General features: G+C 50.6%; 46 protein-coding genes (2 of these 46 only partly in view). 23 read left to right on the top strand and 23 right to left on the bottom strand.

The window, feature by feature from the left end:
- Positions 1-257, bottom strand: partial view of an alpha amylase N-terminal ig-like domain-containing protein gene (locus E3E33_RS00825; protein WP_167711413.1) — the 5' portion only. The gene continues 1,702 nt to the left of window position 1, outside the view; only the first 257 of its 1,959 coding nucleotides appear in the window; its start codon is at positions 255-257; the stop codon falls past the left edge of the window.
- A gap of 70 nt (positions 258-327) precedes the next feature.
- Here E3E33_RS00825 and trmBL1 point away from each other — a divergent pair, with 70 nt between their 5' ends.
- The 3 genes from trmBL1 to E3E33_RS00805 all read left to right on the top strand — a co-directional run bounded on the left by trmBL1 (position 328) and on the right by E3E33_RS00805 (position 6,074).
- A complete protein-coding gene (gene trmBL1, locus E3E33_RS00820) occupies positions 328-1,350 on the top strand; it encodes an HTH-type sugar sensing transcriptional regulator TrmBL1 (protein WP_167711412.1) in 1,023 nt (340 codons plus the stop codon).
- Between the two features lie 39 nt (positions 1,351-1,389).
- Positions 1,390-2,742, top strand: a complete 1,353-nt coding sequence (locus E3E33_RS00815) for a glycogen synthase (protein ID WP_167711454.1) — start codon at positions 1,390-1,392, stop codon at positions 2,740-2,742.
- A gap of 128 nt (positions 2,743-2,870) precedes the next feature.
- On the top strand, positions 2,871-6,074 hold the full coding sequence (locus E3E33_RS00805; protein ID WP_240911982.1) for an ABC transporter substrate-binding protein: 3,204 nt from the start codon (positions 2,871-2,873) through the stop codon (positions 6,072-6,074).
- Between the two features lie 29 nt (positions 6,075-6,103).
- Here the strand turns inward: E3E33_RS00805 and E3E33_RS00800 are convergent, their stop codons facing one another.
- Positions 6,104-6,466 (bottom strand): ribonuclease P protein component 2, encoded by a 363-nt coding sequence (locus E3E33_RS00800; protein ID WP_167711411.1) that lies wholly within the window; start codon positions 6,464-6,466, stop codon positions 6,104-6,106.
- Positions 6,467-6,548: 82 nt separating this feature from the next.
- Between E3E33_RS00800 and E3E33_RS00795 the strand changes: the two genes are divergently transcribed.
- From E3E33_RS00795 to E3E33_RS00775, 5 genes are all read left to right on the top strand, one after another.
- Positions 6,549-7,631, top strand: coding sequence for a radical SAM protein (locus E3E33_RS00795; RefSeq protein ID WP_167711452.1), 1,083 nt, complete (start codon positions 6,549-6,551; stop codon positions 7,629-7,631).
- Positions 7,632-7,740: 109 nt separating this feature from the next.
- On the top strand, positions 7,741-8,493 hold the full coding sequence (locus tag E3E33_RS00790) for a hypothetical protein (RefSeq protein ID WP_167711410.1): 753 nt from the start codon (positions 7,741-7,743) through the stop codon (positions 8,491-8,493).
- Positions 8,494-8,562: 69 nt separating this feature from the next.
- A complete protein-coding gene (locus E3E33_RS00785; RefSeq protein WP_167711409.1) occupies positions 8,563-8,733 on the top strand; it encodes an antitoxin VapB family protein in 171 nt (56 codons plus the stop codon).
- 249 nt (positions 8,734-8,982) lie between these two features.
- Positions 8,983-9,963 (top strand): halocin C8-like domain-containing protein, encoded by a 981-nt coding sequence (locus E3E33_RS00780; protein ID WP_167711408.1) that lies wholly within the window; start codon positions 8,983-8,985, stop codon positions 9,961-9,963.
- A 5-nt stretch (positions 9,964-9,968) separates the two neighbouring features.
- On the top strand, positions 9,969-10,364 hold the full coding sequence (locus E3E33_RS00775; RefSeq protein WP_167711407.1) for a hypothetical protein: 396 nt from the start codon (positions 9,969-9,971) through the stop codon (positions 10,362-10,364).
- A 183-nt stretch (positions 10,365-10,547) separates the two neighbouring features.
- Here E3E33_RS00775 and ileS read toward each other — a convergent pair whose 3' ends face one another.
- The 3 genes from ileS to E3E33_RS00760 form a co-directional block, all read right to left on the bottom strand.
- Positions 10,548-13,748 (bottom strand): isoleucine--tRNA ligase, encoded by a 3,201-nt coding sequence (gene ileS / locus E3E33_RS00770; RefSeq protein ID WP_167711406.1) that lies wholly within the window; start codon positions 13,746-13,748, stop codon positions 10,548-10,550.
- 429 nt (positions 13,749-14,177) lie between these two features.
- Complete coding sequence (locus E3E33_RS00765) at positions 14,178-14,552, bottom strand: hypothetical protein (RefSeq protein WP_167711451.1); 375 nt, start codon at positions 14,550-14,552, stop codon at positions 14,178-14,180.
- Between the two features lie 62 nt (positions 14,553-14,614).
- On the bottom strand, positions 14,615-15,445 hold the full coding sequence (locus tag E3E33_RS00760) for a DMT family transporter (protein ID WP_012572767.1): 831 nt from the start codon (positions 15,443-15,445) through the stop codon (positions 14,615-14,617).
- Between the two features lie 113 nt (positions 15,446-15,558).
- On the opposite strand from E3E33_RS00760, the gene E3E33_RS00755 reads away from it, so the two are divergent.
- The 4 genes from E3E33_RS00755 to E3E33_RS00740 all read left to right on the top strand — a co-directional run bounded on the left by E3E33_RS00755 (position 15,559) and on the right by E3E33_RS00740 (position 18,713).
- Positions 15,559-16,086: a 4Fe-4S dicluster domain-containing protein gene (locus E3E33_RS00755; RefSeq protein ID WP_012572768.1), complete on the top strand. Its 528-nt coding sequence runs from the start codon at positions 15,559-15,561 to the stop codon at positions 16,084-16,086.
- A 4-nt stretch (positions 16,087-16,090) separates the two neighbouring features.
- A complete protein-coding gene (locus E3E33_RS00750) occupies positions 16,091-17,962 on the top strand; it encodes an aldehyde ferredoxin oxidoreductase family protein (RefSeq protein WP_167711405.1) in 1,872 nt (623 codons plus the stop codon).
- Between the two features lie 24 nt (positions 17,963-17,986).
- Entirely contained in the window at positions 17,987-18,208 is a 222-nt protein-coding gene (locus tag E3E33_RS00745) for a MoaD/ThiS family protein (RefSeq protein WP_012572770.1), read from the top strand.
- A gap of 73 nt (positions 18,209-18,281) precedes the next feature.
- Positions 18,282-18,713, top strand: coding sequence for an OsmC family protein (locus E3E33_RS00740; RefSeq protein ID WP_167711404.1), 432 nt, complete (start codon positions 18,282-18,284; stop codon positions 18,711-18,713).
- Here the strand turns inward: E3E33_RS00740 and E3E33_RS00735 are convergent, their stop codons facing one another.
- On the bottom strand, positions 18,714-19,022 hold the full coding sequence (locus tag E3E33_RS00735) for a hypothetical protein (RefSeq protein WP_167711403.1): 309 nt from the start codon (positions 19,020-19,022) through the stop codon (positions 18,714-18,716).
- Between the two features lie 116 nt (positions 19,023-19,138).
- Between E3E33_RS00735 and E3E33_RS00730 the strand changes: the two genes are divergently transcribed.
- A complete protein-coding gene (locus E3E33_RS00730) occupies positions 19,139-20,875 on the top strand; it encodes a glycoside hydrolase (protein WP_167711402.1) in 1,737 nt (578 codons plus the stop codon).
- A 103-nt stretch (positions 20,876-20,978) separates the two neighbouring features.
- The gene (locus E3E33_RS00725) at positions 20,979-21,122 is read left to right on the top strand and encodes a hypothetical protein (protein ID WP_167712311.1); all 144 of its coding nucleotides are present in this window, start codon (positions 20,979-20,981) and stop codon (positions 21,120-21,122) included.
- On the opposite strand, the gene cca is transcribed toward E3E33_RS00725, so the two are convergent.
- The 9 genes from cca to E3E33_RS00680 form a co-directional block, all read right to left on the bottom strand.
- Positions 21,119-22,483 (bottom strand): CCA tRNA nucleotidyltransferase, encoded by a 1,365-nt coding sequence (gene cca / locus E3E33_RS00720; protein ID WP_370519840.1) that lies wholly within the window; start codon positions 22,481-22,483, stop codon positions 21,119-21,121. The genes E3E33_RS00725 and cca overlap by 4 nt on opposite strands.
- A gap of 5 nt (positions 22,484-22,488) precedes the next feature.
- Positions 22,489-23,043: an RNA 2',3'-cyclic phosphodiesterase gene (gene thpR, locus E3E33_RS00715; protein ID WP_167711695.1), complete on the bottom strand. Its 555-nt coding sequence runs from the start codon at positions 23,041-23,043 to the stop codon at positions 22,489-22,491.
- A gap of 140 nt (positions 23,044-23,183) precedes the next feature.
- On the bottom strand, positions 23,184-26,150 hold the full coding sequence (locus E3E33_RS00710; RefSeq protein WP_167711694.1) for a PEGA domain-containing protein: 2,967 nt from the start codon (positions 26,148-26,150) through the stop codon (positions 23,184-23,186).
- 91 nt (positions 26,151-26,241) lie between these two features.
- Complete coding sequence (locus E3E33_RS00705; RefSeq protein WP_167711693.1) at positions 26,242-26,706, bottom strand: phosphoribosyltransferase; 465 nt, start codon at positions 26,704-26,706, stop codon at positions 26,242-26,244.
- A 137-nt stretch (positions 26,707-26,843) separates the two neighbouring features.
- Positions 26,844-29,576: an adenosylcobalamin-dependent ribonucleoside-diphosphate reductase gene (locus E3E33_RS00700; protein WP_167711692.1), complete on the bottom strand. Its 2,733-nt coding sequence runs from the start codon at positions 29,574-29,576 to the stop codon at positions 26,844-26,846.
- Positions 29,577-29,765: 189 nt separating this feature from the next.
- Entirely contained in the window at positions 29,766-30,200 is a 435-nt protein-coding gene (locus E3E33_RS00695; RefSeq protein WP_167711691.1) for a ferritin family protein, read from the bottom strand.
- The gene (locus E3E33_RS00690; RefSeq protein ID WP_167711704.1) at positions 30,197-31,003 is read right to left on the bottom strand and encodes an HAD-IIA family hydrolase; all 807 of its coding nucleotides are present in this window, start codon (positions 31,001-31,003) and stop codon (positions 30,197-30,199) included. Before E3E33_RS00690 ends, E3E33_RS00695 begins: the two co-directional genes overlap by 4 nt.
- 59 nt (positions 31,004-31,062) lie before the next feature.
- Complete coding sequence (locus E3E33_RS00685; RefSeq protein WP_167711690.1) at positions 31,063-33,174, bottom strand: glycosyltransferase family 39 protein; 2,112 nt, start codon at positions 33,172-33,174, stop codon at positions 31,063-31,065.
- 19 nt (positions 33,175-33,193) lie between these two features.
- Positions 33,194-35,638, bottom strand: coding sequence for an oligosaccharyl transferase, STT3 subunit (locus E3E33_RS00680; RefSeq protein WP_342764304.1), 2,445 nt, complete (start codon positions 35,636-35,638; stop codon positions 33,194-33,196).
- Between the two features lie 97 nt (positions 35,639-35,735).
- Between E3E33_RS00680 and E3E33_RS00675 the strand changes: the two genes are divergently transcribed.
- Genes E3E33_RS00675 through E3E33_RS00665 form a run of 3 tightly spaced genes read left to right on the top strand, consistent with a single transcriptional unit; the run spans position 35,736 to position 39,059 of the window.
- Complete coding sequence (locus E3E33_RS00675; protein ID WP_012572783.1) at positions 35,736-36,860, top strand: glycosyltransferase family 4 protein; 1,125 nt, start codon at positions 35,736-35,738, stop codon at positions 36,858-36,860.
- Positions 36,850-37,968 carry a glycosyltransferase family 2 protein gene (locus E3E33_RS00670; RefSeq protein ID WP_167711689.1) on the top strand — a complete coding sequence of 373 codons (1,119 nt, stop codon included), beginning with the start codon at positions 36,850-36,852 and terminating at the stop codon, positions 37,966-37,968. Before E3E33_RS00675 ends, E3E33_RS00670 begins: the two co-directional genes overlap by 11 nt.
- Positions 37,968-39,059, top strand: coding sequence for a glycosyltransferase family 4 protein (locus tag E3E33_RS00665; RefSeq protein WP_167711688.1), 1,092 nt, complete (start codon positions 37,968-37,970; stop codon positions 39,057-39,059). Before E3E33_RS00670 ends, E3E33_RS00665 begins: the two co-directional genes overlap by 1 nt.
- Here E3E33_RS00665 and E3E33_RS00660 read toward each other — a convergent pair.
- On the bottom strand, positions 39,043-40,026 hold the full coding sequence (locus E3E33_RS00660; RefSeq protein ID WP_167711687.1) for a hypothetical protein: 984 nt from the start codon (positions 40,024-40,026) through the stop codon (positions 39,043-39,045). The two genes, E3E33_RS00665 and E3E33_RS00660, sit on opposite strands and share 17 nt — an antisense overlap.
- 426 nt (positions 40,027-40,452) lie before the next feature.
- On the opposite strand from E3E33_RS00660, the gene E3E33_RS00655 reads away from it, so the two are divergent.
- The 4 genes from E3E33_RS00655 (at position 40,453) to E3E33_RS00640 (ending at position 49,321) form a co-directional block, all read left to right on the top strand.
- Positions 40,453-45,825: a carboxypeptidase-like regulatory domain-containing protein gene (locus tag E3E33_RS00655; protein WP_167731662.1), complete on the top strand. Its 5,373-nt coding sequence runs from the start codon at positions 40,453-40,455 to the stop codon at positions 45,823-45,825.
- A gap of 89 nt (positions 45,826-45,914) precedes the next feature.
- Entirely contained in the window at positions 45,915-46,265 is a 351-nt protein-coding gene (locus tag E3E33_RS00650) for a hypothetical protein (RefSeq protein ID WP_167731661.1), read from the top strand.
- Positions 46,266-46,343: 78 nt separating this feature from the next.
- Positions 46,344-47,066, top strand: coding sequence for a hypothetical protein (locus E3E33_RS00645; protein WP_167711685.1), 723 nt, complete (start codon positions 46,344-46,346; stop codon positions 47,064-47,066).
- A gap of 2 nt (positions 47,067-47,068) precedes the next feature.
- Complete coding sequence (locus E3E33_RS00640) at positions 47,069-49,321, top strand: hypothetical protein (RefSeq protein WP_167711684.1); 2,253 nt, start codon at positions 47,069-47,071, stop codon at positions 49,319-49,321.
- Positions 49,322-49,423: 102 nt separating this feature from the next.
- Here E3E33_RS00640 and E3E33_RS00635 read toward each other — a convergent pair whose 3' ends face one another.
- The 7 genes from E3E33_RS00635 to E3E33_RS00605 all read right to left on the bottom strand — a co-directional run bounded on the left by E3E33_RS00635 (position 49,424) and on the right by E3E33_RS00605 (position 56,698).
- Positions 49,424-50,020, bottom strand: a complete 597-nt coding sequence (locus E3E33_RS00635; protein ID WP_167711683.1) for a TasA family protein — start codon at positions 50,018-50,020, stop codon at positions 49,424-49,426.
- An 84-nt stretch (positions 50,021-50,104) separates the two neighbouring features.
- Positions 50,105-51,094 carry a DUF1616 domain-containing protein gene (locus E3E33_RS00630; protein WP_167711682.1) on the bottom strand — a complete coding sequence of 330 codons (990 nt, stop codon included), beginning with the start codon at positions 51,092-51,094 and terminating at the stop codon, positions 50,105-50,107.
- A gap of 111 nt (positions 51,095-51,205) precedes the next feature.
- Entirely contained in the window at positions 51,206-51,760 is a 555-nt protein-coding gene (locus E3E33_RS00625; RefSeq protein WP_167711681.1) for a hypothetical protein, read from the bottom strand.
- Entirely contained in the window at positions 51,757-53,040 is a 1,284-nt protein-coding gene (locus tag E3E33_RS00620) for a DUF58 domain-containing protein (RefSeq protein ID WP_167711680.1), read from the bottom strand. The genes E3E33_RS00625 and E3E33_RS00620 overlap by 4 nt, the downstream gene beginning before the upstream one ends.
- Positions 53,037-53,957 carry a MoxR family ATPase gene (locus E3E33_RS00615; protein WP_012572793.1) on the bottom strand — a complete coding sequence of 307 codons (921 nt, stop codon included), beginning with the start codon at positions 53,955-53,957 and terminating at the stop codon, positions 53,037-53,039. Before E3E33_RS00615 ends, E3E33_RS00620 begins: the two co-directional genes overlap by 4 nt.
- 1 nt (position 53,958) lies before the next feature.
- Positions 53,959-54,957, bottom strand: a complete 999-nt coding sequence (locus E3E33_RS00610) for a DUF4350 domain-containing protein (RefSeq protein WP_012572794.1) — start codon at positions 54,955-54,957, stop codon at positions 53,959-53,961.
- On the bottom strand, positions 54,950-56,698 hold the full coding sequence (locus E3E33_RS00605; RefSeq protein WP_240911981.1) for an Ig-like domain repeat protein: 1,749 nt from the start codon (positions 56,696-56,698) through the stop codon (positions 54,950-54,952). The genes E3E33_RS00610 and E3E33_RS00605 overlap by 8 nt, the downstream gene beginning before the upstream one ends.
- Before the next feature lie 52 nt (positions 56,699-56,750).
- Between E3E33_RS00605 and E3E33_RS00600 the strand changes: the two genes are divergently transcribed.
- Both E3E33_RS00600 and E3E33_RS00595 read left to right on the top strand, forming a co-directional pair.
- Positions 56,751-57,470: a hypothetical protein gene (locus E3E33_RS00600; RefSeq protein ID WP_167711679.1), complete on the top strand. Its 720-nt coding sequence runs from the start codon at positions 56,751-56,753 to the stop codon at positions 57,468-57,470.
- Positions 57,461-57,671, top strand: the 5' portion of a protein-coding gene (locus E3E33_RS00595) for a hypothetical protein (RefSeq protein ID WP_167711678.1). Its footprint extends 29 nt past the window's final position; 211 of the gene's 240 nt are visible here — the first part of the coding sequence; its start codon is at positions 57,461-57,463; the stop codon falls past the right edge of the window. Before E3E33_RS00600 ends, E3E33_RS00595 begins: the two co-directional genes overlap by 10 nt.

Below are 57,671 nucleotides of genomic sequence, written 5' to 3'. Positions count from 1 at the left end.
TAAGCCCTCTTCTCTGGATTCTCTGGGTCTGGAGCGTATTTTCCGTCAATTGAGAAGCCGTAGTGCCAGACCCCCTCGGGGAGTTCAACAGTGGCACGCCATCTTCCGTTCTCTTCCCTCATCCGGAAGCTGCCCTCGTTGAAGGCGTTGAAGCTTCCGACGAGGTAGGCGTAGCTTCCCCTGGACGGGACTGAAAATTCAACCTTTGCGATCCGGCCAAAGTATTCGTTTGACTCGAATCCGAAAGTTTTATACACCTTTCCCACCAGGTATCACTAGTGATGATTAAACTAATGCTAGTGAACTTAAAAAGTTGGAGGTCTGAAAATGAAGGAAGAGGAAATTATCGAAAAGCTCCAGAAGCTCGGCTTGACTAAATACGAGAGCTTAGCTTACATAACCCTCCTCAAGCTTGGCCCCAGCAAGGCCACGGACATAACAAAGGAGAGTGGAATCCCCCACACGAGGGTTTATGACGTTCTGAGCTCCCTTCACAGAAAGGGGTTCGTTGACGTGATGCACGGCGCCCCGAGACTCTACAAACCGGTCAATCCTGAAGTTGTCCTTGAGAAGATAAAGGAGGAGTTCATAGAGGACTTGGAGAACCTGAAGGCAGCCTTCCTTGAGCTCTACCGCCAGGTTCACGGAGAGGGACTGCCTGAGATATGGACGATTCAAGGCTTTGAGAACACCGTTGAGAGAGCGGAGTACGTCATCAGGACAGCCAAACACGAGGTTCTGATAAACGCTCCGTTTGAGTTCCTTCGCCTTTTGAAGGATGAGATAAAGCGCCGGAAAGACATAATATTCGTCATAATTAGCAACTTCGAGGAGATTCCGGAGTGGCTTAACGCCGACAACATCATCCTGGCGAAAACCGGCGGCGCCCCCTGGCTCATGGCCAGCTGGATAATCGGGGACATCGACTATGCGCTCTTCTTCGGTGCTCTGCCGAGAGACAAGAGGCGCGAGAAGTTCTACTCCTTCTGGGCCAAGAGTCCAAAGATCATCCAGAACTACATGCACTGGTTCTACACCATATACCTCGACAACAGTGAGATCATAAAGCCCCTTAACTACGATAAGCTGCCCAAGCCACTATCGTTTGTGAACATCAGAACTCTCATAACTGTCTTGAAGTTTACAGAGCTTCCCAGGAGGGCTGAAGTCATCGGCAGGCTCGTCGAGACGAAGGAGCCCGTGACCCTTGACGGGGAAATAGTTGAGTACGAGTACACGCCGCTTATGGCCAACGTTACGGTCAAGGCTAGTGGCAAGGAATGGAAGGTTGGCGGAATCGGGAGCTACTTCGAGGACGTTGAGGGCGAGAAGTTCATCCTTCTGGAGTGATTTTTCGCTCTTTCCCTATTTTAAAAGGAGATGGCCGCAATGCGGATTCTGATATTGGGATTTGAGTACCTGCCCGTGAAAGTTGGGGGCTTGGCCGAAGCCGTAACCAGCATAGCCGAGGGCCTCTCGAATCTGGGCCATGAAGTGGCTGTTTTTACCCCGAGCCACGGAAAAGACCTTGGCGAGCCTTTCACAGCCTTTAGGGTTTCAGCCTTTGGGGAGAGAGTGGAGGTAACTGTAAAAAAGAGAGAGCAGAATGGTGTCGTGGTTTATTCTCTTGGCGGTGGTGTTCTTGACAGCTCTGACGTTTATGGCCCGGGTTGGAACGGCCTGCTCAAAAAATCCGTTCTTTTCGGCAAGGCCAGCGTTGGGCTCTTGAACGAGCTTATCGGCGAATTCAAGCCTGACGTTGTCCACGCCCACGACTGGCACACGGTCTTCGCTCTTGGCCTCCTTAGGAAGTACTTTGGCCTGAGGAGTGTCTTCACCGTCCACAGGCTCAACAAGGCCAAGGTTCCCGCCCACTATTTCCACGAAGCCCACCTCAGTGAGCTCGTCCCCTACCCGGACATCGACCCCGAACATACCGCGGCTTACATAGCCGACGCAGTAACGACCGTCAGCAGGAGCTACCTATGGGAGGAATGGGACTTCTTCGGGCTCTTCGAGGGCAAAGTTACGCACATCTTCAACGGTATAGACTGCTCCTTCTGGAACGAGGAGCTGATAGAGACGGGAGATCTTCCTAGGGAAGAGCGCAGGAGGAGGATTCTTGAGGACCTTGGATTAAGCGACGGAAAGACCTTTATGTTCATAGGGCGTTTTGATAAGGCACAGAAGGGTGTGGACACCCTGCTGTATGCGATAGAGCTCCTCTCTACTGACCCCTCTTTCAGTGAAATGAGGTTCATCATCATCGGCAAGGGGGATCCGGAGCTGGGAGCGTGGGCAAGGGCCATGGAAAACCGTTTCCCTGAGAACGTGAGGACAATTACCAAACTTCTCAGCAGAGAGGTCGTTAGGGAGCTCTACGGTTCCGTGGACTTTGTTGTAATCCCGTCGTACTTCGAGCCTTTCGGTCTGGTTCAGCTCGAGGCAATGTGCCTTGGTGCCGTTCCAATAGCTTCCGCTGTTGGGGGATTAAAGGACACGATAATAGGCCTCAGCAGTGATCCAGAGCGTGCGACAGGGATGCTCGTTCCTCCAAGGGATGCTTTTGCCCTAGCGAGGGCGATGATATGGGCCAAGGAGCTCGACGATGAGACCCTGGAGAGACTCAGAGAGAACGGGAAAAAGCGGGCCAGGGAGGACTTCAGCTGGGAGAAAGCGTGCGAGCGATATGTGAGGGTTTACGAGGGGAGGGTTGACAAAGCCATGTCTTTTATAAGATGAACATTTTTGTTCTCTACTCTTTTCACTAACTTTTTATGATGGTTAACAAAATCTGAATAGAAAACACTTTTAAATTATACTCTTAGATGTTATTAAGAACTTGCCACTATGTTGTTGGGGGGAGAACTATGAAACGAAGTTTGGCAGTATTGGTTGCATTCCTAGTGGCACTTGGTATGCTTCACGTTCAGCCAGTACAAGCGTACACCAATGAGAAAAGTGGGTTTTATGTTCTCAGTGGTATCGAAGTCAAGTACTACACGAGCCCCGATAGATTGGGCCCGGTGCTCAATTGGACTGAGGAGGAAATCACTTACTTGTTAACTTATTTCTCCATCAATAAAAACGCTGTTGAGGGAATCTCTCATATAAATGCTACGCTGATCCCGAACACTACCATAGTGGACTACGGTTCGGCGTGGTATTACATTGGTCAGCCGCAGGCTATTGAGGGTACCGACTGGATTGTTACCGTCCTTGACATAAGCATCATAGACCAGAAGGCCCTCGTCACCGTCAAGAACACCGTCACCGGTCAGGAGAGCGGCCAGATTGTTCTGGATAAAAATGTTCCAGTGGATGTTTTTGGTGATGGGAGAGTGATCCTCACTCTCGAGAGCACTTTCGTCGGCATAAACGGTAGTCTCGTAGCCCAGATAGGGGCGGGGGGACTGTCCAATACGATATGGATAACGGACGTCTCCCAGTACTGGGACCTTCAGAAGATTAGCATGCTCATGGGAATCTCAGAGAGTGCGAGGATATTTCTTGCTGAGCTGTGGGAGTTCTATCCCGCCAACAAGAACAGGGTTAGCAACATCCTTGTCGATTCCTCAGGAGGAATCGACAATCGCTGGAGCCTTATGTCGGCAGTTACTCCCGATGGGGCTCTCAGGGTAGTTCAGATAACCCCTGTGAGCGGCACAATGTTCATGAGTGCATTCAACCCAGTTGGCGGTCTGAGCGACGTTTACAGCATCAGGGTCTGGAACCTAATCAGGGACTTTGGAGGTTCTACAAACTTTGAGGGCATTTATGCTCCCTACAGGTGCACCTGGACCGTTGAAAGAGGCGACTTTGTCGTCCCTTCAGATGCAGTTATCTACAACCAGACACAGGGCTGGATTTCTAAGAACGCTGGTCAGACGGCTTCTGTTAAAGTTACCGTTCACTGTGACATTGGCACCTGGCACAATGGAGTCAACGGTAACGTCGATGATATTAAGTACTACGTTGCATTCCTTTACACCTGGGCCTACAAGGACAATGCCAACGACACGTATTTCGACCAGAACCTAGGTAGTGTCCGTTATGCTCTCGATTCGGTTCTTGGATTCCAGTGGACTGATGATGGTTATGTGGTTTACGGTACTTACAAGCACCCGCTCGCTGATGACCTAACTGCCAAGAACTACGTGGACTATTTCTACCCCCAGATGCCGTGGGAGCTCTACTGGGCAATGGGTGAGCTTGTCGCTAGGAGCAAGGACTATGGCATTGACAAGACCTACTCCTTCAGCAGCAGTGGTGAGGGCGTCCTCTGGCTCGACCTTCTCAACGGCACCCATACTTCTGATCTGGCTGCAATTATGGATGCTATCTCTGTAGGTAACGTTGTGAAAACTTTTCCAGGCATTAACTGGACAGCTATGGTTTCCAGGATAAACGCGGATCTGCAATTCTACAATGAACGCGGACATCTCGTCATAAGTAACGGTCCATACCTTCTCGCTGCGTACTCGCCGGACAGCCTCTATCTCAAACTCGAGAAGTTCGATGGTTCAAGAGCCGTTTATACAGACACCCTCCCAAGGGATGGAAACTCCAGCGTAATAGAGTTTTATGGCACCCAGGACGTGAATGGTGCTGTTCTCAATATTTCTCAGGGTGCCTATGACGTCGGCCTCTTCAGATTCACTAAGAGCTGGTATTCCAACTTCGGTACTGATGTTCTGGCTAACCTTAACCTGTACAAGAGTGCCAGCTCGTACAATGAGCTGACTTTCAACACTTGGCATGACCCGGACAAGGATGCTCCGATCGTTACCGTTGGTGACAAGGTTTACTTCAACCCGTTTGCCGTCAGGGAAGTTAGGTTTGCCATGAACTATCTCCTCAGCAGGGAGTACATCGTCCAGAACATCTACCAGGGTAGCGGTGCTCCAATGCTCGGCTGTATAAGACCCAGCCACCCGGCCAACAAGTACTTCGAGCCCGTTTACAGAATCTTGGGACTTACTCAAGAGGGGAACCTTCAGTACGCCATTAGCATTGTTGATAGTGCCATGGCAGGAGCAGCCCAGCAGGTTGCTAAGTACGGTCACACTCTTGAAAAGGGTACCGATGGTTACTGGTACTTCGACGGCCAGCCGGTTACAGTTAAGTTCATCATTCGTATTGAGGACGAAAGGAAGGAGATTGGCCTTTACGTCGCCGATCTGATTGAGAAGTACCTTGGTTTCAAGGTTGACAGACTCCTGTGGGACAGGATTCAGGCGAGTTCGGTTGTCTTTGCCAATCCTCCGAGTAACTATGAGTGGAATATCTACACCGGCGAATGGGGTGCGAGCGGTATCTCAAGCGTTTGGATTGACGACTACACTGCTTGGTTCTACGCTGCCTGGTATGGATACGTTCCGGGTTCCGTCGAGCCGAAGCACGTTAACACTGTAACTGTCGGAGAAGTCTTGAACTATATTGGACTCCAGTACGGCGATATTGGTTCATATGATGATGCCGTTCAGAACGCCAGTGCGGTTTACTTCGTTTTCAATAACCTTGGAACCCCTGATGCATTCTCTACGGCCCAGTATGTCTCACGCACGATACCCTTGGCCACTAGGACGGTTTCGAGATCAGTCGACGAGTTTAACATGAGCACCGTAACGGCCAATGATGTTGTTGTCTCCGTTGGTGGACCTCTAGTTAATTCAATAACAGCAAAATATGACAATATAGCCCTCGTCCACATGGCTATTGATGGCAGAACGATAACCATAGTTTCCCCACAGGGTAACTTCACGTGGACAGCCCCGACCCCTTGGTGGAACGTCACAGAGGGCTACTTCGTTATCCAACTCTTCAATGATAGAACAACCGGTGCCCTTGTGGTGACGATATACGGGACGGACGCTGACAGTACTGCCGCTGGAGCCTACTACTTCCTCACCCAGATCTATCCGAATATCAACTCATACAGCGGAACCAACTATCTCGTTGGCCTGTGGCAGGATACCGAGTATGGTTCAGACATACCACTGCCTGGCTCGAGCCTTGGAGACGACAGCGGCTTTAGTGCGGGCGACACAATAACCATTGTTGCTCAGGGATGAACTTTGAGAACTTCTTTCTTTTTCAAAATTTATTTCCATCCGAATTCACTCAGAAACTTTCTCTTCAGTCTCTTTATCGTCCCAGAAACGCCGAGAGTCCTGAAAATTGCCTTAGAACCGTTTATGTGGGTGACGAGCGCCAGGGCGAAGCGGAGCTCCTCCACGTGCTTTCTATCAACACGGACTATACCGGTCTGACTCTTCTCGTCGAACTTTATGAACCAGGGCTTGGCCCGAGCGGAGCCGAGCGTCCCAAGGGTCGAGAGGCTTGCCTCCCAGATAGCCCTCTTTATCTCGTCCTTTGTGAAGGTTCTCTCACCGATGACCTGAAAGGCAATATAGCGGTGCTTATCCCTTAGTGTCGGCGGCAGTGTCTTGGGTCTTTCCTTCATTTTCACACCTTCCCATTTTTGGCTACCAACCTTTTTAAGGCCTGCTCCTCTGGTTGTGTTAGCGAGAGCTGGAGGGATTTGGATGTGGGAGACCCCTTACTTTTCATACGCCGTGAGAGAACTGCCGAAGGGCTGTCAGATGTGCGTTAGGGGAGAGAAGCTCGTCCTCTTCACAACAGGTGCATGCCCGAGGGACTGCTTCTACTGCCCGCTGAGCCCTTGGAGGAGGGAGGATGTTGTTTACGCCAACGAGAGGCCGTTTAAGAGGATAGATGACATTATCGAGGAGGCTAGAATTCAGGAGGCAAGGGGAGCAGGGGTCACCGGTGGAGATCCGCTGGCGAGATTAGACAGAACCGCCGAATATATTCGAGCCTTAAAGGAGCAGTTCGGGGAAAAGTTCCATGTCCACCTCTACACGACCGGAGCACTCACAACGAAAAAGGCCCTAGAAAAGCTCTACGACGCTGGTTTAGATGAAATCCGCTTCCATCCGGATCTCTTCAACCCGAACTCAAGGCTCTTCAGGGTGGAGATTGAGAACATAAAGAACGCATTCGACTTCGACTGGGACGTTGGAGGAGAGGTTCCCGCCGTTCCGGGTCAGGGTGAGAGGATTAAGTGGTTCGCGGAGTTTTTGGACGGACTTGGAGCGAAGTTCCTCAACATCAACGAGCTGGAGTTCAGCGAGACCAATTTAAGGAACCTCCTGGATAAGGGGTACCGGCCCATCAGCGACGAGAGTTCGGCGATTAAGGGAAGCTTAGAACTTGGCCTCGAAATCCTGCGCTGGGGCGAGGGGAGCACCTCACTGAGCTACCACCTCTGCACCGCCAAGCTCAAGGACGCGGTTCAGCTCAGGAACAGGCTGAAAAGGATGGCGAGAAACGTCGCTAAGCCTTACATGGAGATAACCGAGGACGGAACGCTCCGCTTTGGAATAGCTGAGTACGAGGATTTAGACGAGCTCTACACCCTCCTCGTGGAGGAGGCAGAGGTTCCCGGGGAGTGGCTTTACGTAAACCGCGAGAAGGGCAGGATAGAGATGCCTGAGGAGGTCGCCGTCGAGCTGGCCGAGGCGATTGAAGGAGACGTGAGGTTCTTCATCGTCGAGGAGTACCCCACGTGGGACAGGATAGAGATCGAGAGGGTCCCACTGCCGTAGCCTGTTTTTACTCTTCTGTGTTGTTGGTTCTGGAGGCGTAAGTAACTTACGGGGGCATAAGTTGTTAGGGTCTCGAAAAGATTATTTACCCCGAAGGATATTAACCGCCATGCCGCGGAACTTCATCCGTAGCTTCCTCCTGCCTTTGCTGACTCTCATCGCCTTCTGGGTGGGCCTGTGGCTCTATGTCCCTCAAATCAGGGAAAACCTCAACGCCGTGAACCTGCTCATAGTTCTCCTTCTCTTGGCAATTTTTCTCCTCACAGCCCCCCACTTCGTTGGAAAGGCCCTTGAGGACTACGGCTACTCCCGCGAGGACGTCAGACGGCTCCCCGAAATCCTTGAGAAGACTTGGGGCAGGAGCTACCTTCCAAAGGAAGTCCAGGATATTATCGGCAGGCACGTCATGCTCTGGGGCTTCTTCGCGACGGCGGTAATCATGACGGGAAACCTGGTGGAGGGAGTCATCGGCACCGCATCAGTCTTTGCAGTAATCTTTGCCTTCTTTATAGTGGGCGTTTCGATGGCAATCTGGATTATCATCCTTCCGCTCTCGATTTACAGAGTCCTCACTGGCAAAGAACCCGATAAAACCCTCTTGAAATTTGTAATTCTATACACTCTCGTTTTTACGGGGATTCTAATAGTGGTCAGGCTTATCGCCCTCCACGTCAATCCGGGGAATCCCGCGGAGTTCTTGGACTACTTCTTTCGCTTCGGCAGGAACACCCGCGTTTTCAACGGCCTCCTGAAGCTTTCCGGCCTCAACGTTCTCTTCGGTCTCGCCGGATTCTACGCGCCGAGGAAGATTGGAAGGCTCTCCGTCCCCGTTATGCTTGCCATAGCAATCGCCCAGCTCTAGGTGGTGTGGGGGATGTTTGTTGGAGGCTGAGTCAAAAGCGTTAAATAGCTGATAACTCCATTTTGAAACATGGCTGGGGAGAAAGAACGCCTACCCAAACTCGGAGAAGGGAAGAAGGGTAACCTTGACGTTCTCATGATTGCCTTTGGGACGGTGAGCGAGGAGGAAGTTGAGAAATTTAGAAAAACGCTGAAGGAAGTTGAAGAGTGGATGAATGAGTGGACTCCGTGTTGTGATTGAATATCAATGGGCTGGCTTTTACCTATGGTGGTGAATTTATCTTGAATGTAGAAATTTGATGATGAGTGAACTTTTGTATCCTTTCGTCCACTCCTTTACTCCTGCTTCTTTTGACTCGTTCTTGTCGTTTTGATATGGTTAGAAGTTGGATTTCCTACGAAAAAAACGTTATCTAGTACAACTTGTAAAAGAAAAAGTTTATATACGATGATTGCTTACATCCCCTGACCAATCGGCCAAGTGGTGGCCATGAATTGGAGGAAGGCGACGTTTGGCGTGTTTTTGGTCTTCATGGTGTTGAGCCTGCAGTTGATTGCAACTCCACAAGCAATGGCAATGAGCACGAACAACGCCAGCGTAACCTTCAGGAGGACTGTCATTGCCTGGTATGATGACAAGGGTAAGCTTCAGATGAATGTTACCTGGCTGAACAAGACCATTGACTTTGCAAACCTGACGAACTCTTCATGTGCTTGTCATAACTCAAGCTCTTGTAGTGCTCCAAACATGAGTGCTAACCTCAACGTTTCCGTGGTTACCTTATACAACATTAGTAAGAAGCACGAGCAGTTATTGTTCTTCGGAATTAGCCTGTACAATGGGACGTTTAACTACACGATGTACGGGCTTGTTTACAAAGCTGAGAGGAGTCAGTACAACTTTACTCTGGTCACGAGGATATTCACCGACCCGAAGACTGGAGCATATAAGGCCTATTCAACTGTAATGAACATTGCTCCAAATGATGAGGATAAAGTTGTCCCCGTCGGAGATACGATTATTACCGCTGACAACTTGACCCTCTCGGAGTACTACTGGACTCTCAACAAGGTTCTCATGAAGCTCAGGCGTGGAGATGAGACCAACTGGATTTGGGGTAGAAGTGCCTACGAGCTGAGGCACCTCTCACACCTGGTAAGACTCAAACTACTAGAGTACAACCAAGGGAAAGCAATAGGAATGACAACAGTAATGGACGGATATACTGAGTGGTTAAAGTGTACAATTTGTACATATGTTGTTACATTTATCTGCCAGGCGGGAGTGTGGTCAAGTTGTACTGGAATATGCGGAACGATATGCCTTATGACAGTTAACCCATTTGCTATCGGGACCTGTTTGGCAACTTGTGCCCCAATTTGCTGGAAGATTTCATCAGCAGTAGCTTTCTTTGGATGTGCCTATGGAGCATATAATATATGTTCCAGTGAAGGATACTGTCAGGGGTGAGAAATATGAAGAAAAGAAAGCCAAAACTCCTAGATCTGATAGGATATAAGAGTTGGGTGTTTTTTGTTCCCCTTTCTTTAGTTTCGCCTCTCTTTGTATATGGTATCAAAAACGTTGAAGACAATGTGGGTAGATTAACGCTTCTGTTTAGCGTCCTATTCGTTGCCGGTTACACACTGTACGTGCCTAGAACAATCATTTTCAAAAAATATCAGTTGGATTACTTGTATTCTTGGTATAAACTTTCACGAAGACATACAAAGGGGATTCAAGAAAAGACTTTTATCGAAATTGCAAGGAGGGAGGTGATATCGCGTGAGAAAAATGGTAACAAGAGAAAAATACTTGAAGAATACCTGCAGGAATTGATTAGGGACAAAAAGAATGATGACCCTAACTAAGCTATTGCCTTTTCCTTCATGGCTTTGGCGGTTGCCTACGGCATCTACGCCTGAAAGCCCCTGTCAGTGATTGTGGCCCTCTATCCAGAGCGATTTACGGGCTGGCCTCAATATTGATGACGAGACCTCAATAAAGAGAATAAGAGAAATGAAAAGGGGCAACGAAATTGAAGGGCTGACCCTTCACTCCACCCTCTCAATCCCTATCTTCGCCTGAACCTCGGGCCACTCGACGACGTAGCCCTTTGCTTCTCCAAAGACTACCTCAACGGCTCTGGTTTCCCTCTTTACGTAGTCGAGGTTCTCGCTAAGAAGCTCGCGGTTCTCGTCGGTGGTCTCTATGGTGACGATTATCCTGTCGTTGACGTCGAGGTCGAGCCTCTTCCTCATCTCCTGTATTCTCCTGACGAACTCCCTCGCGAGCCCCTCGGCGAGCAGCTCCCTGGTAAGGGTCTTGTCCACGAAGACCCTTCCGCCGTCGAAGCCCTCAGCAACGAAGAAGTCCGGGAGCTTCTCCTCTATGGTCAAGTGCTCCTTTGTGAGGTGGAAGGTCTTGCCCTCTATCTCGACGTCCATCTCGCCGGCCTCGTAGAGCTCCCTGCCGTGCTCGGCTATCCACTGGGAGACAAGTCTGGCGTCGCCCTTGAACTCCGGGCCGACCTTCGCAAAGTTCGGCTTTATTATCAGCTCGCGCTCGACCCTTCCAACGACGACCTCCTTAGCGTTGAGCTGATCCCTGAGCAGTCTGTTGAGCCTCTCGACAGCCCTCTTTACGGTCTCGTCCTCGGTCTCTATGATTATTCTCCTAACCGGGTAGCGGAGCTTTATCTTGGCCTTCTGCCTTGCCGCTGAGCCGGCCTCGACTATCTTCCTTACGGCTTCCATCTCCTTCTCGAGTTCTTCATCAATGGTCTTCTCATCTGCCTTCGGCCAGTCGAGCATGTGGACGCTCTCAACGCCGAGGAACGGCTTGAGGAGGTTCTGGTATATCTCTTCGGCTATGTATGGTGTGAAGGGTGCCATAAGCCTCAGGAGGACGTTGAAGACCTTCCAGACGGTGTAGTAGGCGGCTAACTTGTCCGGGTCGTCGCCTTCAACCCACATGCGCTTCCTGATCAGCCTGATGTACCACCTGCTCAGGTCCTCGACGACGAAGTTGTATATCGCCCTCGTTGCCTTGGTAAGCCTGAAGGTCTCTATGCCCTCCGTGACTTCTCCTATGAGGCTGTTGACCCTGCTTAGTATCCACCTGTCCTCCTCGCGGAAAGGCAGCTCCTCGGGATTGACTCTAGTCGGGTCAAAGTTATCCAGGCTCATGTAGGTGGCGCTCAAAACGTAGACGTTCCATAGTATGTTGAGCATCCTCTTGACCTGAGCCAGGCCCTTCCAGCTGAACTTGAGGTTTTCCCAGGGGTTGGTGGCCCAGAGCATGTAGAACCTGAAGGGATCCCTTCCTTCCTTCTGGACGACTTCTTCCGGCCTTATGATGTTGCCGAGGCTCTTGCTCATCTTGTCTCCCTTTTCATCGAGGACGTAGCCGTGCATGGCGACCTTCCTGTAGGGGACTGTGTCGAAGGCTATAACGCTGGCCGCCTGCTGGGAGTAGAACCACTTGGTTACCTGGTCTTCACCCTCTACTATGAAGTCCGCCGGCCAGAGCTCCTTGAAGAGCTCCTCGTTTCTCGGGTAGTCGAGGGAAGCCCAGCTGGCTATTCCGCTGTCAAACCAGACGTCAACGACGTCCTTAACGCGGCGCATCTCCTTGCCGTTGACCTTTATGATGAATGCATCCACGTAGGGCCTGTGGAGGTCCTCCGGGCCGAGCTTCTCTTCGATGACCCTGAGCTTCTCGCTGTAGTCCTCCGGGAGGTCTATCCTCTCGCCGTTCACTTCTATGGCCACGGAAAGCTTGACAAGCTCCTCAAAGCTTCCAACGACGTATATTTCGCCGTCCTCACTCTGCCATATCGGCAGGGGTATTCCCCAGTAGCGCTGTCTGCTTATGACCCAATCTCCGGAGTTCATGACGCCGTTGTCGTACCTGACCTTCACCCAGTCGGGGTACCAGGTCACCTTCTCGTCGTTCTCCTTGATTATCTGGTCTTTGACCTTGCTCACCTTGAGGAACCACTGGTCGGTGGCGCGGAATATAAGCGGCGTCTTACAGCGCCAGCAGTGTGGATACTTGTGCTCTATCGTTCCGGCCTTGACGAGGTAGCCCTTCTCCTTGAGGTGTTCTATGATCTCCGGGTCGGCGTCCTTAACGTAGACTCCCTTCCACCTGCCCTCCACGTATCTGCCCTGGTCATCAACTGGTGAATATGCCGGAAGGCCGTACTCCCTTCCGACTTCGAAGTCTTCCTCACCGTGGCCCGGTGCGGTGTGAACCAGTCCGGTACCGTCCTCAAGCGTCACGTGCTCGCCGAGGATAACGCGGTGGACCCACTCGTACCTCTCGCGGAACTCCTTCTGAGTTGGGTACTCCTCCATGAGTATGTGCATGTAGCGGAGTCCCTCGAGGTTTTCACCCTTGAACTCCTCGACGATCTCGCCCTTAACGCCGGCCTCGTTGAGAACTCTCTCAGCCAAGGCCTTGGCCACTATCCAGTACTCCTCGCCGTTCTCGGTCTCGACCCTGACCTTGACGTAGTCGTATTCGGGATGAACTGCAACCGCGAGGTTGGCCGGAAGAGTCCACGGCGTGGTTGTCCAGATGAGAAGGTACTCGTTGTCTTTGCCCTCAACCGGGAACTTGACGTATATGCTCGGATCCTTCCTTATCTTGTACTCACCACGAACCTCGTGTTCAGCGAGAGCCGTCTCACAGCGCGGACACCAGTGCAGAACCCTCTTGTCCTTCTCGAGGAGGCCCTTCTCCCAGGCGCGCTTGAGCGTGAACCAGCCCGATTCTATGTACTCGTTCTTTATGGTCATGTAGGGGTTGTCCCAGTCCATCCATATGCCGAGCATCTTGAACTGCTCGGTCATCACCTTGAGGTTGTTGAGGGCGAACTCCTTACACTTCCTTATGAACTCGTCAACGCCTATCTCGGTCTCTATGTCCTTCTTGGTCTTCAGGCCGAGAGCCTGCTCGACCTTGACCTCTATCGGCAGTCCGTGCATGTCGAAGCCCGGCTGCCTGCGAACGTTGTAGCCCTGCATGGTCCTGAACCTTATCACCATGTCCTTGATTATCTTGTTCCAGGCCGTTCCGAGGTGTATGGCACCGCTGACGTAGGGCGGCCCGTCGAGGAAGTAGTACTTCGGGCCGTTTGCTCTGCTGGCCTTCACCTTCTCATAGACGTTGTTCTCCTTCCAAAAGCGCTCGACTTTCTCTTCCAGCTTCCCTGGAGAATACTCCCTAAACTCTGGCTCCCTTATCATTTCAAAACCTCCCTGTGGTCTTTGAAAGGAAAGTTAGAACTAACTAGCTCAGAACAGTGAGGGGCCTTACTCGAAACGAGCAGAGCGAAGGATAAAACACTCCCCCCTCATTGGCATCGGGGCAAAATTGGGAACTTTCCTTATAAGGTTTTTGGATGAGAAGCGCTACGCGTCTCTCATTTTCCAGACGTTCCCTCTTGATTTTGGCTTGCTGGAGACTAGTGGAGAGAAGTGTGCCCTCCCCGACCGACCCCAGGTCACTTCTCCCAGGGGCGTGAGGGGGAGGGCGCGGTGATGATTATCTCTCTAGAGAATTTAAACCTCACGGAGAACTGGGTGACGTGAAGAGCACGATGAGAATTGGGGGTCCTCCCGAGGCTTGTTTACTTGGCTTGTGTCGAAAGACAGGATTAGAAAATCGAAAGGGGCTTACTCCGTCTTCACCTGCCTCTCTTCCTCCGGCTCGCCCTTTCTTCTGCTCTCGTTCTTGATGACCTGTATCACGTAGTCAATGAACTTCCTGACCTCTTCGAGGTCTTCCTCGGGGATGTCTTGGATTTTCTTGTTCTTCGTTTTGTACGTGAGGAGCTTGAGAAGTGCGAGCCTGCCCAGTGCAGTCTTGGTGCTTATCTCTCCCTCCTTCCAGTCGCGCCAGATGGCGTTGGCTATGCCGTAGAACTCGGGGATGCTGTCCAGTCCGGGATCTCCGACATCGAGGACTTCCTTACCCAGATACTTGTAGCGCTTCTCCTTCTCCCCCTTTGGGAACTCTCTGGCCTTTTCCTTAATGTATGCGTGGACCATCTCCATAACCTCCAACAAAGAATAGCTTTGAAATTTATTAACTTTTTGTTGGTAAATACTTCTCAGGCCTCTTTTCTAACTTCATTCCATATGCCTGCCATAATCAGCGCCGCACCGAGGTAGCCCTTGGGGCTCAGTATCTCGCCTATCGTCAGGAAAGCCGCTATGTGGCCGAATATAGGCTCAGCGGAATATATCAATGCTGCTCTGTGGGCCTTTGTGTCCCTCTGGTACTTGACTTGGAGCGTGAAGGCCACAACCGTTGCGAATATCGCCGTGTAGAGAATGCCCATCCAAGGCATCGGGTCTCTTGGAACAACTAAGGACTCAAAGAGCAGAGCAAAAGCTAACGAGAAAACGAAGTTCCAGAGTATCTGCCAGAAAGCCAAGCTGAGATAGTCCTTCTTCTCAAAGCGCTGAACTAGGACTATCTGGAAAGCGAAGCTTATCGCGCAGAGGACGGTGAGCAGATCGCCGTAGTTGAAGTTTAGACTGGCCCCAGATATAAGGTAAAGGCCGGTCAGCGCCATGATCAGGGAAAGAACGTCCCTTCCTCCCAACCTGTCTCCGAGGATGAAGTAGGCTATAAACGGCGTGAAGACGACGTAGAGCGACGTGATGAAGGCCGAGTTCGAGGCGGTGGTGTACTTCAGCCCCACTATCTGGAAGCCGTGGCCGAAGAAGAGGGTTAGGCCTAGGACAAACCCCTCCTTCAGTGTCTCCCTTTTGAGGACGCGGGAGCGGAAGATGATGAGCATGAGGAGCGAGGCGATTCCGAAGCGATAGGCGAGGAACAGGATTGGGGGAAGGTAATCTAGGCTCGCCTTCATAGCTGGAAACGTGAAGCCCCATATCGCCGTGATGCCTAATAGTATTAGTTCGGAGCGGTTCATCGCCGTGTGTTGTCCCCTTTAATTTATAAGAACTTCCCCGCATAGACTCACGTCTGTGCGTTTTCATAAGGGTTATATAGTCTGAATTCCAACTATGGTACTAGGTGTTCCCGATGAGTGACGATGCTACCAAAGAGAGGATATGGATTCTGATAACGCCTGACAAGTGCAGCGGCTGCAGACTCTGCGAAATAGCTTGCTCACTGGAGCATGAGGGGATAATATGGCCGGAAGCTTCGCGCATAAGAATATACGAGCTTCTGCCCGGAGTTAACGTCCCGCACACCTGCGTTCAGTGTCCTGATTATCCGTGCGTTGAGGCATGCAACTTTGATGCCTTGGGCGTGAATGAGAGAACTGGAGCGGTTCTCGTGAACGAAGACAACTGCACCGAGTGCGGCGCCTGTTTCCTTGCCTGCCCCGGTAACGTCCCAAGGATTCTCCCCGGTAAGAGAAGCGTGGTCATCTGCGACCTCTGTGGCGGAAACCCGAAATGCGTCGAGGTATGCCACGAGGCTGGTCACGACGCCCTAACCCTCGTGAAGGGTGACTACCGCTCGATCTACAGGACGTTTGCCAAAGACCCTGTGGAGAAGAGCGAGGAACTCTCGAGAAAGATGTACGGGGAGTTGTTGGGGTGATAACATGAAGGGATACGCTGGAAAGCTGATAGACGTTGATCTTAGCACCGAGACAGTGAAATTCGTTGAGCTCGACGAGGAGATGTTGCGGTTCTACGGTGGCAGGGGACTGGGGACTTACCTCCTCTGGAAGGAGCTGGGAGAGAGATGGGAAGATGTTGATCCACTTGGTGAGGAGAACCTTCTACTCATCCTCACGGGCCCGCTGACCGGCTACTATCCGGGTATCAAAACCTCTGTCGTTGCAAAGTCCCCTGAGAGCAACGGTATCGTTGGCAGCGTCCTGAGCAGCGAGGTCGGAATCGAGCTCAAAGCCTCTGGCTATGACGGAATAATAATCCGCGGGAGGGCAAAAGAGCCGGTATACCTATTCATAAACGACGAAACCATCGAGATACGCGACGCCTCGAAGTACTGGGGAATGGGTGGTGTTGAGCTTCACAAGACACTCCTTAAGGAAGTTCATGACGAGCTGAGGAAAAGGGCGAAGCTCAGGGGTGTCCCCAAGGAGCCAGCCATGATGTACATCGGGAGGGGTGGGGAGAACAAAGTCCGCTTCGCTGCGATAATGGCGAAGATGATGCACGCCGCTGGCTACGGTGGCTTTGGAGCGGTGATGGGCAGCAAGAACCTTAAAGCAGTCCTCGTGAAGGGCAACGGGCCTCTGCCTGAAGTTCACGATTCAACGAAGTTCAGGGCCATGCTCCGGGAGTTCCAGCGCGAACTGTTAACCCTCACGACATTCAGGCAGTGGGGAACCGGATCTGGCGGTTACAGCGTCGGAAAGGATCGCTCGAGCCAGCCGGTGAGGAACTGGCAGGAGGAGTATCACGACGACGAGAGGATAAGTGTAGTTAACTTCGAGCTCAGGACATGGGTCAAGAAGTATTGGGCAGACTACGGCTGTCCCGTCAACTGCATGAAGATTTCCTACCTCCGCTACGGGCCGTATAAGGGAGCCATCACAGATGCCCCTGACTACGAGCTGATGGCCTACATGGGAACCAACCTCGGCATCTTCGAGCCTGAGAAGATAGTCTACCTCTCATACCTCGTGGATGAGCTGGGTTTGGATGGCATAAACGCCGGCAACGTCCTCGGCTTTGCTGCCGAGCTCTATCAGAGGGGCATCCTCACGGAGGAGGACATCGGCTTCAGGCTTGAGTGGGGCGATGAGAAGGCCTTTGCGAGGCTCCTTGAACTGATAGTCGAGAGGGAAGGGATAGGTGAAATCCTCGCGGAAGGAACCTACAGGGCCGCGCTCAAGATTTCCGAGATGAAAGGCGTTGATGCCATGAAGTACGCCGTCCACGTCAAGGGCATAGGCATCGGAGCGCACGGGATAAGGAGCGACCTCGACTACACCAGAGACATAAGCTACGCCGTTTCCGTTCAGGGCGGCGACCACACAGCGACGGCAGGACTTCCCGCGAGGAGCTACGAGGGCGAGCTGGTGAATGCTTTCTACGACTCGGCCGTCATCTGCATGTTCACCACCAGACCGGGCTTTGAGAGAATACTGGAGTTTGGAAATGCCATCACGGGCTTCGATCTGACACCGGAGAAGTGGTTCAACGAGACCGGTCTGAGAATAATCCATCTCCAGAGAATACTCCTTCTCCTCGGCGGACCTGACGTTTACTGGGATCCAAGGAGAGACGACGACAATCCACAGCGCTTCTACGAACCCCTGCCGAGTGGCCCTGTTAAAGGCAAGGCCCCAAGCAGAGAGGAGATACGTGCTAAGGTGAGACAATACTACGATGAGGTCGGCTACGACGAGCACGGCATCCCGAAGGAGGAAGTCCTTGAAGAGCTTGGCATAGGTGAAGCGAAGCGCGAGATTAGGCGCATAAGGAAGCGCCTCGGCCTCTAACCTTTATTTTTCGGAGGTGGTTCAATGAAGGTCATACTGATTCTCTACGGCGAGGTGGCCCTTCGCTTCTCACCGCGGATGGAGCTTGAGCTTGAGGAAAGAACAACCGTAGGTGAGCTTTTGCGGGAACTGGGGATAAGCGCCGTTGAACACCATATACTTGTGAACGAAAGAAAGGTCGATCATAGTCGTGTCTTGAAGGATGGTGACGTTGTTAAGGTTCTTCCAGTGATTTATGGGGGTTAGCTCATTGTTTTAAACTTTCAGTTTGGGAGTTTCTTTTAAACTCTTGTGTATAATAAGTTTTTGGGTGATTTGAATGCCTGAATACAAAGACTTGGAGATAAAGGCCGTGGGAGAAAGGCTCTCTCCAACCAAGATGAGGGTCAGGGCCGAGGGTTTTGAAATCCTCATAGACAAGCTTGGTGCGGAGTACCCATGTCCGCTAGACTACCAGCTCGCTGCCTTGGCGGGATGCCTCAACATAGTCGGAACCCTCGTTGCCAAGGACATGGGAATAAACATCGAAAGTCTAACCGTTGAGGTAAAGGGCATCTTTAATCCTGAGAAGTTCATGACTGGAAACGGTGGCAGGGCCGGCTTCAAGGAGATAAGTGTAAAGATAAAGGTCAAGGCTGATGCGGATGAGGAGAAGCTTAAAGAGTGGATTGAAAAGGTGGACGAGCGCTGTCCCATCAGCGACAATCTCCTCAACCTGACACCACTCAAGATAGAAGTCGAAAAAGCTTGATCACTCCCCTGGCCCATGGACGCAGGACATGTTCATTGCAAGGAGCATCTCGACGTAACCAGATTCGAGATTTTCCTTTATTTTCCCGGCCAGTCGCTCGAATTCTTCGAGAGTGAGCGGTCTCTTGGTTTTTAGCCACTTAATCTTGCCGTCGTTCTTGTCGAGGATTACTATTTCCCCCTCGGTTATGAGCGGGACGTAGTTCATCTTAACGCCATAGATCTCTTCGGCAAAGGCTAACTTGGCTCGAAGAAGCTCAAGGTAATTAGCCAGATCTTCGCCCAGAATCTTCCGGAACTCACGTTCCATTCTCCCACCGGTCTAATTTCAATGCACAGCTTTATTAACTTATCGGCCATATATGGGTAGAAATGCACCTCCGAAAGGTCAATAAAGAGAAATGATGTATCACTCTTGGTGAGACCATGTTCAAGAAGTGTTTTATGAAGTACGCACACCATTTTCACGCCTACCAGCCGGGCGACATAGTTTATGTTAAGGACGGCGATGGAAGTAAGCCGATAGAGTATGAGGAGCGAAGGAGTTCTGTTGCCATAAAAATCCGCGGGGAGGAAGTCAGGGGGGAGAACTGGACGAGGGCAATGCTCTACTCCTACGAACACATAGCCGATACACTCTCGCGAATGAAGGGAATAAGCATAGACATTGAGCCGTTCACCGTTCTAATGCTCCTCCGCTACCACAGGAAGACCTTCGAGGAGACGGTTTCCCTCTTGGAGAAGTTTGATGCTGTTCCGACCACACCCTTCCATCCAATCGTCCCGCACCTCGACGAGTTCGAGCAGCGGATTCTGGCGAGGGTTTCCTTTGACTTCTACGCCCCACTTACAGGGAGCAAGCCCGTCGTTGGCTACTGGCTTCCCGAGGCTGTCATAACACGGGGGAGCGCCGAGATAGTCGAGTCCTCAACGGATAAAAGGCTCGTCTTCCTCCTCGACGAGAGGCAGCTCCTCTACGACTTTCCTCAGGCCAAATACTCCTGCAATCGCTATTCTAACTCCTTTGTCTTCGGTCGCGAGTGGGGACTGAGCGACGCCTTCGCTTTTAACACCCTCAACGTCTCGGAACTGATAGAGGGAACCCTCAGACGGTGGGACGACTATAAGGAGAGCCTGGGAGTTCCGTACTTAGTTTTTACTGCCAGCGACCTTGAGAGCCTCCTCGGAAATCCGGCCCAGCTCGACAGGTTTACAGCATGGATGGAGGGCCTCGAAGGGAATGGTGTCGAGAGAGTTTCTGCCATGGAGTTCGTTAAGAAAAAGCTCACTGATGAGTTCAAGCGCCTCGAGGGAGAATGCGAGTTTGAGATGGGCGTCAAGGACTACTCTGCCTGGAGCGACTACTTCGATTTAAGCCTCGACGGAAAGACGAGCGATTCGAGGTGGCTGGGCTACAGAAGGGCCGATGGAAAGGTCTTTGCCCGTGAGGTGGAGGGGAGGAGGATAAGTCAGCTCTGGAAGGTCGCTTTCACGCGCCTTTTTGAGGGGCTAAATAGGATCGTGAGATTGGGCGTGCTTGAAGGTTTGAAGGATTTCAACGCCAACGTCGAGGAGTTCCTCGTGAGATATGCGAGGATTTTCTTCAAGGATTACTATGACTACTTCGGCATTGAAACTTCAATGGACTACGTCCTCGAGCCAGCGAACGGCGAGAAGAAGGCCCTGAAGCTCGGAAGGATTTATTACCTCATGCTTCTGGCAAATCACTCCTGCCCGAGATTCTGGGAGAACCTCGACACGCGCGTGGCTTTCGGCAACGTCTCGGTAATGGCTAAGGCCCTCATTGAGCTTATGGAGTACTTCAACGACGAGGGGAGGAACATCTTCGTCGAGGCCTACCTGAAGCTCCTGAACTTCGGTAGACTCTACCACCTTTGGAACTTCGGCTCATTACCGGCTCTCGAAGGCTGGGAAACAAGCGAGAAAGCGTGGAATAGCGCGCTGAAGCCAGGGGTACCTAACAGCGGCTACAACGTGGTGACGAGGGCCGCACTCTACGTCGGAGGGAGGGACATGAAGGGCGAGCTTAAGGCCCTGATCGGATCCTACAACCTCGAGTGGGCCGTTGCCGACACCGGCCACATTCCGGGCGAGAGGCACGGCCACTGGGAGAATCAGGAGTGGTGCGAGCACAGAGACTGAATATTCTGACTTCAAATTTTCTTTATTGACGCAAGCAATCATTGCGGAGATTGGAAAGATGCTGGCAAAAGAAAACCGCTCCCTATCACAAAGGTGGTGCTGAATGAAGGAGTCCAAATCCTCTGGAGGGGACTCTTTCATACTGGAGCTGATATTTGGAACCCTGAATGGAGAGGAGTACTTGAAGTTGAAACGAATACTGGAAGAGATTGAAAAGCTGTTCGATGAACGACAACTTCCGCCTTAGCCCTTCAAATTCCACTTTTTCCTGCTCAGGAAGAGGTATGCCTCTCTCTTGAGCTCCCCTGGAACGTAATCCACCAGAATATCAGCGGAGTGGATGAACTCTCTTACCTGCTTGCCCAAGGCAACTTGATTCTTCTCCAGGAGCTCTACGATGACGTCGACGATGCTCTCCTTAACCCTCTTCTCCGCGTACAGCCTCTTTCCAATCAGCCAGACCCTCTCGTTCTTCCGGTAGAAGTCCCAGCCCCTCTCAGTGAAGAACTCCGGGCCGGGCTTTATGGCTATCTTCTCGCGCACTATTCTGTCCAGCTCCAGCATGATGAACGCTTTCTCCCCCACGTAGCCGTAGTCCCAGCCGAGAACCCTGAAGTTCTCCCTTCTCAACGCTTTCTCGAAGCCTTTGGCACTCCTCTCCAGCTGCGGCAGGATCAGGTCATCAACAAGCTGGGGCTTTTTGAAGAGGAGCGTGACGAGGTGTGTTCTCTTCCTTCTGAGTTCTCCGAGGTAGTTCTCTCCCGCGCTCTCCGTCGGGAAGAAGAACTCTACGAGGGGCTCTTCCAGAAATTGATGGGCCTTGAAGTAGAACCTCCCGAACTTCTCCCAGCCCAGATTTGCGGCGACGTTCCTCCTCGGGTCAACGGGGTCTATGACGATGAGCGGCTTGTCCCCTTCAGCTTCCCTCTTAATGGTCTTCATGGCTATTTCTGGTTCACTCTTGAGCCAGCCGGCAGGGTCTATTATCTTCTGCCTCAGCATGAAGTCGGCCTTCTCCAGAACATCCAGGAATGAGCCGTACTTGATAATCAGGATTTCGGCAAGGTAGCCCGAAAAGCCCCTCACGTAAATCTCGCTGCCGTAGGCGTTTATTCCCTTGAGGAAGCGCTTCAAAAGCCTGACATCGTCGTTTCTGCCGTGGAGGTTTTCAAGCACCCACTTCGTGTGGAGTATGGAGCGATCAACTGCCGTTCTGACGTCCTTCCAGCTGTCGACGTCGTAGCAGGGGACTATATCAACCTTGACCCCTTTATAGCGGGCTCTCACGTAGGGGTGCTCCGCGTAGGCAACTTCGTAGCTATCGAGCCTCTCCGCTATGGCCTTACCAAGCTCGAGGCCCTTCCCGCGGAGCTCTTCGAGGGGAGTGTCGAGGGGAAAGGCCATGAAGAGGTCAACGTCGTGGTCGCCGGCTAGGTAAGTGTCCTTGGCGAGGGAACCAACAAAATAAGGTTTAATGTCAAGGCCAAGCTCTTCAGCCCTTCCACGGGCTATGTTCTCGATCTCTCGCATCAGGCCTTCAATAAAAGCCCTCTCCTCTTCGTTCGGCCTGATCCTGACGAGGACTTCCCCAATAACTTCTTGAACCATTACCATCACTCCGCCAGTTCAAACCTCGCCACGGTCTCGTAAATCGGGCCCTTGGGGGTGAGCGTGCTTTTCTTCAGTTCTATAGCGTCGACCTCAAACTCTCCAAAGTCCTCGTTTGCCAGATCCTTCAGCGCCATCGCCAGTTCCAGCTTGTCCCTCACGAACTTGACGCGACCGATTGTGATGTGGGCGACGAAGTCTTTGTCCTTCTTGAAGCCCAGCCTCCTCATCTCGCGTTCAACGTCGTTTGCTATGGCCTTAATGCCCTCGTCGTTCTCTATTCCAGCCCAGATGACGCGGACGTAGTTCGGGTTTGGGAAGACACCGATTCCCTTGACCCTGACCCTGTGCTTTTTGTGCTTCTTCGCTATTTCTGCCAAAGCCCTCTTCACTTCTTCGGCGGTTGCCTCGTCGATCTCGCCGAGGAACTTGAGCGTGACGTGGAAGTTCTCCCTCTCAACGAACTTTATCTTCGCCGCTTTATTTCCAATCCTTTCCTGAGCTTTCAGGAGGTTGTCCCTCACCTTGTCACCAACTTCAATGGCTATGAACGCCCTCATAACACCACCTGATACCAGAAAGAATTGGGAAGTTAAATCAGTTTTCCTGAGTGATTGGAACAATAGGTAGACCTTGGGAGAATTTCATAAGCTTAAGATGACGTGTTGGTACCTCAAAACAAAAGAAAGAAAAATGTTGATCATCCCATAAATACTATTGTTATACTGTCGCCCGCACTAAAGCCGCTGGTGTCTCCCTGATCCGCTCCGGGCAGTGGAATATCTGCCCCCGGCTCGGTGTCCTGCCAGAGGCCGACGATGTACTGGACGTTCCTGTAACTCTCTATGTTCGGGTAAATCTTTGTCAGGAAGTAGTACGTTCCGGCCGCGGTGCTGTCAGCGTCGGTACCGTAGATCGTGAACACCGTTGCGTTTAAGCTCCTATCCGCGAAGCTCTGGATGACGAAGTATCCCTGCGTGACGTTCCACCACGGTTTCGGAGCGGTCCATGTGACGTTGCCCTGGGGCGTTACTATCGTTATGGTTCCCCCGAAGATTTCCATGTGAACCATTGAAACGTTATCGTATCTTGCGGTTATTGGATTGACGAGGGGTCCACCGACGGAGACCACGGTGTCCCCCGGGGAAACCTCCCCGAGGTCAAACGTGCTGGCCAGTCTGGCCGTCCTTCTGACGTTGGCTCCGGAAGACACGGTCGGTGAGACGTAAAGGGCCGTCGAGAAAGCGTCGGGGGTGCCGAGGTTGTTGAACACGAAGAACAACCTGCTCGCGTTCCCCACCGAGCTGGGGTAGTCCCCGATGGGGAAGAGGGCGTAGTCACCTGATGAGGTTAGCACCACGTCGATCACCCTGCTCTCCTGGAATCCAAGCGTTACTGTTGTGGTGTAAGTTTCGTATCCCGTTCTCGCGAGTGCAATGGTGTGGTTCCCCGCCGGAATTTCCAGGGTTAACGGGGTCATTCCCCCGTAGTTCCCGTCGATGTAGACGCTGGCGTTCGAGGGCCTGGAGAGGATCTTGAGGGTTGCTACGGGTTCTCCCAGGAGGGTTACCCTCCTCTCGGGCAGCTTTATTTCGTTCCCATTGGTCAGGTTCAGGAGAACCTGGTAGGTGTAGTTGCCTGGTTCGAGTCCTGTGGCGTTAACCTTGAAATCGTTCTGCCCTCCCCACATCCAGTACGTCTCGGTCTCTCTGTCCGTCACGGCCTGTATCGTCGCGTAGGGATTGTTGTTGATGCCTATGAACGTGTCCACCAGGGTCAGCACGAGGTCAGCCCGACCGGGATAGGTGGTTCCGTACTGGAGTGAGCCGTTGACCTGGTACAGATAGACGGGCACGCTCTTTTCAAGTACTATTGGGTCGCTTTCAATCCCAGTGGCGGCGTTTTTAACTGTGATAATGGCCCTCTGGTCGATGATGCTTATGTCGAGGACGGTGACGATCCAGTCGGTGCCCTCGATGGCCTGCGGCTGGCCGACCTGGTACCACTCGATGCCCCTGTCCTTGCCGAGGTTGGTCAGCACGAGCTTGGCGTAGTTCACATCGACGAGGCTCTTTGTCCTGACGTAAAGCCACGACTGGGCAAGGGTGTCCATGTCCGATGGGGTCGGGGAGATGTAGTCCGCCAGGGGAATGTCGAGTGAGACCACGAGGTCGCTCCCCTCGGGAATCTGTGAGTTGACGCCTGTCCATATGGTCCGGTTGAGCACTGGAATCCTAACCTCGAAGTACTCCAGGTTTCCGGTGACTCCGTCCTGGTACTTGTCCCTAACCTTGATGTATACGGGCACCACAGAGGAGTCGGCAATCGCCGACGCGGCCTCGATCGCGTCCGTGACGTCCAGGAAGATGGTGCTGTTCGGGAAGGGGTGGGCCTGGTAATTGGCGAGATCCTGGGGAGTGGCACGGTAGCCCATGTAGAAGTTGAGGTACCGTCTGCTCCACGTGGGAGAGTCGGGGTTTCCAATTCCTATCTCTATTCCACTGGACTCTTGGTTCCACACCCCGCCGATTATCTCTCCCCTGAGCGGGTGATTGATTTTGAAGCCCGCGAGAACCTTGGGCTGGTACGGTTGGGGATATTTCGGTACCATCACGAAGGCATAGCCCTGACTTATCTCGTGGTTGGGGTCCTGGGCGGCCTGGTAGGTGAGCCAGAAGTAGCCCTTGTCGCCCCAGTCTTCCCCCCAGGAGTTCAGGAGCAGAAAGGCTCCCTGGCCGTCGGGAGTTTGCTTTGTGTCATCGTATCCGACTATTGTCACGGCGTGGCCGCCCTCGTAGTTCCTGCGGTTCTGGTTGAGGGCGTATATGTTGTTGGTGGAGTTAAATCCGTAGAACTCGCCGTATACGTTGATCCCGGTGTACGCGATGTAACCGTAGGCGAGCAGTCCCTTTAGGTAATTGAACTGGGTGCTGTTCGTCAGATCGAGCATGTATATGTCCCAGGGGTAGCCTATGGGGGAGGCCATTCCATCGACCCCGCGGTTGTAGGGGGCACTGAGCCATTGGGTGTCGTTAGGCCATAGCCAGGCGTAGTTGTCGGGGTCTCCATAGGGCCCGTAGACGAACAGGGGGAACACGTTCAGGGGAACGGCTCCGATCGTCGAGATTAGATTCATCGCGTCCAGCATGTAGCTGCCGCTGTCGGTTCCATCGTTTATCAGGTTGTAGGTGAAGATGGGGTTCATTATCTCCCCGTCCGTGGACGGCGTGGGATTGCCTCGGAACCAGTTAATCATGTATGTCCAGGTATAGTACGTGGACGCCCATCCAACACACGAACCCACAGCACCCTGGCTCCCTACCGGCGGTAGGTAAAGGCCGTTTACGACCTTCGCAGGCAGGCTGTCCAGTGAAAATGCATTTGGGTAGGCCAGGTTCTTCAGGGCTTTCCTAAGTGAGTTCGTCCTTCCAGGATATCCTGGAGCGTTCTTAATGAGCTCTAGGTACTTCTGCGGCGTTAGCTGCTTGGGCTCGAATCCCGTAACTCTTGCGTATTCCTCCGGAGAGACGTACAGGGCTCCCAGGGAGTATTTCTGTGCTGGAGTAGAACCGTTCCCTGTGGTCTCTGGGGTTCCTGGCGCCGCGTTGACGAAAAACAACGAAAAAGTAAGCACGGCCAGAATTAGGATTGCGTGTAGTTTTTTCACTAAAACCACCCGTTGAAGTTCTTGGAAGTGAAAGCTTAAAACTCTTTGGCTATGGAATCTGACTTTTTATCTGGAAGTAAAAAAAGAAACCTCACTCCCTCACAACAACAGGGAACTCTTCCCATGGGAAGACTATCCACTGGTCGGTCCTGAAGACATAGAAGTCAGGAACGACCTTGGTCCAGGGCTTCATGCTGAGGCAGGCGACCTTTACCTCCTTGGCGCCGGCCTTCTTGACCTCCTCTATGACAACCTCGAGAGTCTTGCCTGTGTCGCTGACGTCGTCGACGATGACGACCCTCTTTCCATTCAGCGAGCCGTGCAGCGGTATTGTCACCACTGGTTTCTCCATGTGCTCCTCTATATCCTTGTAGAACTTGACGGCTATGATCTCGACGTCAACGTCGCCGAGGATGTGGCTGAGCATTACAGCGGGAATGAGGCCGCCCCTAGCGACGCCGACTATGACGTCGGGCATGAACTTCTTCCTCAGCTCTTCGGCGAGCGCGAAGACCGCCCTGTCAATCTGCCACCAGGTAAGGTAAATCTTGTCCATGTTAACACCTCCGAATAGCGCAGGTTGGAAAGGCCTTCAATTTAAGGCTTTCGTCTGATGGCAAGAAGTTAAATATATAGACTTAAAAAGCCTCCGTTAACAGAGAGATGTCAAAGCATAAGGAAAAGGGGGAGAAGTCACCCAATGACGCACTTGCTCCAGCCGCAGACGGGGCAGGTGGCGCAGCCGCTCTCCATTTTCAGCTCAACGAGCTTTCCGTCCTTCTCATAGCAGACTGGACAGTAAGTGACTCCTAAGAGCTCCTTTATCTTCTCCTCGGGAATCTCCGGCGGCTCCCTATGATGTGGATGCTCGTGGGCTTCGGGTTTAAGGGTCTTTGTCATGCTCAGGGAAAAATTGGGTGCTGGGGCTTCCTCCTTTTTCTTGCCGTTGGTGCCGTTGAGTATGCCTTCGATGTTGATGAACTTGGTCAGCCATGGCTCGGCCTCAACGACGGCCTTGAGCTTCTCGACAGCGTAAGCGCTTGGCTTGGCCTTGACGCGCTGCCTCTTTTCTCCCTCGACGCTGTAGACCTGAACGCTGAGCGAGCCGTCGCGATAGACGGTTATGCCCTTGCAGCCGAGCTTGTATGCGAGGAGGTATGCAGCTTTAACGTCCTCGACGGTGGCGTCGTTCGGCATGTTGATTGTCTTGCTCGCTGAATCGGTGAGCCAGAGCTGGATGTTGGCCTGAGCCAGTATGTGGTCGAGCCAGTGTATGTCCATTGAGGTGACGAAAACGCGCTGCATGTCCTCGGGGATTTCTTCGAGGCCCTGGACACTTCCGTAGTTATCGCTTATCTTCCTCAGCAGCTCGTCGCTCCAGAGACCGCGCTTCTTCAGCTCAGCCTCGAAGACAGGGTCAACGTAGTAAAACTCGCCAACGGTGACGCTCTTCTTGTAGACGAGGGCAAAGATGGGTTCTATGCCGCTGGAGGTATCGGCTATCATGCTGACCGAGCCGGTGGGCGGACAGGTGGTCACCATTCCGTTCCTGACGCCGTACTTCTTGATCTCCTCAACCAGCTCGTCCCATGGGAGTGTCCAGACCTCCCTGTGGTAGTAGCCCTCGACCGGAAGCTCGCCATCCTTGTACCTCGTCTTCTCGTAGAGCGGGAAGGGTCCGCGCTTTTTAGCTGCTTCGACGCTGTACTTGTAGGCGTAGAAGGTGAGGTACTCTGTTGCCTTTCTCATGAAGTCGTAGCCTTCCTTGCTGTTGTAGGCTATGCCAAGCTTGAAGAGGGCATCGGCCAGGCCCATCATTCCGACGCCTATCCTCCTCGTCAGCTTGGTGTTGTAGTCTATCTCAGGGAGCGGGAACTTGTTGACGTCGATTGCGTTGTCGAGGTACTTGGCGACCTTCTGGATTACATAGGCGTACTCGTCCCAATCGAAGTAGGGCTTGCCTTCTTCATCGTACTTGACGAATTTGGCGAGGTTTATGCTGGCTAAATTACAGGATTCGTACTCATAGAGGGGCTCTTCTCCGCAGGGGTTGGTCGCGCGTATCTTTTCACCTTTTGCGGGCTCTAAGACGTTCCTCCTGTTGATGACATCGAAGAATATAACTCCCGGATCGGCCTTGGCCCAGGCCATAAATGCTAACTCCTCGAAGAGGCTCTTCGGGTCAATCTCCTTGACCTTCTCGCCAGTCCTTGGGTTGATGAGCGGATAGCGCTTGCCCTCTCTCAGAGCTTCCCAGAAGTCGGACCATATGCCCACGCTGATGTTGAAGTTTGCTAAAACGTTCGTTCCGATGTTCTTCTCTTTGGCGTGGATGAACTTCTCGATGTCAGGGTGCCAGACTTCGAGGATGCCCATGTTCGCGCCTCTTCTCACTCCACCCTGCTTTATCACGTCGCTGACGGCATCGATGAGGTGCATGAAGCTGACAGGGCCAGATGCCGCTCCAGTGGTGGTTCCGACTAAATCACCCTCCGGGCGGAGTTTGGAGAAGTTCAAACCGGTACCGCCACCCATCTTCTGTATCATTGCTACATCGTGTGCTGCCTTCATTATGCTCTCCATGTCGTCCTCTATCGGAACGACGAAGCACGCTGAGAGCATCCCGAGCGGCCTTCCTGAGTTTATGAGGGCCGGCGTGTTCGGCATGAAGGTCTGGCTCGTCATCAGGCGGAAGTACTCCTCTATTTCGTCCTCGTACTTGTCAAAGGCTCCGTTCTCGAGCATCCCGATGACTTCGTCTATGGAGACCTTCATCTGGCCCTTCTGGGCGAGCTCGCGGTAGAGGTTGAGGAGTCTTTCGAAGTGGTACTTGTTGAGCTTGAACCTGCCGATTGAGAGTTTTCTATCGTACTCGTCGAGCTTCTCCATGTATTTCTCGACATCACTTAGGTCCTGCTCGTGGTTTCCTCCCCTGTCGAAGACCCTCTCATCGTAGAGCAGATCAGGGATGACCACTAGAGTCGCAACCCTCTCAAAGAGCTCCCTCGGGCTCTCAATTATTTCTCCTTTCTCGTTCCTGATAAGGTAGCGAGAAGCCAAAACGCGGAGGGCATTGATGGAGAAGCGCTTGTCTATCTCGTCGAGCTTGTCCTTGTTGAGTATCTTCTTCTTTTCCTCCCTGATCTCAGCCTTCTTCTTACGGTAGAGGATGTAAGCCTTGGCGACGTCGAAGAGACCGACTCTCATCAGCTCGAGCTCGACTATATCCTGGATGTTCTCTATGTGAGGCACCTGCCCGTCGTAGAGCTCGTTCACCCTTTTGACGACCCTTCTAACGACCCTGTTGAGAAGCTTCTCGTCACGGACACCGACTTCAAGCATTGCCCTTTGGATAGCCCATTTTATACGCTCTTTATCAAATGGGACAATCCTGCCGTCCCTTTTCATCACTTTTTCAACGGCCATATAAACACCCCTGACGTACAGTTGTTTATCGTTGCCCCTGTTAGTAGAAGCATCAGCACGGCTTTGTGGCTGTCACCCTACATATACCTTACCCCGGTAGCCTTTGCCGGGGTGACAAATTTATGCCTCTAAATTTGCCTGCAGGGTAAGAAGGTAGAAAAGGTAAATGTCGGACAAATTATCCAAACGTCAAAGCCCTTCGTAGACCAGCCTGAGCCTGTAGGCGTGTTTAAGCTCCTCACTTGCCATCATCCTAAAAATCTGGCTGAGAGAGTCCTTTAGGATTTCAGATAGCTTCGTATAGAGCTCGTAGGCGTGTTTCTCCCTTATCAACGCCTCAAGTATCAACTCCTCGAGGCTCTCGGGCTCAACCCTTTCGTCGCTCAGCATGGGCTCCAGCGAAAGTGAGTCTAGGTAGTCTATAACGGCCGTGCCTTTCAGAGTCCCCCCGGAGAGCATCCCTTCGAGGGTCTTCCTGTGCCTGAGCTCCTCCTCCGCTATGAGGCGGAAGGTCTCAACGAACTCGGGCCTTTCGTAGGTGGCGAACGTTTCGCCGAGCTTGTACAGGTTGTAGAGCTCGTTCTCCTGCCAGATGAGTCTTTCGAGCAGCTCACGAAGGTTCATTCTGAAGCCTCCAGCTTAACCTTCAGGTATTCGAGCAACTCCTTAATGCTCGGGAGGATCAGGTCGGGTTTTACCTCGCTCTTCTCAACGTCTTTCAGCGTGCTGACGCCCGTCAGGACCATTATTGCCTTCATGCCAAATCTCCTGGCGAAGGCTATGTCCGTGTCGAGCCTGTCGCCCACCATCCATATCTCGTCGACGTCACCGAGCTTCTCCCTGACGACCTCGTAAGCGGGTTCGTTGGGCTTGCCTATTATGAGGGGATCAGCATCTGTCGATGCCTTCAGCGCCGCTATAATCGACCCCGCTCCTGGATAAAGACCTTCCTCGGAGGGATACGTTGTGTCCGGATTGGTTCCTATGAACTTCGCTCCGTTCCTTATTGCCAGCGTTCCGTACTTCAGCTTCTCGTAGGTTAACTCAGGGTCGAGGCCGACCACGACGTATTTGATATCCCTCCACCTTTCCCTTGCTTCCTCGAGGCCCATCACGGGCCAGCCCATCCTCACTACTTCCTCTTGGAGTCCTTTCCCGCCAATGACAAAGATGGGGCCTTCCTTAAAGTGGGTCTGGAGGTACCTGGCGGTGGCGTAGCCGGAGGTGATGATACGCTCTTCTTCAACGTCTATTCCCATCCTGAGGAGCTTCTCGCGGTACATCTGGGCATTCCTGGTGGAGTTGTTGGTGAGGAAGGCGAAGGGGATGTCCCTTTCTTTCAGGAAGTTTACTACCTCTCGCGTGCCATCTATGGGCTTATTGCCCCGGTATATCACGCCGTCCATGTCGAAGATTATCCCAATCATCGCGAGCACCGGGATAAAAAATGGTGATGGGTTTTAAAGCCCATCGTTCCTTTGTGCCACTACCTTAAATCAAGGCTAGTAGTAATATTGTAACATAGTTGACCAACCATAGCTCGGCTGTGTCCATCGTTTTTGTCTCCTTCAACAGATAATCTCACTCTATTTATTGGATCCCAGAAACCCAGTCTAATCTGGTAACATCCAGGGGATGGTATTTCCAGATAATATGTTTCCACTATCCTATCTTCAGGTTCCCATGTCGAGGTTGGACATAGGCCGCTGCAAGGTTTGTGATCCATCTGGAACAGAGTATTACCGCTTTCATCAGTTAGATGGACGAATATCGTGTAGTCAGCGTCCATTTCCTCGAGGGTTTTCCAGCGGTATTCTATGAGGTCAATTCCTTCAATTCTATAAATACAGATGGCCGTCAGTTGTACCTTATCCCCGAAGGACACATTTTCTCCCTTGCACGTTACGCTGGTGGCATCCGTGGAGATGTTGAGAGGGAGGGCTGTGTCTCTCTCGTGTCTGTAGAGAATGCCTATGGTTCCATCGGGGAATTCAAACTTCTCAATGGGAATGAAGACTCCAGTGATGTTGTTGTACGTTATGAATAGCTTTCTGGCCAATGTAGAGTACTTGACCTTCCAGCGTGCTGAGTAGTATTCGCTGGTGGTGTACAGAACGTAGTCCGCGGAGAACACGAGGGGAATGAGCTGGCTGGTATCGGGTTTAACGACTTTTAGGTCACTTCCGTTGATTAGCGCTCTGTATTTCAGTGGATACGCTATAAGGGGGTTATTCGAGAGGATATACAAGATGCCGTTGTCTCCTCCTAGTTCTTCTACTGTGGAGAGTATTCTGTTAATTTCCCATTCTTCCTCCGTCGTGTCCAGATTAAACGACCAGTAGTTCCCTGACAGATACAGGCTGCCGCCTGAGATAGGTATAAGGTCGGGATTTTTGTAGATTTCTGTTTGGGGTATCACCCTCAAGAAAGTAGCCACATTGAGTGCTCCTCCAAGCACTATGCAGACCATGAGAGCGGAAGCTATCTTTGCTCCATTTTCTAGTCTTGTTGCCAGCTCCACGCCGGAGCCCATCACGAGGCCAATGAAAGGTATGACCGGCATTAAGAATCTCGGATCCTTATTGCGTGTCAGGGTGAAGACCATGTATGTGAGCAGGATTTGGATGAGGACTAGCTTTATGTACACGGAAATGTTTCTTGCCCTGCAGAGCAGCAGTACTAAAATGCCCACGAACAGGGCGAACAGTATTGGGTTCAGGTAAAAGTTTATCATCGTGTAAGTGTAGTAGAGGGCGGACTGAATTGTGAGAACTGGGGGGTCTCCCTCTATAGCCCCCGAGATTCTGCTGTTGTACAGAAGGGAGTTTAAGAGTACTTTGAGATTTGGTACATACCACCATCCTGCCACCATCAGAACCACGGTTGCAAAGATAGCGAGTTCCTTCAGGGACTCTACGCTGAGTTTTATTCTTATCTCTGTTCCTTTCATCTTTAAGCCAAAGGATATCGCCACTTCATACAAAAAGACTACCAGCACAAAGAAAACGAACGTCCACTTGGCTAGAAGGCCAAGTCCAAAAAACACTGCGCTTAGTGTTGTGTACTTTCTCTGGGAGAACCCCTCAGATTTAAGGAGGAGATACCATGTCATCATAACCATTGCAGTGAGGGGAAGGTCTATCATGAATGTAGTCGCTTGATCTAGGATTATGGGAGACATAAGAACCACGAATGTGGAAACGACGATTGCTATCTTCCCAAAGTACTTCGACAGTTTGTGGAGTGCTAGAATGAGTATGGCTATCGAAAGGATGTTCTCCGCGAATATTCCCGTTTGAGGAGATGTTCTAAATATAGCGTATGCTGGTATCGGGAAAAGAGAGCCAAGTGGCGGCCAATACCTGTTGATGTACGGGAATATCCCTAAGTTGAAATGGGTGAGTGCAAGGTAATACTTCACGCTGTCCATGAAGTGAGTTGCCGCGTCCCAGATAAGCGGTGGTGTATCACACAAAAACAGCTTGTACGCGACTGTCATTACGAAGCCAGTGATAATAAGGACGATGATAGCTTTGTATGGGTCAGGCAATTTCATTCTCTTTTGGCTGTTTGGTTTGGCGGTCGTGTTATCGTCCACGGGTATCCCCCCGTGATTTTCAGGATTTGTTGGGAATGTGCCAGAGCATCCGCACATCGTCCAACCTAAAAATTCCTCTGTCGAGTACTTTCCCGTTCCGTTTGTACGCGTATTTGACTACGACACTCTCGTTCAGCTGGGCAGGGAGTGTGAACTCCTCCAAGCCCGCGACATCATAGATGTGGAAAAAGACGCGGGTACCGTTGTCGGTGAAGCCTTCCAGGATGAGCTTCGTGCCCGTCGCGTTTGTGAAGCTAAGCATTATCTCATTACCGTTTCTAGAGACCCCGACGTTGGGATGATCAAACCTGAAAATCTTGACGTAGCCTCCGTCAGAGTAAACGAGGGTGTATCCTGGGGTTTTATTAGTAAACATGAGTTTTGCCAATGTTGTCTGGAATGAGTTATTGTTCATTAGAACGGCATATCCGTAATTCAAATTTATATAAACGTATGCATTCGCTTTGGTTGTTCCAGTGATGTTGACTTTATTCACATCATTTCCTACTTCAACAAAGGCGGTCTCTGGGGAAAATATGGTTCCGGCAACGTTTACAAATATTTCCCAGCCTCCGTTAATAGGACGTGCAGTTATTGAATATCCTTCCGTTGCGAAAACGAAGACATCTTCACTTTTTCCCACTAGGCCCATCAGTACCATTGGGTAGTCTTTGACTGGAACGCCCGCTGTCTCCAAAACTGCCGGGAACTTTAAAACGGTGTCGTATGATACTATGATGTAATCCACGCCCAGATTCATAAGCTCCTCTTCGCTGGCCAGACCCATGTAATACCTAGCTACGAACTCGTTTGGAACCCCTTGAGTAACTGGGGCTCTCCAGGAGTAGTAGGTAACCCAATATCCTTGATCCCACCAGGTGAGAACAATATCGTTTCCGTTGGAATGCTCGCTGAGATAGATTAGGGCTTTCTCCCATTCAGCATTCATAAATGGTTTTACGTTGAGTGTGTTCTGTACGCCTACCCATGCGGTGGGAACAGTGACAAGGACTATGAGAATACCAGCTATAACTGGATGACTGCGGATGTTCAACTTATGGATCTCCCTTACAAGGTTCCATAACCCAACTCCGCCGAGTATGGCGACCGCAGGGGAACCTATAAAGAGGAATCTAGTCCAAGTGTATATCATAGGTATACTTGGCAACACAAATCCGAGCACAACGAAGTCTTCAATGGCAATCTTTGAGGGTCTGAGTCGTAAAAGAAAGAACAAAGCTGCAATGATTACTGAACCGTAGGAGATCCACACATCCCGGAGGGACGGTTGCCGCGTTTCTGTGATGGATTCCCCGCTGAAGTGCTTTATAAAACTTAAAAAAGTGCCTTCTATGAATCCGTAGTACTTCACCATCAAAACTAACGCCAATATGAGGAGTACAACTATAATCCCGACACGATGCGTCCTACTTCGTATGACTTTAGATATTATGAACAAAAGCACGATAAATGCAAGGGCTAGTGGAACTGCATATCTTATGTAAGCCAGTAAGAAAGCATCCTTAATGGTCTCAAGGTGAAATCCGAGCTTCTGTGCAGTTTCGATACCTAGAGGACGATTCCATCCAAACATTCCATAGTAAAAGTACCCCCCAAGAAAATTCGCCAATAGGGCTCCGAAGAGAGTAGATACAACGATGGCTACTGAGTCAACTAACATACGAGACTTCTGGAGTAACAGTGCACCTATGGATAGAAATATAGCGTTTCCAAGGAGGAACACGAATATTAGGTAATATGCACTCCAAAATATACTTGCCAGGCCTGATGCTAATGCTGGTACTAGATAGAGTAGCAGTCTCCTCTTTTTCCAGCTTTCTCCTTCATTCCGGCGTGAGAGAGCAAGGCTAATTCCCAAGAGAGCGAGACTGTACCAGAAAAGCAGATAGTTGTCCCCCCGATAATATCCAGCTATTGAACGGAAGACGTGTCCAAAGGAGATGGATAAAAACAACGCGCTTAAAAATGCTTCTTCTCTGCCATACAGCTTCCAGACAGACAGATACATGAATATAATGGTTAAAACGCCAAAAATGACAGGTGTTATCCTGAATGAATCGTAGAGTGAGATTCCAAAAATCGATAAGATCCTGTATACATAAGCCGGGGTCATCCAGAGGCCAAGTGGATGAAAGTTATTTACAAGCATGCCCCAAGGAGCTTTGGCGTACGGGAAAAAGTTCACCCACTCCCCAAGTTTAAGGGAATACTTAACGTATGCAATATGAAAATATGTGTCATAGCCAAGAAGATAGCTTAATCTAAAGGGTATTAAGCGAATAGCGATGGCGATGCTAGTTAAAATAGGGAGGGCATACTTTGGTTTAAGCAGGTTTTTGATAACGCTCAGAATGAATTCTAGTGTAACTGTTCTCACTTGAATCCCCCATAGCAGTACCTTTTCTGAGAATATTAAAAGCATTGTGTTATTCTCTATCTTCACAAAGTTTAATGTTAAAAAATAGGGGCATCATAAAACGTTCAGGGGTAGATAATTTTAAAGCCATAACCCAAAAGCAAAGGGAGGGGAGAGCAGGATTATGAAGATTGCATTTGTTTATGATGCGTTATATCCAGAAATCAAAGGGGGCGTGGAACGTAGGCTGTATGAAATTGGAAAGAGACTTGCAAAAAGGCATGAGGTGCACTGGTACTCCTTCAATTGGTGGGGTTCTAATAAGCAACTAGAACGTGAAGGTATAATTATCCATGGCGTTGGAAGGCCCGTTCACTTCTACAAAGGTAACAAGCGGGATCCCAAGGAGGCAATAATGTTTTCTTGGAGACTATTGATGAAAAAAGTAAACTCTTACGACATTGTGGACTGCCAGGAGTTCCCTTACTTGCCCAGTTATTCGGCAAAATTCAAATTTGCCGATTCAGGTAATTTTGTAATAACGTGGCATGAGTATTGGGGAGAATATTGGGGAGAATACCTTCCTGCTGGGTCAAGAATTGGGAGATTAGTAGAAGATAACATGCTAAAACTGACAGAGAATCATGTCGTGGTTTCAAAACACACTTTGCAGAGGTTGTGTAAAGTACGAGCGGGGAGATTTGAGTTAATACCTAATGGTATTGACTTCAAAGCCATAAAAAAGGTACCTCCTCATCGGGAGAAGAGATATGATGCAGTATTCGTTGGCAGGCTCGTAGAACATAAAAATGTGATGTTGCTACTAAGAGCGATAAAGCCGATACGGACTGAGTATCCCACATTCAGAGTTGGAATAATTGGGGATGGGCCCCAGAAAAAAGAATTAGAAACTTTCACAAGAAGGCAAGGGCTACAGAAAAATGTAGAATTTCTGGGGTTCTTGGAGGATTTTGAGGAAGTTATAGCGATACTTAAATCTTCTAGGCTCTTAGCTTTCCCTTCTATGAGAGAAGGATTCGGCATGGTCGTTCTTGAAGCAAATGCCTCTGGAATTCCAGTAGTTACCGTGGATGCTCCCTTAAATGCATCAAAAGAACTGATATTGCCTGGAAAGAATGGTTATGTAAGCACTCCTACGCCGGAAGATTTTGCACAGAAAATCTTATTAGCGTGGGAAAATTCTTACAAGATGAGACGACAGTCTATCTCACTTGCAAGGAAATACGACTGGGATAATATCTCTAAGAAGTTGGAAAGATACTACAAGGGTGTGCTGCATGAAACCTGAGGTGACGGTTGTTTTACCTACAAGAAATGAGGAAAGAGCTATATCGATAATGCTGCCCCGTATCAGGGGTGTGCTGGAGAGGCTGGAGGTACCATACGAGATTATTGTTGTGGATAAGAGTGTCGATAAAACCCCTGAAATAGCCGAACAGCTCGGTGCGAAGGTTATTAAGCAGGAAGGTATTGGCTATGGCGATGCATACCTAACTGGGTTCAAACATGCGGATGGAAAGTTCATTATAATGATGGATCCCGATGGTAGCTATGACCCAGAGGATATTCCAAATATCTTGAAGCCCCTCCTAGAGGGGGAGGCAGACTTTGTAATAGGTACCCGGCTGAGGGGGAAGATGGATAGGGGCGCCATGCCCTGGCTTCACAAATATATTGGGAATCCCCTTCTAACCAAAATTCTCAACATCCTCTTCAAAGCTGGAATATCTGACGCTCACTGTGGCATGAGAGCCATAAGAAAGGATGTACTTGATCAACTGCCCCTGAAATGTAGGGGGATGGAGTTTGCGAGTGAAATGGTCATAGAGGCTGCAAAGAAGAATCTGAGGATAGTTGAGGTTCCCATCAGGTACCATCAGAGGATTGGTAAATCAAAGCTCAGCTCCTTTAAAGATGGGTGGAGACACCTGAGACTTATGTTGCTGTATTCCCCATCGCATCTGTTCCTCTTCCCTGGAATACTGCTCCTGGGTATGGGACTTCTGCTTATGGGGTACACTTACTTCATTAACCCAGAGAGACTGCATACAATGATACTCGGCAGTGCACTTACCCTACTCAGTGTTCAGATCCTGAGCTTTGGGATCTCTGCCAAGGTCTATGCGGCTAAGGAGGGGCTGGATGAACCCACAAGACTCACGAACTTCTTTATGAGGTATTCAATCCTCGAGGAGGGCTTGTTGGTCGGGGGGATTATGTTCATTATAGGAATTATGTTAGGTGTCCATATCTTCCTCCAGTGGCAAAACGCGGGATACGGTGCTTTGTTCAAGCTGAAGGAGGCCATTCTTGTACTGACGTTCACGACGATTGGAATCCAGGTAATGTTTTTTGCGTTCTTCGTTAGCATATATCTCCTCAAGGGGGACGATTAATGGAAAAAGACAGAAAGTCTATTCTGATTGTCTCTCCATATTTTTATCCTGAAGGTGGGGGCTTGGAAAGGTATGCATTTCACATGGCCAAACGGCTTGCAAAAGAACATGATGTTGAAGTACTCTGCATGACTAAAGGCTCAGAAAGCAGCGAGGATATGAACGGATTTAGGGTATGCAGGATAAAACCGGAACTTATAGTCTCTAACACACCCATCGGGTTGAAGTTTGTTGTTGCCTTAGCCAAGAGGATGAAACATAAAGATCTAATAATTGCACATACTCCCGTGCCGTTCGCTGCTGATGTGGCTGCAATTCTCTCGGGGATATACGACATTCCGATCAGGATAGTCTACCATACTGTCGGCCTCAAAAAGGGAGCGAGGCTCTTGGATTTCATTGCTGTCATCTACATGGCCACGCTTGAGAGGTTAACGCTTCGGAGGGCGATGATAACTTCAGTATCCCGTTCTGTGTGGGAATATCTGAAAAGGAAGGGGTACAACTCGGAAATCTCATATCCTCCTATGGCTCATAGTCTAATGGAGCACTGTCTCCTAAATCTTCCCGTAAAGAGGAAAAACGTAATCCTTTTCGTAGGCCAGCTTGGGAGGTATCACAGATTCAAGAACCTTGATCTTCTGCTTGGGGCGTTTTCTGAGGTCTCATCACGATATCCAGGATGGGAGTTGTGGATAGTTGGGGACGGTGATATGAAACCCGAATACGTTTCCCTTGTGTCTAAACTTGGAATATCCCAGAGAGTACGGTTTCTGGGGCGGATAAACGACCCTGATGATCTAGCCCGGGTGTACTCTACAGCCAAGATGCTTGTCCTGCCCTCCTCTTTCGAGTCCTTTGGGATGGTGGTTGTGGAGGCTCAAGCATTTGGCGTTCCTGTTGTTATTTCTCCGAATGTGGGTTCGAAGGTGTTTGTTCTGGATGGCAAAACTGGAACTATTATGAAAACTATTAAGATTGAGTCATTGGAGGAGGCCCTTGAGACCCTGATGAGCAATCCCAAACGGCTTAGGAAAATGGCCATTCTCTCACGGAGGTTTACACAACACAGGATCAGATCTTCCCCTTGAGCTTTAGAGTTGAGATCACCCGCTTCAGTCTGATGGTCTCTTTGGTAAAAGATCTGAAGCCAAAACGACGTTCTATTTTGGTTATATCCTTTTTGATATCTCTAATGGGACGCAGTTTTGATTTGTCTCCTTCATCAACCACCCACCACGGCACTAAAGTCAGGCTGGGAATCCTGCCTATACCGTGGCCGTAGACCCTTATCGGGAGAAGTGGAGTAACGATCTCGCCGAAGAGCTCTCCGTGGTCTGCCGTGACAACCGTTCTACCACGGAGTTTGTGGAGTAGTAGCTCCACATAGGGGATGACTATGCGGAGGTTTTCCACGTATGCCTTGATAAGACGATGAAGACTGAAGTAGGCATATATCTCCGAGAGGTATATCTTGTGAGGGGGTTCCCTTGGGAATCCCCGCAGAGAAAAGTCACCCTCTTCAACGGAGTTCTTGATGAGGGTCATTGCATCGTCCTTAAAGTTCCTAAGGGTGAAATATGGGTGATGGGGCTGGAGGAAGTGAATTATTAAGCGTTTGTCTGGGTATTTCTCCATTGCTTTTATCGTCTCGAGGTATACAGCGCTGGGCGGCACCGTGCTGTACTTTTCATCCCAGTGCTTTTTCCATACCGATACAATTCTATGGAACTTCCCGCGAAGGTATCTGTCTACGAAGGGGTTTGCAGTTATGTAAACTATATCATCGTATTGTTCATCATAAAAGTTCTTTACCAGGAACTCGCCAGTCCATGAACCGAGCGAGAATTTTGATTTGAGCTCGCCAGGCAGGTTTCTCTCTAGGAACTCTTGCTTGAATACGTCGAACCTGCAATCATCAAGTATTATGAGGTGATCCCATGGCTCGTTGAATATGGGTTCTCCGGGATTTCTGCGGGTAATCTCGACGATACCTTTCAGGAGGTATTCCTTTGTCTTATGGACAAAGAGGTTGGTTTTTGTCTTTTTGGGATTCATAATTCCAGTATTTCTATATCATCTAAAAATTTTGTTGTGTGGACTTTTTGACTGTCAAGTCTCAAAGTTTGCTATATCCATAAATCGTGATGAACATTTGAAATCATTTTATAAATTGTTTAACTATCAATAGTATGAATTTGTTCAATATGTGTGCCCTTGTACACTCTAACGTTGTTTATGTTACATTTTGCATTACTATCTCTTGTTATATTTTAAAACTAATGCTTGCTACTGGTATATACAGTTGTTTTTTGTCATTTTTTATAGTTTATTTTATGTCCATATATACACAAGTGCACAGTAATACAACTATATCAAGTTGATACTTTACTAACGAAAAATTTATATCATGTATTTGCTTAATACTTCAGTGGCCTACGAGGCCGTCTCTCTATTGACAGAACCAAAGGTGGGTGAAGTGGTATGAATAAATGCAAGAAAGCCCAAATTTTTGGCCTGGTGTTGGCATTTTTGATTCTGGCATCAGTAGTGCCAAGCTTTGCACCAGGCTTTATGACCCCCGTTAAGGCAGCGGGCTACATTACAGGAATTAGTGCGGATACGAACTATGGAGGCTGGGTATTATTCGCAGGTTTTGAATACTTTGTCAACATAACCATTAACGCAACCCAGCAGACATTTGCAAATGTGACATTGTATTACATATACCAGGATGGTCATAATGAAAGCGTTTACAGCAGAGTTAAGCCCATTTCAACAGGCTCCAACACGGTTCTCATAAACTCAACTGATCCCGGGGACATTGATCCATCTTACTCAAAAGTACCTCAGGATGTTGAAAGGGTCACCCTTGTTGTTTATGAGTACGATATTGCCAACGGCAACATTCCTTATACTGGCACCATTTTTGAATTCAACGTTAGGTATCCATTTACAGTAGTCCTTCAGGACATACAGAGCAGTGTTCCGTACTACAATGGAACAGACTGGCTCAATGACAAGGCTCTTGAGTACATACCTTTCAATATGACAGTCAATGTTACCTACGACCCACAGCTCGTTAATAGCTCTTTGATAACGGTTCCATCCAGCCAGATTGTCAACATAACTCTTCCGGACGATAGTGGTCCAAAGGTTCTGCAGATTATCGTAAACATTACTGATAAGACTGATCCCACACTTATCCAGAATAACCATGGTAGTGCATTCGTTGAGCTTAGTGGTGGTGTGAACGCGTCTGATGTGGTGAAAGTAGCATCCACTGCAGGAGGATACACTTACGTTAACAACAGTGCTCTCACTATATATGACTGGGGTCTTGATTACACATACAAAGTCGTACCCTCTGCTACTGACGACCATACTCCGTACAAGTATGTGCCATTTGATCTGTATATGAATCTCACTGCTGTCTTTGCTTTTGGCATAGTGGGGGTTAACGACACTGCAAGTGTAGTAGTTACTAGTGACGTGGTAGGTGGTTCAAACACTACTACCATGATAAACGGTACTGCTGAGATCGTCATTAAAAACCTCATCGTAGATCCGGCCGATGTTACAATTACATTTGCCACACATTGGGAAGAACTCTATGGTGACTTCACAATAACTGGAGCTCCGTGGAACATTTATGTAAGTGACTATACCGTATATTATACCGGTGGGAGCCAGAATGACGATGTGTTCTATGTAAATGTGCCGGCTACTCTCAATGTTGAAGTCCAATACAATCTTACGGCTGTTATTAACTCGACACCGGACTACAAGATACTCCTCAACGGTAATGAGATCGCTAATGGAACATTCGATGTCGTCAATAATTTTGGCTCATTTGAAGTTAACATAACCCCAAATGAGGTCGGTACGATTACGGTTGTCATAAATGACACTACATATCATGTTAGCACGACCATGGACATCCCTGTCAAAGCTTGGAACGTTACTAGTAACTACACAGTTTTCAACTATGGCATCTACCCAGATAATGTCTTCTACGTCAGTATCCCAGCGGATCTTGACATCAGTGCCCAGTTTACTCCTCTGGGAATTTTCCTGAACTCCAGCGTCGTTGTTGAGGTTTATGACATGAACAATAACCTTCTGAACACCATGGTACTACCAATAACTGACAACTTTGGAAGTGGAACTGTTCTTACCAATGTGGCATTCAATGAACCTGGCTATGTGCTCGTAAAGGTTTATAACGACACTTACATGGTCTGGACTAGCTATACTATCCCGATAAAGGACTGGGGCATTTACGTTAGCACAACACCTGCGAATCTTACTGTTGGCCAGACCACAGATATCACCGTCGAGGTGGGAGAGAGTCTCCAGTTCCCAGGAAGCAGAAACGTTAATGTTACCCTTGAACTTCCTGATGGTTACACCGAGACTAAGACCCTCACGCTTGAAGGGCCCATTGCTGCCGGACAGGGCGGTTATTATGGATTTGTGACCTTCGCAAACATAACCGCCAACAGTGTTGGCCTCGCCAAGATCATTGTCACCGACGTTCTTACTGGGAAGACCGTTACCCACTACATGCTCATCGAGCCCAGTTTTACCATAACCAACCGGTACATCGAGGTCACCGCCATGCCGGTCAGCAGTCCAGTTTACGCGTATTTACCGAATACCCTTAACATCGAGCTCCAGTACAAGTCTAAAAGTGGTGACTACATATTCAATGAAGACATTAATACCGAGGCTAATGTCACCATAATTGACGCTGATGGAAATGTCTACACTATCAATTACGTGCCTGTTAAGAATGGATACGTTAAATTTAACTACAATATCCCAGTTAACGGCACTAATCCGATTTACATTGAGGCTGTTGACGCATACAATGCTAGTGTAGTTGGCGTTGCGATGGTTTCAGTGGAGACATGGAATGCTACCTTCGACTTCACTACCGACGGCGACGTCTACCAGTACGTTGACAACACCCTTTACGTGACCGTTTACGTCAACGGCCCGAGCGTCCCGGTCGACGTTACCATTAACGGAGCTTCTGTTGGTTCCTACAGCAATGGTGATGTCATAACTGTCGCCATAGTTGACCCGCAGGGAACCCTCACCTACAATGTCGAGGCTACCTATAATGGCCACGTCGTTGGTACAGGTAGCTACGTCATCGAGCCTATCATCTGGAATGCCACCATAATCGTCGAGCCGGACATGCTCTACTGGGGAATCAGCGACGAGCTTCACGTCAGTGCTGAGCCCACTGGCAATGTCCCACTCATCGCGGACGATCTAAACGTTGACGTCAGCACTAACTACGGAAACGCCAGCGGTGCTGGTGCGATTACAATACTGCTGACCAACCCCACTGACAACGTCACCGGAACCGTCTATGTCTACTACAATGGCCATCTAATAAACTCCACCGCAGTTAGCATACCTGTTGAGAGCTGGGACATAATTGTCCAATACACACCAACAGAGTTCTACTATCTACCACATGGGTATGCCAACCCGCCGCTCATGGGCAACGTGACCCTTAGCCTGCCATGGGATGTGGCCAGTGCTGCGAACGTGGGATTTGAGGTTTCACTTCCGACGCTTGGAATTGGAGGGGGCTCTCAGGGATCCAACTACTTTGACATAGACTTCAGTTGGGCACCTGAGAAGTTCGTCTTCAACCAGAGCGGCGTCGTCCAGATGATCATGATGGTCTTCGACCCGGCCACCAACTTCACGTACTTCGCCCAGACGTACGACATCCCAATAGAGCTTGCTCTTGACGCCACTGTGTCCCCGCAGATAGCCTACGTTAACGTGCCATTTGACCTTATGGTGAACGTCACCTCCATCGCGGCTAGTCCGAACATCACAGTCACCATTGACGGGACCAATTACACCGCAACTGCCTACCAGAATGGAGTCATTGTTATATCAGACGTTGTTCTTGAGCAGAACGGAATCTATACAGTCGTCATCCATGATAATGCCCTAAACGCCACAATAACTAGGGCACTTGAGGTTCGTGACTGGCATATTGAGGTAACCGCTACTCCGTCCAACATAACTGCCGGTAGTATGTACAACGTGAACTTTACAATAGCATTTGTTGACGAGATGGGTGATATGGTCAACATCACCAGTATGGCCTGTCTTATGCTTGAGTTCAGCAATAACAGCATTATACCAAGTGGTTTCTACACTTGGATGATACCCATCACAGAGGGTCATGGAGCAATAGTTAATGCACCTATCTTTGCTCCAGTTGCTGGAACCTTCCAGATTATGGTGGCTAGTAAGTACGGAATGAAGAACGACACAGAGACTATAATGGTCAACGCGCCCAACCCCGCTGACTTGACCTACGTCTATGTTAACATCAGAAAAGAAGGTTCCCTTGAGCCGCCCGGAGAGCCAGTTAGACTATACTGGGGAATCGAGATTGGCGGAGTCAAGAAGTACTTCCCGGTCTACAACCCGGTCTACAACGCCGACTACTCTGAAGGAATGTTCGAGCTGTATCCACAGCAGCCCTTCAACCTGTACGTCATAGCGGTTCCGTCCACCATTAACTATCCAATCGTAGAGGAAGGGCAGAACTATACCTGGGAGAATGTCCTCCAGTACGTCAACGAAACTTGGTACGAGCTTAACAAGACCGTTACAGCCACTTCGATCGACAATGGCTGGTCTATAATGGTCAACGTCTCCAAGTACAAGGTTAACCTCGTTAATATCACAAAAGACATTTACAACCTTCAGGTTACCAACGTTCCGGGACTCATCCAGATAGTTCCAGGGTCTGCTTCGGTCCAAGGTAATGCTATATTTAGTGGAGTCACTATGGAAACATATCACTACGAGGACTTTATGAGAGACCTCATGGCCGAGCCCGCTGAAGGCGCAACCATTATAACCATTGAACCCAATGAACTGGCCCTAGAGCTTCTTGACGATACTATGTTCAAACCAACTCAGGCCGGTGAGTACTTCACCTTTAAAGCGATGTTGAGCATTACCAACGCTGAGGAGCAGTTCGATGCTCAGTGGATGCTATTCGAGGACTGGATCAACAATATAACTTTCCTCAATGACACTGAAAAGCAAGAGATAATTGCCGAAATATTGGCCAGTGTTGGCAACGTCTCAGAACTCAACGGTCCTGTCGCCAATGAGACATTGGACTTCCACATAGACAATATGGCCATAGCTTACCTCGAGCCAACCAACGCTACCACTGACGAGACTGGAAGCGCCATCTTTAAGGTCTGTACGCAGGCCACTCCAGATATGACTCCGGAGGAGCTTATTACCCTCATGGGAGCAGTTGACGTCTGGGCTGCTTACGATGGGCTAGCCAGCAACGACATCGTTGTCGAGTTCGGTGGTACCAGTTCAATTTCAGGTGACATAACCGATGACAGTGGAAACCAGGTGCCAGGAGCCACCGTTATCTTGAAGATATGGAACGGCACTACTTGGGTCAACGCCACCGACTTCGAGGGCAACGTCCTCACCGCTGTCTCCGCCGAGGACGGACACTACGCCATAAGCAACGTCCCGGCCTCCGTTGACGGCAGCAAGTACATGATCGTCGCCACCAAGGGCAACCTCACCGGCTACGCTTACGTGACCGTCTACCCGTTCGCCACCTCAACCGCCGACGTCAAGCTCCGCGGAACCATCGAGACCAGCGGATTCGCGATGTATTCGGAGAGGATCGCCAACGCCGACACGGTCTACTTTATCTTCAACAACCTCGGAACGCCAGATGCATTCTCGACTTCCCAGTACATAGCCCGCACCGTCCCGATTGACGTCAGAACCAAGTCAGTCTCGCTGACCAGTTCGACTTCGCCCAACTGACCGCCAACGACGTCCTCATCTCTGTTGGTGGACCTCTCGTCAACCCGGTCACCGCGGCCTACGAGGACATAGCCCCGGTCCACATGGTGGTGGACGGCATGATAACCATCGTCACCCCGCAGGGCAACTTCACTTGGCAGCCTCCTACTCCGTGGTGGAACGCCACCAAGGGCTACTTCATCATACAGCTCTTCGAGGACAACAGTGGAGCACTTGTAGTCACCATCTACGGTACTGATGCCGACAGCACCGCGGCCGGAGCCTACTACTTCATAACCCAGGTCTCCCCGAACATCGACAGCTACAACGGCATTCGTTACATCGTTGGACTGTGGGAGGACACCGAGCCCGGAGCTGACGTGCCGTTGCCGGGTGCTGACCTCGGAGACACTAGTGGATTCAGTGCCGGCGACAGCATAACCATTGTGGCCGAGGGTTGATTTTCCAAGCTTTTTTTCTCTTCATTTACCGAAACTTTTTAATTCTGCCATTTTCAAAAGAGTTGTCGGGGGATTAGTGTGAAATGGGAGCATTATCTGCTAGCTATAATGGTAATTCTTGTCATTGGTAGCATTGTATTAATAAACTCCCAAAGGGCTCCTGGGTTCTCAAAAGTTTATTTTGATAGCACTACTGTACCGGCATATTTGACTCCTAATACCACATATAGCATAGTTTTCATTATCGAATCTCATGAGAAGGGCCCCGAGGAATATTCCTTCAAGATTTACCTAAATGATATGGTGATTAAGGACGGTAATATTTCACTCAACCCCGGTAGCATGGCTCAGGTATCCTTCGAATTCTTTATCGAGAATGTAACTTACCGAAGGGTTGTGTTGTGGGAACAAACTACGACTTACAATCTAAGTGGAATATATGATATCACAGGTAATTATATGAGATGGGGAGGTATCCTGATTGTTAATGATTCATATGGATCGCGGCTGCTTGAGCACTTACCCCCCTCGTACGCTGGGCCGAGCAATTTGAGCTTTCTCATGAATACCTCTAAAAATGTCACTGTCACTAAGATAGTTGAGAACAGGAGTAACACCAGCACGGTTGTGAAGGAATACCAGCTGATGTTGCTTAAACTGGGAGAGGACAGGTACAGAGTCATCGTCAAGGAATCCAAAATAATGTATCTGCCCGAATCGCTCACGATAAGAGTGGTGGTTGAAACAAGTAATGGGAAAGTGTATCAGATATTCAAACGTCTTCCCCTCGCGGAGGGTTAGAGGTGCAGACGCAGGTGGCGGTTTTAACTCTTTTGCTGGTTATCTCCACAATAAGCGCATACTTAATCATGGATGGGAAAGCTAATTTCCGGCTTAAACTTCTGGCGATAATCTTGTTCTCTGGTGTAGTTATTTTCTACATAAGAATCGGCTTTGGGAGGTATTTCACGACCATAGATGAATCCTACTATGTGTCCCTCCTAGGAGATTCTCTATGGTATAAGACCTCGATAGTTTCTGGCTATATAACCCCATTTTCCCTTCATCTTGTTTATTCTTTTTCTTCTGACGTGATTGGTATAGTAGTGAGATACTCCATTGTAGTAGCTGTTCTGTATATACTTATCTTGTTTTTTGCTTACCAAAGGAATGGTGTGTCCAAAAACCATGCCCTGTTGGCGATTCTACTGCTCTTCATAACTCCATTATATTGGTGGTCGGTCATTCAAATAAGGCCCCAGCAGATTGGAGTGCTGGTTGGACTTATCCTTGCAGTTCTTATCGTGACAGGACGCCCCACGTTTAGGTTTTTCGTTGGGGTTTTGATACTGTACGTAGCGCTTATTTTTGCTCACGTTCTGTCTTTTATTCTGTATTCTGCTGTTTTTGTTATGTACCTTGCCTTGTTAATACTATGGGAGAATAAACCCCGGGAAAACGCGAAAAAGTACCTTACTGTTGCAGTTTCAATAATTGTTTCGTGGATTGTGTTTGTGACGTTTCCATACTCTTCAAATCTCTTTAAGAACATGACATGGATTGCAAATAATGTATTAAATCTTCAAATGTCGGTACAGACATTCTATGTTGCCTCGACTTTTGTTATGGAGATGTTTCTTGCCATTGTGTATCTCATGGCGAAATATTTTAGCAGTCATAATCCGATTAACTTGGATTCCCTTAAGGTGCCCCTACTCAAACTTGTTGATGCAGAGGTGAATGTTTTTCGGAGATATCTGCTCTGGATAGTGGTTGGGGTGGCGGTTCTTGTTGTCTTTTACGTTCAGTTTGAACTAGGTGCTCAGATATACACTCGGGTTTACAATAATTCAACCGCAGCCGTAGTGTTCTTCCAGATGGGGAACCTGTTTTTTGCACTGTTCTTTTTGAGAGGATTCTTCATGAAGATAAGAGAAAACACAATGACGGATTTTGACATCCTGTCCGTGCTGTGGATCCCAATAGGAGTGGCTCTCCTCATTATTTCGTTTTTCATGCCAAAAGGAAGCAGCATATGGGGGTTTCATAATTGGCTGGTACGAACACTCCAGTATTTTGTTGTATTTGCGTCTCCAATTGTGGCATATTCGATTATGGGGGATATAACTCCCAAAAATTCTGTCAGAATGAGATCTATGCTGTCCCTCCTCCTTGGAATCCTGATCATAATTAGTGTGTTGAACACCATTAGGATCCCGGGCATATACAATTATGATACCATCTGGACTCCAGAACTGGTTAACGTCTGCCAAGAATCTCCGGTATCTGCTATTTACACGCCCCGGGTGGAGAGGTCGGTATACTACACGTTTGCCATGAACAACTTGCTCAAGGTTTGTGGAGGATATCTAAAAGACCCGAACAGTAAATCACCAACGTACCTTATACTTTCTTCGGATCAGCTCTACGTGTACATTCCGGATTACCGGCCCATTGGGTTAGGAGCCTTTGAGAACAGTCTACAGGATGTCGGGGGGATTGCTTGGATAATCGCAGGAGGAAACAGAGATGAGGTAGGGGAATACGCCCTATCATTACTCGGAAATGCTGTACCGGTACCGGTTGAAAAGGACGGTGATTCATGCCCTCTGAGCCCAGACCGGATAGGATATCCCACTGTACTCGTTGGAGGAAAAGCCGTTAACCCCTGCACGTTGCGCTTGGTGGAGGAGCACGTTGTCCCTGTGTATTTGGATTCTTATTCCGTGAGAACACCCACTGGAATGTACTCAGTCTCACATGCTGATGCTTGGTGGAATGTGGAAGATGGGCTGTTCGTCATACAAGCTGTCGAATATTACAACACTCCGGTTTTAATAATCGAAGGTACGAATGTCGATGCCACCCTTGCTGCTGTGTACTACTTCGTTGAAGAGGTGTATCCGAATCTGTTTCTCAAATACCAGAACACCAAATACATTGTGGGGAAATGGGAAGAGGATGACGACACTGTAATTGACGTTGCGAAATTGACTTCACAGGATACCAACGGATTTAGCCCTGGGGATAAAATCACGATTCTCGAAACGGGATAGCCTTAACGGAGTGATTTAGATTTTAGCAGTTCTCTATTCCATATTTCTGGTTTGATTTTTGTTATACGGGTAAATGTTGAAGGATGAGGAGAGTTTAAAAGCTCACTGCTCTGCGTTTATCTTCATGTCCACCTCCACCCTGTCGGTCTGGCACTCGTTGCCCGCTTCTGGTGAGAACCTTATCCTCATGACGATCTTTAGCACCTCACCCTCTCCCAGGGAGCCTTTGAAGAGCTCTATCTCCTCCCCGTCAAGTTCCCTCAGTGTTCTGCCCGCCACCTCCGTCAGGTCGGTGGTTGTGCCTCCGTGCTGTACTGAGAGGCCCGTTATCACGAGGTAGCCGCTCAGTTCGCCTCTCTCTGTGGTGTTGTCGACTTCCTTCTCGGCGGGGGAGAGGGCACCGTCCTCCAGGTCGTTAACGTAAATGGTCATAGTAATCCTCGAAACCTCGAGGTCCCCGCGGTTTTTCACGTAAAAGGTTACGGTTTTCTCGTCGCCAGGCATTAAATCCGAGAAGTCGAAGAGCTTGAGGCCGTTGTAGAACCTCTCTCCGTCTTTGCTTATTCCTATATCGAACTTTCCGGAGGAGATCTCGTTGTTCTCAGAGAGGGCTATGTCCGTGAATAGGGAGCTGGAGAGCCCCGCGAGCGCAACCAGCAGCAGAAGGGCCGCACTCAGCACAACTTCTCTACGTCTCATTTCCACCACCAGCGATAGTATTCAACTAGTGATTACGTGGGATGGACTTATAAAATTTTCTCTCAAAATAGTAAGAAATAGGGCTCAGGAGGTCACCTTCACGTTAAGCTTGAGGCTCTGCACCGTGCCGTTTATCGCCTCAAGGATGAGGTTCTTGGCATCGGTTTCAGCGTAGTTCCCGTCCAACGGTGCCGGCGGGAGCTCTGGCGGTTCATCCTTGAAGAGGAGGAACCAGACCTGCCACTGGCCGGGTTTATCGATGCTGAGGGTGTAGTTGGTCTCGAACTGGGGCGTCCAGTTGCCCTCGATGTTGACGGGAACGTCGGGTAAGGTGACGTTGAACCAGCCCGGCATGGGGTACATCTCGTATATTATCGTCGTGTTGGTCGTGCTGTCCCACGTCAGGTTGACGAGCCATATCTGGACATAGTAGGTTACGTTCCTGTTCTCGTGGTTCACTATGCCTATTATAACCCTACCTTCCTGGCCTACCCTCAGTTCGGTTGGGTAATCGGCGGCCTTGCCCTCCGGCCCGAGAATGTAGAACTCCGTGAAGGCCTCGCCGGGCTTCGGGTGGGTTATGACGTAGCCCAGCGTTCCAATGGATGTTATGATGGCGATTATCAGGATCACCGTGAGGGCCTTGTCGAGCTTGCTCGACTCCTCCCATTCAAGTTCTTTCTTCACGTCCTCGAGCGTTATCCATGGAATCCACGGCTCGAAGGCCTTTGCTCTGCGGTAGATGGCGATGATTGAAAAAGCAATGTTGAAAATCGTCAGGCTGACGAGTATTGGGATGAGCCTTATACCCCAGGGGGTGTAGTTGAGGCCGAGGCCTATGAGTGGAACAATGGCTATGCTGAGGCCGAAGCTGAGGGCGAGCCTTTCGAGGTTGTCGAGCTCCTTCCTGTTGGGAAAGAGGGCAGTTATGAAGACGTAGCCCGGGAAGAAGAGTACAAAGGCTAATCCAAGGGCTTTTCTGAGAAGGCTGTCCGGTGCGTAGAAAATCAGAAGGTCGAGCAGAATTGAGAGAGTGATGATTGTGAGCAGGTCCCAGTAGTCCTTGAGCTTCATTCACTTCCCCCCTTTGGGCGTCTTCGCCCGGTTTAAAACCCTTTTCCTCCGGAACCTAGAATAGATTGGGAGTACCTGTGCAGCCATCCTTGAGCACGTCGGGCTGGACATTCACTCCCCCTCAAACAGCTTCACCTCGAGGAACTCAACATCCTTCCGCTCGGCGAAGAGGATGAAGAGCAGTCCCAGGCCGATGATGACGAAGGCCTGAGCCACGGGGTCGGTGAGGCTGTCCCTTGTCAGGTACATCACCGCCGCTGAAAGTCCCAGCCAGCCGGCGAGGTATGCAGTCGCTTTCCCGAAGTGCCTGTAGGATGAGTAGAGAACTACTGCTATGAGGACTATCAGGAATGTGTAGTCCGTCACGGCCGAGACTATTAGAACCGCTGAGAGGATGAGCTCTTCCCTTTCGACCCTGATTCCTCTGAGAACGTCGTCGAGCGCGAGGACCGTGGAGAGGGCCACAAACACGGCAAGCTTGAGTCCTTCCCATGTGTAGATGGAAGTACTGGGAAGCGATACCGCTATGGAGAGGACATAGAGGTAGAAAGCGGCCAGTGAGGCATTCCTGCTCCTTAACCTCAGCAGATAAGCCAGCATGATCAGGAGGAAGACGTAGTTTTTGAGCACTATTCCAGTTAGGATGGTCGCTATCAGCCCTATCACAGCCTACCCACCACCCTTGGAAGCACGTCTCGGGGGCCGACTTCAATGACCTTTATCCAGCCCCTGACTTTCCTCATGACCTCCTTCCTCTCGCGGTAGCCGCGGTAGAGGGTCTCCAGCTCTCTTTCGGTCAGCCCCTCTTTGCTGACGAAGAATACAGGGTTTGGATACAGGAGGACGGCCTTTGAGCCTTTTCTCTCGAGCACCCTCGCTGCTTTGATTATCTCCCTCGGGTGGAGGCCGAGGTCATCGACCATTATCACGTACGCCCCGCTCTTGACTTCCATTGCCGCTTTGAGGGGACCCGAGGCGCTGGAGCCGCGCTTCATCTTCAGTACCAGTCTCCCTATCGTCGATGGGGACGACAGGCCGGATGGCTTCAGCGGGGGCAAACCTTTCTCGCCCCTGAGTCCGAGCTCGGAGACGAGTGTCAGCGGGTCACTTGCGTGCTCTATTACCCTGACGATGCCCGCCTCGTCATAGGCTACAACCTTCACGCTGTGGCCGAACCTCCTGAAGTAGGCGGAAAGCTGTGCTATGATGAGGACGAGGTAGTCTATCTTGCCCGCCTTTAGCTCCCTGCGGAACTTGCGGTCGACGTTGACGAGCAGGTAAACATCAGCGAGGCTTTCCCTCCTGAAGACTCTGACTATAAGCGTGTTGAGCCTTGAGGTGGCCTTCCAGTCGATTTTGGTTATATCATCCCCTGGAAGGAACTCCCTGAGCTCCTCGAAGTCAAGGGTCTCTGCCCCGATTCCAAGGGCCCTCTCGACCTCGGCCAGGGCCTCGACCTGGCGCCTTTCCCTCATGGCCTCTTTTATGCTTCTGGGTGATGGGAAGATAGTCATCTCTCCGTGTTCTATCACAGGGAAGTCCTTCTTAAAGAGCCCGCGCTCATCCTCGAAAGTCGCCTCTGCTTTGATCGCTATCCTGCCCTTAGCCTGGGGAACTATCGTCTGCTCGAGATATTTCTTATCGCCGGGATTCAGGAAGGTCCTGAGCTCCCTAGCGAAGACGCTCTTCGATGTTTCCCTTATCCTCAGTACGCCCGTAACCCCGGAGAGATTCTCGACTTTGATCCTGGCCTTTACAGGCTCCCTCTCGGTTCCTCTCTCCGGAACGGTTCTCTCGACCCTTACACTGGGCTCAAAGCTTAACCTTGCGAGGGCGTAGTGGGCCATTATCCCGACCGCCATCAGCGCCGCCGCTGGGCTGCCCATCAGGTAAGCGGCGGCCGAAAGGACTGCCGCGAGGGAGAGCAAGACTCCTGCCCTTTTCATTCCGTTGGCACCTCTACCCTTTCGAGGACTTCCCTTACAATGGTCTTCCCGTCGATGCCGTCCACCTCGTACTCAGGCTTGACGACGATCCTGTGGGAGATGACTGGAATAGCCAGCCATTTAACGTCATCCGGGATGACGTAGCTCCTCCCTTCTAGGTAGGCCTTAACCTTGGCGGTGTAGAGGAGATGCTCGCCAGCCCTTGGCGAGGCTCCAAGGATCACCCTCTCGTCGAGCCTCGTCTCCTTGACGATGGCGTATATATAGTCGATTGCTGCCTCACTCACGTGGACTCTCATGGCCTCTCTTCTGGCCCTGGCCAGCTCGCTCCCGAGGACGACCTGGTTTGCTTCCGAGAACTGCCCCAGGCTCTTCATCCTGAGCATTGCCTTCTCGCTCTCCTCGGGGAGGTAAGTGAGGTCTATCTTCATCATAAACCTGTCAATCTGCGCGGTAGGGAGCTCGTAGACACCCTCCATTTCCACAGGGTTCATCGTCGCGAGGACTATGAACGGCTCCGGGAGCTTGAGGGGGAGGCCCTCTATGGTGACCTGTCGCTCCTCCATCGCCTCGAGGAGAGCTGACTGTGTCTTTGGAGAGGCACGGTTTATCTCGTCGACGAGAACGACGTTGGCAAAGATGGGGCCCTTTCTTATCTTGAACTCCCCGGTTCGCATGTCGTAAAAGGTGTGGCCGATTATGTCTGCCGGCAGTATGTCTGGCGTCATCTGTATCCTCGAGAACTTCAGTCCAAGGGTCTGTGCGAAGTTCTTGCTCAGGGTCGTTTTCGCTATTCCCGGGACTCCTTCCAGGAGCACGTGCCCGTTGGCTATAATGGCTATCGTCATCAGCTCGATCACATCGTCCATTCCGACTATTGCCTTTCCAACCTCGGCCTTAATCTTCTCGAGTATCATATCAACCACCCATCCTTTCGAGCATCTCGATTATCTCCTTTTCATCCCAGCCCCGCTCCCTCGCCAGAGCCAGGGCGAGCTCTTCGGGGCTTTCCTTCCTTCTGAAGAAGCGCGAGACAGGCTTCCAGAGCAGCCTTCCCACCGCTCTGAAGATGCCCAGCTCCCTGAGGAGTATTAGAATACCGATGACGAGTATCAGCCTGATTACCATGTCTTTGGGCAGCAGCCTCGTTATCGTGACTGTTCCAGCGGTGTACAGGTTGAAGTCCGGGTGATGGGCCTCGTCTATGTAGAAGGTATCGCCTCCGAGGTACTCGATGAGGTTCCTTAGGAAAGGCTCGTTCTCGCCGTAGAGCTGGTTTATCAGTATATCCGGATCTGCCAGGATTACGACCCTTCCATTCCCGTATTCGACTTCAGTCATGAGCGGGTACTGCTTCCTCTGGGAGTTTATCATAGCCACCTTGCTCGCGTAGGCCTCACCGCCCCTCGTCACGAGAATTGCAGAGGGCTCATTTGTGACTATTCTCGTGACGTTTCTTGCCAGAAGGGGGTTCTCTATCCTAACGGAGACTATGATCCTATCATCCTTCTCGTAGAAGAAGTCGCGGAGGGGATAGTTGGATATGCTCACTGACAAGTTGAGGGCCCTCAGTATCTCGTTGCCCGTGCCGAAGTCGTCGGCTATGAAGAGGGTATTTCCACGCTCCAGGAAGGTCTTAATCTGCTCTATCTCGGCATCAGTGAAGGTCATGTTGGGGCCGACTATGACGAGAACACCGTTATTCTCGCTGATGCTGGCCATGTCGAAGGATTCGAAGATGGGAGCGACCCGCTTCCCCTCTCCGTGGGCAAGCTTGACGAAGTTTGAAATCCCGTCCCAGTTTGTGTTGAACATACTGTACTGGGTGGAGCTCTTGAACAGGGGTACCGTCAGCGGCATGGTGATGAGGGTGAAGATGAGTAGGATAAGAACGAGGTACTTTATGGTTTTATTCACCTCTCTCACCCCGAAGCAGCCTCTCGATGCTCGCCCTGAACTCGGTTAGCTCCTCCCCACCCAGGGGGATTTCCCCGTAAACGGCTTTCTCGTGGAGCTTTGTTACGGCCTCAAGGTCTGGATACAGCTCCCAGTCGCGGAGAATCCTCAGGACTTCCCTCGGAGTCAGGCTCTCGCTTATTCCGAACATCTCCCTCAGCCTTTCTCTGAGGAGCTTATAAGCCTCACCGATGTCTTCGGGGATTTCAAGGAACTCTCCGGACGTTTCATTCCCCCCTGCCGCGTACTTGAAGACCGTCTTCTGGGATGCTTGAGGCGTTGTTTGGTCTTTCTTTCTCCTAGTTAGGATACCAGCCGCGAGGAGCATCGCCAGGACAACGATAGCGATGTACCTCGGCATCATGTTCTCCGGCGGGACAACGGTGAGGAGAATCACGTTGGATGTAGCTCCCTCGTACACCTCGCTGCCGGCGAAGGCCACGTAGACCTTCAGCCGACCGGGACTCTGCGGCTCCAGGGCGAAGGAGAAGGTTCCGTTCTCGGCCGTGATGTTGAACTGGGGGGTGTCGTTGACATAAACGATGAGGGGGAAGGTCATGTTCGGCTTCACCCTTCCTGTGAACGCGGCTTTTTCCCCGAGGGTTATTCTCTCGGGCCCGTTGAGGGTTATCGCAACCGGGAAGCGCCTGAACTCAACCGTGACTATCTCTGAGGTTCCGGTGTGGGTTCCGTCGCCGGCGAATTCCAGCGGCACCTGGAACGTCACGGCCTCGGAGGAGTGGTAGCTCTTTGCGAAGCCTCCATCGGGTCCGGTGACGAGCGTTTCGTCTCCAACCGTTATCTCCCTCTTCCCCAGGGGGTTGCCGTAGTAGTCAACGAGCTTTCCGGAGACGGTGAGGCTCTGGTTCAGAAAGGCGCTGTAGACGTTTTCGACCAGAAAGACGGAGGGTATCTTCCTTACCGTCACGTTGATGGTGTTCGACCTGAGCCCTCCCTGGGTGGCGTACACCGTGTAAGTCCCGAGCTCCCTGAACCGGTACATGGTGGCAAAGAGCCCGTTCTGGGGGGTGACTATGAGGAAGGACGTGAAGTTCCCCTTTGTTATGACCACGGTGACAGTCTCGTTGCCCGGACAGGAGCCGAAGATCGTGACTGACTGGTAGAGCATCGGCTCTGAATCCGAGATCCCTATCTCGAACTTCCCGCTGGGGGGAGTCCTGGAGACGAGTTTATCTATCTCGCCGAGGTACTTTCTGACCTTCTCCGTATTGAACTTCAGGATTTCGGTCCCGTTCATCAGTTCCAGGGAGTCTATCTCATCCAGGAGGGACTCCATGTTGAGGACTGTGCCCCGGATTCCGGCTGTAACCGCGGATGTTGGATTTTTGCGGAACTCAAGTATGAGCTCGTTCAGAATCATCAGCTCTCTGGAGAATTCGTAGAACGGCTGGATAACTTTCATCACCGTGGGGTTAACTCCTTTCTCCTGGTAGTACAGCGCCTCCAGGTGGATGAGCTCCAGCTCGTTTAGGGTGGTGTTGGCGAGAGTTAGGCCGTAGCTCTCGTTAACCAGGACGTACTTCAGGGAGTCCTCAAAGCGGAGGATAATCTTGGAGAAGTACTCATAGAGAAAAACATCCCTCTGGGTCGGCTCCTCAACGGCCTTCCCGGAGGCGAGTGGAACGGAGCCGACGATTAGAATTAGGGTTATTATTAAAAGCAACGCTCTCCTCATCGCCATCGCATCCATAAGGCATAAAAACCTTATTAAGTTTATTCGTTCCGGTGTTAGAATGGGGAGGATTTTGGGAAGTATCCTTTTAGCGGCTGGAATCGTCCTGTGGTACCGCGGGGGCGTATCTGGAATAACATCTCTGGTCAACCTGGGAATCGGGGCGATAATTCTTGGTCTGGTAATGGCTGCTATGCCTTCCAGGAACCACGTTGGCAGGGAGGCTCTTTTCCTAGCGTGCGAACCTTCATGTGAGTTCGTTGAAAAGCTAAGGAATGACCTCGAGCTCAGGGGGAAGCCGGTGATCATACCGCCCTACGAGAACCTCCCTAAAGGTGGCATCTTCCTTCCCAAGTCCGAGGCTGTCTCCCTTAGCCTTGGAAAGCTCGACGAGGGGACCGTATTTGTTACGGGCACCGAGGAGGAGAGCGGCGTTCTGATAAGTCCTCCTGCTGGATGGGCGCTTGTGAGCTACATTGAGGAGAACGTCGGTGGGCTCTCCGGAACGGGCCTCGGATACGCTTCCTCGGCCGTTTCCTCCGGCTTAAGCGCCCTGGGCCTCGGTTCGGCGGAGGCCTTTGAGAGAGAGGACGGGACGATAGAGATCTTCGTAAAGCCACTCTGCGACGGCCCTGTCTACGCTGACCCCGTTGCCTCGGCCGTTCTCCTTGGAATCGCCGCCGGAATGGAAGAACTCCTGAGGATAGAATCCGTTGAGAGCGTGAAGGACTACGTCAAGGTGATCCTTGAGCGGCTCGGTGGGATCGAGAGATGGCTATGAGGGAGAACGTTGTCCTGTTCCTTGCGCTGTGGATAATCACGGCCGCACTCGTGAGCCCGTCGGTGGAGATATTCCTGACCATAGCCCTTATTGGGATATTGATAACTCTTGAGATAGGTGAGTTTTATCTGCCGAGGGACGTCAAAAGCTCTCTGATGCTCTCCGCTTATCTGCTCCTTCTCGCCTTCGCCTTCATAGTGG

The sequence above is a fragment of the Thermococcus sp. GR5 genome (genome assembly GCF_012027535.1).
Classification (GTDB): domain Archaea; phylum Methanobacteriota_B; class Thermococci; order Thermococcales; family Thermococcaceae; genus Thermococcus; species Thermococcus onnurineus.
The sequence above is the reverse complement of the archived record's forward strand: the minus strand, read 5'-3'. Positions and strand labels throughout refer to the sequence as shown.

Excerpts from the sequence above, each read along its gene's own strand:
- trmBL1 (WP_167711412.1), top strand. The coding sequence starts at position 328 with ATGAAGGAAGAGGAAATTATCGAAAAGCTCCAGAAGCTCGGCTTGACT.
- E3E33_RS00815 (WP_167711454.1), top strand. The coding sequence starts at position 1,390 with ATGCGGATTCTGATATTGGGATTTGAGTACCTGCCCGTGAAAGTTGGG.
- E3E33_RS00805 (WP_240911982.1), top strand. The coding sequence starts at position 2,871 with ATGAAACGAAGTTTGGCAGTATTGGTTGCATTCCTAGTGGCACTTGGT.
- E3E33_RS00800 (WP_167711411.1), bottom strand. The coding sequence starts at position 6,466 with ATGAAGGAAAGACCCAAGACACTGCCGCCGACACTAAGGGATAAGCAC.
- E3E33_RS00795 (WP_167711452.1), top strand. The coding sequence starts at position 6,549 with ATGTGGGAGACCCCTTACTTTTCATACGCCGTGAGAGAACTGCCGAAG.
- E3E33_RS00790 (WP_167711410.1), top strand. The coding sequence starts at position 7,741 with ATGCCGCGGAACTTCATCCGTAGCTTCCTCCTGCCTTTGCTGACTCTC.
- E3E33_RS00785 (WP_167711409.1), top strand. The coding sequence starts at position 8,563 with ATGGCTGGGGAGAAAGAACGCCTACCCAAACTCGGAGAAGGGAAGAAG.
- E3E33_RS00780 (WP_167711408.1), top strand. The coding sequence starts at position 8,983 with ATGAATTGGAGGAAGGCGACGTTTGGCGTGTTTTTGGTCTTCATGGTG.
- E3E33_RS00775 (WP_167711407.1), top strand. The coding sequence starts at position 9,969 with ATGAAGAAAAGAAAGCCAAAACTCCTAGATCTGATAGGATATAAGAGT.
- ileS (WP_167711406.1), bottom strand. The coding sequence starts at position 13,748 with ATGATAAGGGAGCCAGAGTTTAGGGAGTATTCTCCAGGGAAGCTGGAA.
- E3E33_RS00765 (WP_167711451.1), bottom strand. The coding sequence starts at position 14,552 with ATGGTCCACGCATACATTAAGGAAAAGGCCAGAGAGTTCCCAAAGGGG.
- E3E33_RS00760 (WP_012572767.1), bottom strand. The coding sequence starts at position 15,445 with ATGAACCGCTCCGAACTAATACTATTAGGCATCACGGCGATATGGGGC.
- E3E33_RS00755 (WP_012572768.1), top strand. The coding sequence starts at position 15,559 with ATGAGTGACGATGCTACCAAAGAGAGGATATGGATTCTGATAACGCCT.
- E3E33_RS00750 (WP_167711405.1), top strand. The coding sequence starts at position 16,091 with ATGAAGGGATACGCTGGAAAGCTGATAGACGTTGATCTTAGCACCGAG.
- E3E33_RS00745 (WP_012572770.1), top strand. The coding sequence starts at position 17,987 with ATGAAGGTCATACTGATTCTCTACGGCGAGGTGGCCCTTCGCTTCTCA.
- E3E33_RS00740 (WP_167711404.1), top strand. The coding sequence starts at position 18,282 with ATGCCTGAATACAAAGACTTGGAGATAAAGGCCGTGGGAGAAAGGCTC.
- E3E33_RS00735 (WP_167711403.1), bottom strand. The coding sequence starts at position 19,022 with ATGGAACGTGAGTTCCGGAAGATTCTGGGCGAAGATCTGGCTAATTAC.
- E3E33_RS00730 (WP_167711402.1), top strand. The coding sequence starts at position 19,139 with ATGTTCAAGAAGTGTTTTATGAAGTACGCACACCATTTTCACGCCTAC.
- E3E33_RS00725 (WP_167712311.1), top strand. The coding sequence starts at position 20,979 with ATGAAGGAGTCCAAATCCTCTGGAGGGGACTCTTTCATACTGGAGCTG.
- cca (WP_370519840.1), bottom strand. The coding sequence starts at position 22,483 with ATGGTTCAAGAAGTTATTGGGGAAGTCCTCGTCAGGATCAGGCCGAAC.
- thpR (WP_167711695.1), bottom strand. The coding sequence starts at position 23,043 with ATGAGGGCGTTCATAGCCATTGAAGTTGGTGACAAGGTGAGGGACAAC.
- E3E33_RS00705 (WP_167711693.1), bottom strand. The coding sequence starts at position 26,706 with ATGGACAAGATTTACCTTACCTGGTGGCAGATTGACAGGGCGGTCTTC.
- E3E33_RS00700 (WP_167711692.1), bottom strand. The coding sequence starts at position 29,576 with ATGGCCGTTGAAAAAGTGATGAAAAGGGACGGCAGGATTGTCCCATTT.
- E3E33_RS00695 (WP_167711691.1), bottom strand. The coding sequence starts at position 30,200 with ATGAACCTTCGTGAGCTGCTCGAAAGACTCATCTGGCAGGAGAACGAG.
- E3E33_RS00690 (WP_167711704.1), bottom strand. The coding sequence starts at position 31,003 with ATGATTGGGATAATCTTCGACATGGACGGCGTGATATACCGGGGCAAT.
- E3E33_RS00675 (WP_012572783.1), top strand. The coding sequence starts at position 35,736 with ATGAAGATTGCATTTGTTTATGATGCGTTATATCCAGAAATCAAAGGG.
- E3E33_RS00670 (WP_167711689.1), top strand. The coding sequence starts at position 36,850 with ATGAAACCTGAGGTGACGGTTGTTTTACCTACAAGAAATGAGGAAAGA.
- E3E33_RS00665 (WP_167711688.1), top strand. The coding sequence starts at position 37,968 with ATGGAAAAAGACAGAAAGTCTATTCTGATTGTCTCTCCATATTTTTAT.
- E3E33_RS00660 (WP_167711687.1), bottom strand. The coding sequence starts at position 40,026 with ATGAATCCCAAAAAGACAAAAACCAACCTCTTTGTCCATAAGACAAAG.
- E3E33_RS00655 (WP_167731662.1), top strand. The coding sequence starts at position 40,453 with ATGAATAAATGCAAGAAAGCCCAAATTTTTGGCCTGGTGTTGGCATTT.
- E3E33_RS00635 (WP_167711683.1), bottom strand. The coding sequence starts at position 50,020 with ATGAGACGTAGAGAAGTTGTGCTGAGTGCGGCCCTTCTGCTGCTGGTT.
- E3E33_RS00630 (WP_167711682.1), bottom strand. The coding sequence starts at position 51,094 with ATGAAGCTCAAGGACTACTGGGACCTGCTCACAATCATCACTCTCTCA.
- E3E33_RS00620 (WP_167711680.1), bottom strand. The coding sequence starts at position 53,040 with ATGAAAAGGGCAGGAGTCTTGCTCTCCCTCGCGGCAGTCCTTTCGGCC.
- E3E33_RS00615 (WP_012572793.1), bottom strand. The coding sequence starts at position 53,957 with ATGATACTCGAGAAGATTAAGGCCGAGGTTGGAAAGGCAATAGTCGGA.
- E3E33_RS00605 (WP_240911981.1), bottom strand. The coding sequence starts at position 56,698 with ATGGCGATGAGGAGAGCGTTGCTTTTAATAATAACCCTAATTCTAATC.
- E3E33_RS00600 (WP_167711679.1), top strand. The coding sequence starts at position 56,751 with ATGGGGAGGATTTTGGGAAGTATCCTTTTAGCGGCTGGAATCGTCCTG.